The sequence below is a fragment of the Halomonas sp. genome (assembly GCF_029263665.1).
Classification (GTDB): Bacteria; Pseudomonadota; Gammaproteobacteria; order Pseudomonadales; family Halomonadaceae; genus Halomonas.
On record NZ_JAJUFQ010000026.1, the window covers coordinates 1 to 57671 of the forward strand.

At 58.0% G+C, this 57671-nt stretch carries 48 protein-coding genes; 30 read left to right on the forward strand and 18 right to left on the reverse strand.

Annotated elements, in window-relative coordinates; translation table 11 throughout:
• From Q1K07_RS18645 to Q1K07_RS18675, 7 genes are all read left to right on the forward strand, one after another.
• Window positions 1-488, forward strand: a 488-nt coding sequence (locus tag Q1K07_RS18645; protein ID WP_300314560.1) for a hypothetical protein, incomplete at its 5' end; no start/stop codon positions are given.
• On the forward strand, window positions 488-1696 hold the full coding sequence (sctQ, locus tag Q1K07_RS18650; protein ID WP_300314563.1) for a type III secretion system cytoplasmic ring protein SctQ: 1209 nt from the start codon (window positions 488-490) through the stop codon (window positions 1694-1696). The genes Q1K07_RS18645 and sctQ, both read left to right, overlap by 1 nt.
• Window positions 1689-2345: a type III secretion system export apparatus subunit SctR gene (gene sctR, locus Q1K07_RS18655; protein ID WP_300314566.1), complete on the forward strand. Its 657-nt coding sequence runs from the start codon at window positions 1689-1691 to the stop codon at window positions 2343-2345. Before sctQ ends, sctR begins: the two co-directional genes overlap by 8 nt.
• Window positions 2346-2351: 6 nt before the next feature.
• The gene (locus tag Q1K07_RS18660) at window positions 2352-2621 is read left to right on the forward strand and encodes a flagellar biosynthetic protein FliQ (RefSeq protein ID WP_149285705.1); all 270 of its coding nucleotides are present in this window, start codon (window positions 2352-2354) and stop codon (window positions 2619-2621) included.
• A gap of 8 nt (window positions 2622-2629) precedes the next feature.
• Window positions 2630-3460 carry a type III secretion system export apparatus subunit SctT gene (gene sctT / locus Q1K07_RS18665; RefSeq protein WP_300314570.1) on the forward strand — a complete coding sequence of 277 codons (831 nt, stop codon included), beginning with the start codon at window positions 2630-2632 and terminating at the stop codon, window positions 3458-3460.
• Window positions 3461-3466: 6 nt separating this feature from the next.
• On the forward strand, window positions 3467-4516 hold the full coding sequence (locus Q1K07_RS18670) for an EscU/YscU/HrcU family type III secretion system export apparatus switch protein (protein ID WP_300314573.1): 1050 nt from the start codon (window positions 3467-3469) through the stop codon (window positions 4514-4516).
• 315 nt (window positions 4517-4831) lie between these two features.
• The gene (locus Q1K07_RS18675) at window positions 4832-8797 is read left to right on the forward strand and encodes a DoxX family protein (RefSeq protein ID WP_300314576.1); all 3966 of its coding nucleotides are present in this window, start codon (window positions 4832-4834) and stop codon (window positions 8795-8797) included.
• A gap of 105 nt (window positions 8798-8902) precedes the next feature.
• On the opposite strand, the gene Q1K07_RS18680 is transcribed toward Q1K07_RS18675, so the two are convergent.
• Entirely contained in the window at window positions 8903-9697 is a 795-nt protein-coding gene (locus Q1K07_RS18680) for an NAD(P)H-dependent oxidoreductase (RefSeq protein ID WP_300314579.1), read from the reverse strand.
• Window positions 9698-9813: 116 nt separating this feature from the next.
• On the opposite strand from Q1K07_RS18680, the gene Q1K07_RS18685 reads away from it, so the two are divergent.
• From Q1K07_RS18685 to Q1K07_RS18705, 5 genes are all read left to right on the forward strand, one after another.
• Window positions 9814-10734 carry a LysR family transcriptional regulator gene (locus Q1K07_RS18685; RefSeq protein WP_300314581.1) on the forward strand — a complete coding sequence of 307 codons (921 nt, stop codon included), beginning with the start codon at window positions 9814-9816 and terminating at the stop codon, window positions 10732-10734.
• A 147-nt stretch (window positions 10735-10881) separates the two neighbouring features.
• A complete protein-coding gene (locus Q1K07_RS18690; RefSeq protein WP_300314586.1) occupies window positions 10882-11775 on the forward strand; it encodes a DMT family transporter in 894 nt (297 codons plus the stop codon).
• A gap of 499 nt (window positions 11776-12274) precedes the next feature.
• The gene (locus tag Q1K07_RS18695) at window positions 12275-12784 is read left to right on the forward strand and encodes a BCCT family transporter (protein WP_300314589.1); all 510 of its coding nucleotides are present in this window, start codon (window positions 12275-12277) and stop codon (window positions 12782-12784) included.
• Window positions 12750-13988, forward strand: coding sequence for a BCCT family transporter (locus Q1K07_RS18700; RefSeq protein WP_300314591.1), 1239 nt, complete (start codon window positions 12750-12752; stop codon window positions 13986-13988). Before Q1K07_RS18695 ends, Q1K07_RS18700 begins: the two co-directional genes overlap by 35 nt.
• A 221-nt stretch (window positions 13989-14209) precedes the next feature.
• The gene (locus Q1K07_RS18705; protein WP_300314594.1) at window positions 14210-14833 is read left to right on the forward strand and encodes a TetR/AcrR family transcriptional regulator; all 624 of its coding nucleotides are present in this window, start codon (window positions 14210-14212) and stop codon (window positions 14831-14833) included.
• Between the two features lie 20 nt (window positions 14834-14853).
• Here the strand turns inward: Q1K07_RS18705 and Q1K07_RS18710 are convergent, their stop codons facing one another.
• Window positions 14854-15666, reverse strand: coding sequence for a pyrroline-5-carboxylate reductase dimerization domain-containing protein (locus tag Q1K07_RS18710; protein WP_300314596.1), 813 nt, complete (start codon window positions 15664-15666; stop codon window positions 14854-14856).
• A gap of 155 nt (window positions 15667-15821) precedes the next feature.
• Here Q1K07_RS18710 and Q1K07_RS18715 point away from each other — a divergent pair, with 155 nt between their 5' ends.
• The 3 genes from Q1K07_RS18715 to Q1K07_RS18725 all read left to right on the forward strand — a co-directional run bounded on the left by Q1K07_RS18715 (window position 15822) and on the right by Q1K07_RS18725 (window position 20482).
• Window positions 15822-17888, forward strand: coding sequence for an NADH:flavin oxidoreductase (locus Q1K07_RS18715; protein ID WP_300314599.1), 2067 nt, complete (start codon window positions 15822-15824; stop codon window positions 17886-17888).
• 217 nt (window positions 17889-18105) lie between these two features.
• Window positions 18106-19074 carry a GlxA family transcriptional regulator gene (locus tag Q1K07_RS18720; protein WP_300314602.1) on the forward strand — a complete coding sequence of 323 codons (969 nt, stop codon included), beginning with the start codon at window positions 18106-18108 and terminating at the stop codon, window positions 19072-19074.
• A gap of 163 nt (window positions 19075-19237) precedes the next feature.
• Entirely contained in the window at window positions 19238-20482 is a 1245-nt protein-coding gene (locus Q1K07_RS18725) for a TauD/TfdA family dioxygenase (RefSeq protein WP_300314603.1), read from the forward strand.
• A gap of 216 nt (window positions 20483-20698) precedes the next feature.
• Here the strand turns inward: Q1K07_RS18725 and Q1K07_RS18730 are convergent, their stop codons facing one another.
• The 5 genes from Q1K07_RS18730 to Q1K07_RS18750 all read right to left on the reverse strand — a co-directional run bounded on the left by Q1K07_RS18730 (window position 20699) and on the right by Q1K07_RS18750 (window position 25541).
• Window positions 20699-21316, reverse strand: coding sequence for a sulfotransferase family 2 domain-containing protein (locus tag Q1K07_RS18730; RefSeq protein ID WP_300314605.1), 618 nt, complete (start codon window positions 21314-21316; stop codon window positions 20699-20701).
• 366 nt (window positions 21317-21682) lie between these two features.
• Window positions 21683-22897 (reverse strand): amidohydrolase family protein, encoded by a 1215-nt coding sequence (locus tag Q1K07_RS18735; RefSeq protein ID WP_300314608.1) that lies wholly within the window; start codon window positions 22895-22897, stop codon window positions 21683-21685.
• Window positions 22898-22970: 73 nt separating this feature from the next.
• Window positions 22971-24365, reverse strand: a complete 1395-nt coding sequence (locus Q1K07_RS18740) for a sodium:solute symporter (protein ID WP_300314611.1) — start codon at window positions 24363-24365, stop codon at window positions 22971-22973.
• A 54-nt stretch (window positions 24366-24419) separates the two neighbouring features.
• Window positions 24420-25019 (reverse strand): TetR/AcrR family transcriptional regulator, encoded by a 600-nt coding sequence (locus Q1K07_RS18745; protein ID WP_300314614.1) that lies wholly within the window; start codon window positions 25017-25019, stop codon window positions 24420-24422.
• A 180-nt stretch (window positions 25020-25199) separates the two neighbouring features.
• Window positions 25200-25541 carry a YbjQ family protein gene (locus tag Q1K07_RS18750; protein ID WP_149285729.1) on the reverse strand — a complete coding sequence of 114 codons (342 nt, stop codon included), beginning with the start codon at window positions 25539-25541 and terminating at the stop codon, window positions 25200-25202.
• Between the two features lie 253 nt (window positions 25542-25794).
• Here Q1K07_RS18750 and Q1K07_RS18755 point away from each other — a divergent pair, with 253 nt between their 5' ends.
• Window positions 25795-26682, forward strand: a complete 888-nt coding sequence (locus tag Q1K07_RS18755) for an arylamine N-acetyltransferase (RefSeq protein ID WP_300314618.1) — start codon at window positions 25795-25797, stop codon at window positions 26680-26682.
• Between the two features lie 69 nt (window positions 26683-26751).
• Here Q1K07_RS18755 and Q1K07_RS18760 read toward each other — a convergent pair whose 3' ends face one another.
• The 4 genes from Q1K07_RS18760 to Q1K07_RS18775 form a co-directional block, all read right to left on the reverse strand.
• Window positions 26752-27099 carry a hypothetical protein gene (locus tag Q1K07_RS18760; protein ID WP_300314620.1) on the reverse strand — a complete coding sequence of 116 codons (348 nt, stop codon included), beginning with the start codon at window positions 27097-27099 and terminating at the stop codon, window positions 26752-26754.
• Window positions 27096-28505 carry an acyclic terpene utilization AtuA family protein gene (locus Q1K07_RS18765; protein ID WP_300314622.1) on the reverse strand — a complete coding sequence of 470 codons (1410 nt, stop codon included), beginning with the start codon at window positions 28503-28505 and terminating at the stop codon, window positions 27096-27098. The genes Q1K07_RS18760 and Q1K07_RS18765 overlap by 4 nt, the downstream gene beginning before the upstream one ends.
• Window positions 28502-30433 carry a TRAP transporter fused permease subunit gene (locus tag Q1K07_RS18770; RefSeq protein WP_300314625.1) on the reverse strand — a complete coding sequence of 644 codons (1932 nt, stop codon included), beginning with the start codon at window positions 30431-30433 and terminating at the stop codon, window positions 28502-28504. The genes Q1K07_RS18765 and Q1K07_RS18770 overlap by 4 nt, the downstream gene beginning before the upstream one ends.
• A gap of 99 nt (window positions 30434-30532) precedes the next feature.
• A complete protein-coding gene (locus Q1K07_RS18775) occupies window positions 30533-31528 on the reverse strand; it encodes a TAXI family TRAP transporter solute-binding subunit (protein WP_300314628.1) in 996 nt (331 codons plus the stop codon).
• Window positions 31529-31760: 232 nt separating this feature from the next.
• Between Q1K07_RS18775 and Q1K07_RS18780 the strand changes: the two genes are divergently transcribed.
• The 13 genes from Q1K07_RS18780 (at window position 31761) to Q1K07_RS18840 (ending at window position 46148) form a co-directional block, all read left to right on the forward strand.
• The gene (locus tag Q1K07_RS18780) at window positions 31761-32717 is read left to right on the forward strand and encodes a LysR family transcriptional regulator (protein ID WP_300314631.1); all 957 of its coding nucleotides are present in this window, start codon (window positions 31761-31763) and stop codon (window positions 32715-32717) included.
• A gap of 328 nt (window positions 32718-33045) precedes the next feature.
• Window positions 33046-33300, forward strand: a complete 255-nt coding sequence (locus tag Q1K07_RS18785) for a hypothetical protein (protein ID WP_300314634.1) — start codon at window positions 33046-33048, stop codon at window positions 33298-33300.
• Between the two features lie 11 nt (window positions 33301-33311).
• Window positions 33312-34838 (forward strand): sodium:solute symporter family protein, encoded by a 1527-nt coding sequence (locus Q1K07_RS18790; protein ID WP_300314637.1) that lies wholly within the window; start codon window positions 33312-33314, stop codon window positions 34836-34838.
• Window positions 34839-34940: 102 nt separating this feature from the next.
• Complete coding sequence (locus tag Q1K07_RS18795) at window positions 34941-35762, forward strand: FCD domain-containing protein (protein ID WP_300314640.1); 822 nt, start codon at window positions 34941-34943, stop codon at window positions 35760-35762.
• A gap of 163 nt (window positions 35763-35925) precedes the next feature.
• The gene (locus tag Q1K07_RS18800) at window positions 35926-37257 is read left to right on the forward strand and encodes a Zn-dependent hydrolase (RefSeq protein WP_300314643.1); all 1332 of its coding nucleotides are present in this window, start codon (window positions 35926-35928) and stop codon (window positions 37255-37257) included.
• Between the two features lie 2 nt (window positions 37258-37259).
• The gene (locus Q1K07_RS18805; protein WP_300314646.1) at window positions 37260-38717 is read left to right on the forward strand and encodes an amidase; all 1458 of its coding nucleotides are present in this window, start codon (window positions 37260-37262) and stop codon (window positions 38715-38717) included.
• Window positions 38718-38878: 161 nt separating this feature from the next.
• Complete coding sequence (locus tag Q1K07_RS18810) at window positions 38879-39562, forward strand: GntR family transcriptional regulator (protein WP_300314649.1); 684 nt, start codon at window positions 38879-38881, stop codon at window positions 39560-39562.
• A 270-nt stretch (window positions 39563-39832) separates the two neighbouring features.
• Complete coding sequence (locus Q1K07_RS18815; protein WP_300314653.1) at window positions 39833-40795, forward strand: tripartite tricarboxylate transporter substrate binding protein; 963 nt, start codon at window positions 39833-39835, stop codon at window positions 40793-40795.
• A 72-nt stretch (window positions 40796-40867) separates the two neighbouring features.
• Window positions 40868-41329 (forward strand): tripartite tricarboxylate transporter TctB family protein, encoded by a 462-nt coding sequence (locus Q1K07_RS18820; RefSeq protein ID WP_300314655.1) that lies wholly within the window; start codon window positions 40868-40870, stop codon window positions 41327-41329.
• A 14-nt stretch (window positions 41330-41343) separates the two neighbouring features.
• Window positions 41344-42849 carry a tripartite tricarboxylate transporter permease gene (locus Q1K07_RS18825; RefSeq protein WP_300314658.1) on the forward strand — a complete coding sequence of 502 codons (1506 nt, stop codon included), beginning with the start codon at window positions 41344-41346 and terminating at the stop codon, window positions 42847-42849.
• Window positions 42849-43604, forward strand: coding sequence for an SDR family NAD(P)-dependent oxidoreductase (locus tag Q1K07_RS18830; protein ID WP_300314661.1), 756 nt, complete (start codon window positions 42849-42851; stop codon window positions 43602-43604). Before Q1K07_RS18825 ends, Q1K07_RS18830 begins: the two co-directional genes overlap by 1 nt.
• Window positions 43605-43608: 4 nt before the next feature.
• Complete coding sequence (locus tag Q1K07_RS18835; RefSeq protein WP_300314663.1) at window positions 43609-44703, forward strand: AbrB family transcriptional regulator; 1095 nt, start codon at window positions 43609-43611, stop codon at window positions 44701-44703.
• A gap of 14 nt (window positions 44704-44717) precedes the next feature.
• Window positions 44718-46148 (forward strand): MmgE/PrpD family protein, encoded by a 1431-nt coding sequence (locus Q1K07_RS18840; RefSeq protein ID WP_300314666.1) that lies wholly within the window; start codon window positions 44718-44720, stop codon window positions 46146-46148.
• A gap of 113 nt (window positions 46149-46261) precedes the next feature.
• Here Q1K07_RS18840 and Q1K07_RS18845 read toward each other — a convergent pair whose 3' ends face one another.
• Window positions 46262-47938, reverse strand: coding sequence for an alpha/beta-hydrolase family protein (locus tag Q1K07_RS18845; RefSeq protein ID WP_300314669.1), 1677 nt, complete (start codon window positions 47936-47938; stop codon window positions 46262-46264).
• A 295-nt stretch (window positions 47939-48233) separates the two neighbouring features.
• Here Q1K07_RS18845 and Q1K07_RS18850 point away from each other — a divergent pair, with 295 nt between their 5' ends.
• A complete protein-coding gene (locus Q1K07_RS18850; protein ID WP_300314672.1) occupies window positions 48234-50045 on the forward strand; it encodes a dipeptidase in 1812 nt (603 codons plus the stop codon).
• 64 nt (window positions 50046-50109) lie between these two features.
• Here Q1K07_RS18850 and Q1K07_RS18855 read toward each other — a convergent pair whose 3' ends face one another.
• The 6 genes from Q1K07_RS18855 to Q1K07_RS18880 form a co-directional block, all read right to left on the reverse strand.
• The gene (locus tag Q1K07_RS18855; RefSeq protein WP_300314675.1) at window positions 50110-51348 is read right to left on the reverse strand and encodes an MFS transporter; all 1239 of its coding nucleotides are present in this window, start codon (window positions 51346-51348) and stop codon (window positions 50110-50112) included.
• 118 nt (window positions 51349-51466) lie between these two features.
• On the reverse strand, window positions 51467-52012 hold the full coding sequence (locus tag Q1K07_RS18860; RefSeq protein WP_300314678.1) for a DUF4256 domain-containing protein: 546 nt from the start codon (window positions 52010-52012) through the stop codon (window positions 51467-51469).
• 46 nt (window positions 52013-52058) lie between these two features.
• A complete protein-coding gene (locus Q1K07_RS18865; protein WP_300314681.1) occupies window positions 52059-52748 on the reverse strand; it encodes a DUF899 domain-containing protein in 690 nt (229 codons plus the stop codon).
• Between the two features lie 176 nt (window positions 52749-52924).
• A complete protein-coding gene (locus tag Q1K07_RS18870) occupies window positions 52925-54334 on the reverse strand; it encodes an aminotransferase (protein ID WP_300314684.1) in 1410 nt (469 codons plus the stop codon).
• A 93-nt stretch (window positions 54335-54427) separates the two neighbouring features.
• Window positions 54428-55846 carry an APC family permease gene (locus Q1K07_RS18875; protein WP_300314687.1) on the reverse strand — a complete coding sequence of 473 codons (1419 nt, stop codon included), beginning with the start codon at window positions 55844-55846 and terminating at the stop codon, window positions 54428-54430.
• Between the two features lie 98 nt (window positions 55847-55944).
• Window positions 55945-57465: an aldehyde dehydrogenase gene (locus Q1K07_RS18880; RefSeq protein ID WP_300314690.1), complete on the reverse strand. Its 1521-nt coding sequence runs from the start codon at window positions 57463-57465 to the stop codon at window positions 55945-55947.
• Window positions 57466-57671: the final 206 nt, after the last annotated feature.

Below are 57671 nucleotides of genomic sequence, written 5' to 3' on the forward strand. Positions count from 1 at the left end.
GAGATCCTGTCATGAAAGAGCACCAGCGACTCGAAAAATTGATGGCGTTGCGCCAGCAGCGTCTGCGCCGAGCCGAGAATGCATTGGCTGAGCAACAACAACGCTGCCGCCATGATGCCGAGCAACTGGCGGCCATGACGGAACAGCTTGCCAGTCAGCGCCAGGACTTCGATCGCCACGAGCAGGCATGGTTCAAAGCCACTGCCAACGACCAGTTGTCTGCCACCCAGATCGATGATGTGCGCCAGGCCATGGATGACCATTATCGAGCACAGGCCGCCCTGCATGCACAACACGACCAGTTGAACCAGCAATACCAACTTCACTTGTCCGAACGTGACAAGCGCTCCATGGAATGGGCACGCTGTGTTCGCTCGCAACGCGCTTTGGAAATGCTGCAGGATCGCCATCGCGATACCCAGCAGCGTCGTCTTGAGCTGCATGCCGAGCTAGAGACTGAAGATGCCACCTCGCGAAGGGGGCGTTGATGGCAGAAAGGAATATATCTATCGACAGCATGGAGCAGCATCAACAGCATAGTGCCCAGGCCGGGCCGGAAGTTCCCGCCCTGCCCATTATCCCGCCAAGTGCCGTACCAGTGCTCAACACTATGAGCCGCCCTCGTGGCGCGTTCACGCTGCCCCTTGGCCAACTCTCGCTGACCTGTCATCTCGACCGCCGGCCCATCACACATGAGGCAGCGCTGTCGCTGGGGCTGACGCTGGGGGATATGCCCGCACGCTTGCGCCTCGACGCCAGCGCGGTGGAGATCCTGTCCTCGCCCTTGTCATTGCAGCGCCCTCTGACGGCCTGCCCGGCGGATGTCGCCGCACTGTGGCTGGAATATGCCCTGCTGGAGTGGCTGGAACCGCTGGAAAGTGCACTGGGAGACAGCATACGGCTGCAAGGTGATGGCGTGCAGCAAGGCAACGGCATAGAAGAGAGTGATGACACTCTCCCCATCCAGCTGTCCGTGAACCTGACAGACGGTCATCGGCAGGGAAAACTCTCGCTGTTACTGTCCCAGCCCTTCGCCGAAGCTCTTCAGCCCTGGTTCGATGAGAACTGCCCAGTGGCTCCCAGGCCCTGTTCGAACGTGGCCTGGCCAGTGCAAGGCATTGCGGGATACCAGACGCTGACCCTCGCTGAACTGCGTGACCTGGCCCCTGGTGACGTGGTGATGCTCGATAGTCCAGTCATCAATGGCTCTGGCCTCGACACTCCCAACCTTAACCCCGATAGCCTCAGACAAGCCTCGGCAGTCCTGGTCGGTGAGCGCCTGATGGCCAGCGCCCAGACTCACCGTGACGGAGTACGCCTGCTGTCCCGACTCCATCCCCTGACCCAAGGAGACCTTGCCATGGCCTCGCCTGCCAACGACAACGACAATAACAACAACAACGCTCAACCTCAGACCGGCAGCGCTGCAGTAGACCGGACTGCAGCAGACCGCATGACAGCAGGCAACATGGGGCTGGACCAGTTACCCCTTCGGCTGGTGTGTGAATTCGGCCGTCTCGAACTCTCGCTGGGTGAACTGCGTGAACTCGATCAAGGCAGCGTACTGCCCCTGTCACGCCCGGAGGATGAAGCCGTGGACCTGGTGGTCAATGGCCGTATTCTGGGCAAGGGCCGGGTGGTGAAGATCGGCGATGGCCTGGGAGTGCAGATTGTGAGGCTCGCCACCGATGAGTGAATACGAGCCCAATCTGATTGGGATTATCCTTGTCGTCACATCGCTTGGCCTGTTGCCACTGGCGGTGGTGACCATGACCTCGTTCCTCAAGATCTCCGTGGTGCTGTTCCTGATCCGCAACGCCCTTGGCGTGCAGCAGACGCCTCCCAATCTGGTGCTGTACGGCATTGCCCTGGTACTGACGGTGTACATCACCACCCCACTGGTGGGGGACATGCTCTATCGGCTCGAAAACAGCTCAACGGAGTTGAGCAGCGTGGAAGACATCAAGGCGACGGGGGAACTATTACGTGAGCCGCTCAAGGAATACCTGTCGACCTACGCCGATGAACGCGAGCGGGCCTTCTTCCTCGATGCCACCCGCAGCATCTGGTCACAGGAGGCCCGCGAGAATGTCCAGGGTGACGATCTTGTCACTCTGATTCCCGCCTTTGTCACCTCCGAGCTGACCCGGGCCTTCGAGATCGGTTTTCTGATCTACATTCCCTTCCTGGTCATCGACCTGATCGTTGCCAATGTGCTGATGGCGATGGGCATGGTCATGGTGGCACCGCCACTGATATCGGTACCGTTGAAGATATTCCTGTTCGTCGCCATCGATGGCTGGTCGCGCCTGATGCATGGGCTGATTCTCAGTTATGGAGGGTAACGGGAGATGAGCGAGGATATTTTCCTGACGATCATGAGCGATGCCCTGTGGACAGTACTGCTGCTGTCGGCACCGGCACTGCTGACGGCCATCGTGCTCGGGTTCGGCATTGGCCTGTTACAGGCCCTGACACAGATTCAGGACCAGTCGCTGCCACAGTCGGTCAAGGTGATCGTGATCATGCTGGTCCTGATCATTGGTGGTCCTCTGCTGGTTGGCCAGTTGGTCAACCTGGCCGACCAGGTGCTGGATAACTTCGCGACCTGGTCACGCTGAGGAAGACCATGGAGTTTGACAATCTCGCCAGCGCGCTGACCGACCAGGTCTATCCTGTCCTGGCTGCCCTCGCCATCTGCATGGCTCGGGCCACTGGCGTCATCCTGATCACCCCGGCATTCAACCGTCTCGGCTTGACCGGACTGATTCGCTCCGCCGTGGCCATGACCCTGTCACTGCCGATGCTGCTGCCGGTGCTCGATAGCCTATCAAGCATGGACATCACAGGTTTCACCGTCGCCGGTCTGTTGCTCAAGGAACTGCTGATCGGCGTGCTCATCGGCATGGTGTTCGGTATCCCGTTCTGGGCAGCAGAAGTCGCTGGGGAAGCCGTCGACCTGCAACGCGCCTCGACCATGGGTCAGTTGCTCGATCCCATGGGCAGCAGTGAATCCGGCGTTACCAGTACCCTTCTGGTGGTCACCCTGGTCGCACTGTTCTTCGCCACAGGCGGCTTCAATGTCCTGCTCGATGGCTTCTATCGCAGCTACACACTATGGCCCGTGGATGCGTTCATGCCTGCGCTGGACACCCGTACGGCGCTGGTGATGCTAGGCTTTCTGGATCAAGTGATGAAGATCGGCATCCTGATGGTGGCACCATTGATCATCGCCATGCTGGTCACTGACCTGATGCTGGCCTATCTGGCCCGCATGGCACCCAGCCTCAACGTGTTCATTCTGTCACTACCGATCAAGAACCTGCTGTTCACCTTCCTGATGCTGCTCTACATCGCCTTCCTGATACCGCGCATGTTCAACGAGCTAGGAGCACTTCAGGGGCACTACAAGTACTTCGAATCCTTGTTCGACGCCCCCTCCTCTTCGAGTAACAGGTAAAGGCACATGAGCCAACAGCCCAGCGAAGAAAAGTCCCTACCGCCATCGCAGAAAAAGCTGCGTGACATACGCAAGAAGGGGCAAGTGGAAAAGAGCAGTGACATGGTCACTGCTGTCGTCATGCTCGGCTGCACGCTTTACCTGGTCTTCTATGTCGATACCATCGAGTCGCGTGTGCATGGCCTGATCACTCTGACCACGCGACTGTATAGCGAGCCTTTCGACACACTCTGGCCACGCGTGATGGCTGCGGCCATGGAAGTGCTGATGTGGTCGGTGCTGCCCATCATCGTGATCACCGTAACCGCTGTCGTCCTGACCAATATTCTCATCATGCGTGGCATGGTGTTTTCGGTCGAACCCATCAAGCCAAAATTCGAACACATCAATCCCGCCGAAGGTTTCAAGCGCATCTTCTCCGTACGCGGGATCATCGAGTTCATCAAGTCATTGCTCAAGATCGTGATACTCAGTAGCGCCTTCGTGATTGTCTGCCGGATGAGCCTGCAGGCGTTGATGGAGTCCTCACGCTGCGGCTATGGCTGCCTCAATGAGATTTTCCTGGAGTTCCTGCAACCTCTGGTCATCACGGCCCTGGTCGTCTTCTTCATCGTGGGACTGCTTGATGTCAGGACACAGCGCTGGCTATTCCAGCGTGACCAGCGCATGACACGCACTGAGTTCAAGCGCGAACGCAAGGATATGGAGGGCGACCCGGAGATTCGCCGGGCCCGCCAACGGCAGCGCAGCGATATTCAGACGTATTCCACACGCGCCGGGGTGGAACGTGCTTCACTGATGATTGGCGCCAGCGGTGACTGGCTGGTAGGCATCCGTTATGTCAAAGGCGAGACCCCGGTGCCAGTAGTGGTATGCAAGGCCGACCCGCAAGGCTCGGCCAACCTGCAACGCCAGGCGACGGCATATGGCCTGGCAGTGATCGATGATCGCAAACTGGCAGAACGGATTGGCTCACGCAGCGGAAATGGCGAACCCGTCCCGGAAGATACCTTCCAGCCGGTGGCCGATATTCTGGTCGCCGCGGGCCTGCTTTAAATCACCCCGCTTAGGAAACGCTGCATTAAATTATCTCGCCTAACCCCTTCATTCACTGACACTTCGTATAAATCTAGACAAGCTATCAGCATAAAGTTGTAGATGAAAAATTTGCCCTTCTTGCATTCGTGTTCGATCATTTGATCGATCAATGATTCACATGATCATCCTTCCAGGCACCATCGCCATATTCAATGGGCCTTCTTTGCCACAGACAGGAGGTGGCAATTCAACCCGGCACTGCCCTTCCACGGCTGCCAGCCTGACGAACCCGGAATATTCATCCGTCACATGTGTTGAGACAGGAGCGAGACCATGTCTGTATCAGGAGTGAAGTCTTCCACCGAAAGCGCAATTTTGCTGCAACGTTCCTCTCAAGGCACTTCCCATAGCCAGGCCGTGAAGAACGACCAGAAGTCTGAAGGTGGAACAGAGGGCCCCACGGATGCCAAGGAGTTCCGGGATCTGGCGGAAGAAAACGATTGGAAGGTCCTCGAAGAAGGTGATGTGCTGCCACCAGTGTCACAGCTGGATCCAGAACGTCAGAACGCGACGACCATCACCTATGAGTACGATGGAACGACATATGCGGTCTCGTCCTATATCGCGCCATTCAAGTATTCCGTCCTGGGCAGCAAGATAGCGGGAACCGAAATCAGCCATGTGGATAACAACGTCAAGATCGACGTTGCCGATTCCGAAGCCACGGATTTCATGAATGCCGAAACGAGCGAGGATGGAAAGACCGTCGGCGAGCTGTTTCACGACAAGATGAAGGATGAATGGGGCGAATTGGATCTGGATGACCCTCGCCGCCAGTATTACGAGCTGCTGCAAGCCAAGACAGCATTGGTTGGTGGCTTCGATTATCTCCCCTACCAAACCGAAAAGGATGCGTTTTTCTGGGATGGCGATACCACCAGCTATCTAGATAACTCGACCATCATGGATCAAGCCAGTACGTATGGCTTGCTCAAGGAAAAGGAAATCAACGATAAGCTGGCCGAGCTGGCCGAGAATGAGAAAGTCGTCGATGGCATCGATGGCTTCATGCGAGACGCCGTCAGCAAGATAAAAGACAAGAAAGGCCTGACCAACAGCATTTATGAGGCCATGAGCAGCCCGGAATACATGGAAATGCTCGAAGGCATGAATAGTGATGCGGCCAAGGTTCGATTCTCCAACGATCTGAAATCACTGGATTACCTGGATAGCGAGAAAGCCAGCGAGATCAGAAACAACGCCCTGAATCAGGGCCTGGCCGAAGAAATATCCAACATCATCGAGAGTGGAGACTATGCTGGCGAGTCCCTGGAACTTGCCATCAGTGACCATGTGCAAACTGCGTTACAAGGCACATGGTCCGCGATCTTTGGCCTCTCCTTCTCGGACCGAGCGGTACAGAACTACCTGAAGGATGGCGGCGGCAACCTGCCGGATGATGTGAAAAAGGGCCTAGACAGCTACAAGGCTGCGGTCAAGGTTGCTACCGATGCCGTCACCGATTCCTTCAAGTCCAACGGCAAGTTCGATATCCGCGATGTGTCTTCGAAAATTGCGGCTGCATTGCAGGAAGGTCATGAAGGAGCACCAAAAAGTGCTCAAGTTCGTAATGGCGCAGCCGCGCTATTACAAGCCAGCATGACCAGCGGAGCCCTCCCGGCGATTGCCGGCACCCTGACCGCAACAGCCGCCATCTACACCCTGACCAAGAACCAGGGTGACACCGTTGAAGAGCGGATGGCGGCGGCCCGCCTGTTGTTGATCACCCTGGCGACATCACCGGCGATGGCAACCGTGGGTGCCAAGGTACTGGAAACGATATTCGACAAGCCCGGGATGGTCACCATGCTGGGGTTGGACGGGAGTTCCAATACACAGCTTCGAGAAGCCTACCTGAAACTATTTCCAAAGGCTGATGATGCTGTCAGTGTCCCGTCGCAATCCATAAGTCTTGAGACGCTGGATCAGTACCGTACGGCTATCGGCGGTGATTTGCCTCAGATAGATGGCATTGTTGAAGAAGACTGGGCCGATGACATCATACGCAGCTTTGATGACATTGGCTCAGGCACAAACGTAGATTTTGAACCGCTGTCCCGTGATGCCGAGATAAGTTTTCAGGAGGTCATGGAAGAGCCGAATGATCGCTTATCACAAGCCAGTTCGGACATCACCATCAACTGGGATATGTTGGAGGAAATGGACCCTGAGCGTCGAGCCGCCATTATGTCCACAGTGGATCAACGCATTGAAGGTATGGGTATTGATCCCAGCAGCATGGATACCCCCGATAAGCTCCGGCTGGTGGGAACCGTACTCAATACGGTAGGCGGTCTTGCCGATGTGGCTGGGGGTGTGCTGGACCTGGCACTGGGGGCCATGTCGATCGACAAGCTGATCGGTAATCCCGATGCCCTGGATAGCGAATTTGCCGCCGCCTCGCTGCAGCTGCTGGGCGGGATCAGCATTGCAGGGGCCGCAGGCACCAATCTGGCCAGCATGATCGCCGGTGGTTCCCTGGCCACCGGGCTCGGCATTGCCTCCGGGGCATTGGGTATTGCCGGGGTCGCCCTGGGGGGGATTTCGGCCATCGTGATGGGGATCGTCGCCAAGCAGAAGTCGGATCAAAAAGCAGAAGAAGTGCGCAATACTTTTCAGGACTGGAGTGCGCTCGGTATCACCGAGGATGATTGGGGCGACAAGCTCAACTACACCATCCACTCCCGCTATGAATACGATCGCGAATATGGCTCGGATGCTTATTACGACCTTTATCCGGAAGACAAGCCCGTCTGGGAGTCACGACCGGAGCAGTATGAAGACTTCACGGATTATGTAGCGGAGCATGGCAATATTTCGGATGGCTGGTTTTCCGACTGGGATGATGAACATGATTCCGGTATTGGTGAAAATGGACCGGATCCTTCCGGACGGCCACGCTTCGGTGATGAAGGCGATCCGGGAAGCTTCGGTGAATTCAAGGAAGATATCGACCGGGTCGATGTCGGTTCCATCGAGCTTGCTGATAATGGCCGGGTGTTCTTTACCAAGGACGGAGTAAAGCAGGTCATCGATCCCTTTATCGGAGACAAGGCCAGCGACTCGACCCGTCAGAACATCATCGATTATCTCACCCAGTTGTATGAAATCTCGCACCCTGATGGAAAGAAAGATCACGATATCATTGATGAAATAACGTCCCTCCATGATGAGTCTGATAAATATAACGAAATCGATGACCTGAAGCGTGCCCTGGATGATTCTCAACCACCGCTCTTCGGCGTTGACGACGACAAGCCAGGCACCTTCTATGACTTCAAGGAAGATATTGACCGAGTCGATGTCGGTTCCATTGAACTGGATCCCGGCGACAGCAGTGTCATCACATTCACCAAGGATGGCAAAAAATGGCAGCTGGACAAGGATAATCATGGAGACTTGAAAGACAGCCATGCGGAAGACATCTTCGACTACCTGAAGGATCTGTATATCCTGACCCACCCGGACGGCAAGCTTGACGAAGACCTGGTCGACAGGATCACCGAACTTCATGATGAGTCTGATGATTACAATGACCTTGAGGACCTGCGTGAAGAGCTTGAACTGGATATCGATCCGACAGGACTTCCGGTGTTTGGCGATGGCGGCAAGCCCGGAACCTTTGGAGATTTCAAGGAAGATATCGACCGCGTCGATGTTGAATCCATCAGGCTGCTGGACGATGGCCGAGTGATCTTTGTCAAGGATGGTGTCAAGCAGATCATCAACCCTTCCCAGGGAGATACTGCTAGCCGAGATGTCCGCGATGACATCGTCGAATATCTCGAAGGCCTGTACGACATCACTCATCCTGAAGGAAAGTTCAGTCAAGAGCGTGCGGACCTGATGAATGAGGTCTTTGGCAGAACCGACGATTACAACGACCTGGATGACATTCGTTCCTACGTCGAATCAGAAGAAGAGCTGTCCGGCTTTGGCAAGGAATACATTGAAAAGCACAGGGATCATATCGACACCATCGTCGAATCCTGGGATGACTGGAATGGCAGTGATTCCATTGTCAGCATGGACGACCTGGAGGGCATCAGCCAGGACGATGACAGAAGCAAGGCTGAGCAGGAAGCCGCGCAATTCCTGATAGACGAATGGAAATTCTTTGAAACCTTGGATACCGCAAAGCACAAGGATGATGCTGATGGAAAAATCAGTACCAATGACCTGGATAGCTGGCTGGCATCTGTTGGTGAAGGCGGGTTCGATGACTATGCAAAGTCCTAGCTAGCTCTTCATGACCTCATGTCATGAATCCATACAGGCACAGTGGATAATATTGTGCCTGTATGGATCAACCAGATATCGCGCTCGAATGCACCCTCCCTTTCGTCACAGTGCCGCTGGTCTCTCCAGATGCAAGGCAAAACCGTTTGCCTCAGGCTTCCCCAGTTCAGGACGCAAGCGCATGCTGGGAATCAGATAGTCGCCATCATTCTGCTTCCGATAAGGAATGGGTGGCGTGCTGCCCAGATCCCGCATCCGCTCGCGCAGGCGTTCCTCAAGGCGCTCGATACCCGCATCATCGAGACGATGAACGTTATAGGCCACGAACGGCGGTAATACGTCATACCCCGGATAGAACAGAATGCCGTGATGGATGGGAAACAACAGGTCGTCGATCGGCCCATTGATACCTCGCTCGGAATAATGTTCTTCCCAACCTCCAGCAGTCACGATCAGCATCGCCCGCTTGCCGGCCAATGAGCCTTCCCCATAACGATCTCCCCAACGAGTATCGCTATGCTCGCCAACGCCATAGGCAAATCCATAGGAATACACCCGATCCACCCAGCCCTTGAGAATCGCTGGCATAGTGAACCACCACAGCGGGAACTGGAGAATCAACACATCCGCCCATAGCAGCTTTTCTTGCTCCGCCTTGACATCATCTGTCAGCGCACCGCTGGCAAAGGCTTCTCCCGATGCCTTGCTCGGCTGCAGGGGCTTGGCAGGATCAAGTTCCGGAAAATCCGCCCGATCGATCTCGGACTTCCACCCATCGGCATAGAGATCGGACACACGCACCTCATGCCCTTGGGACACAAGCTCATCAATGGCGACATCGCGTAGCGCACCATTGAGCGACGCAGGTTCAGGGTGAGCAAAAACCAATAACACCTTCATGAGACAGAACCTCTCAATACCAAACAGGACAAGACAGAACAGGACAAGTGCCCCTAAGGTAGCGCTGACTTCATGAATGCGATATACAGAAACAATACATAACACTATGCCGAAAAATGGATAAATCTGATGTCACACTCGAGCGCATGCGCACCTTCGTGCGCGTCGTCGAACGCGGCAATCTCTCCGCCGTCGCACGGGAATTCGGCATCGGCCAATCGACCGTGACGCGCCACCTCCGGGAGCTAGAAGCGGCTCTCGGTGTTGCCTTGCTCAGCAGAACGACACGTCGTGCCACCATCACCGAAGAAGGTCGCCATTATTACGCTCGCAGTATCCAGATTCTGCGGCTCGTCGAACAAGCTGGAGCAGCCGCTCGTAGTGCCCGTGGCGCCCAGGCCGGTACCGTACGCATTTCCTGTACTGCAGCCATCGGTATCCTGCATGTCAGCCGCCTGCTCTTCCGGTTCCAGGATCGCTATCCGGATATTCATATTGATCTCAACCTCACCGACGAACGTATCGATCTGGTTCGAGAAGGCGTTGACCTGGCCATACGCCTTGGGCCACTTTCCGACAGTTCGATGAAGCTGCGTGCCCTTGGCCACTCTCGGCGCCTGCTGGTCGCAGCCCCCGACTATCTGAAGGCCCATGGAACACCCACAACACCTGATGAACTGATCGGCCATGAAAGCATTCGCATGTCCAATGTTGCAGGTAGCGAAGCGCTTGCCCTGCGTGGACCTGATGGTGAACACCACACGGTCCCCTTGACGGGACGCTTTGTCGTTGACCATGGCTTGGGTGCGCGTGAGGCCTTGCTCGCCGGGCGTGGCATCGCCCCCGCCCACCGCTGGCTCATCGATGATCTCTTGAACAATGGCCATGTTGAGCAGATCCTTCCTGACTATGCACTTCCATCAACACCATTGAATCTGCTGATCGTTCCCGGACGTACCGACATCGCACGAGTTCGCCTGCTGATCGACTTTCTTACTGAGCAGGCCGGCAACATTCCCGGCATCGAAAGAACGTGACGTTAAAGCGATGGCGCCTAAGCCTTGAGCGATGACGTAAAGAAGACAGTCGACCTTGATATGCCGCGTATGATGATCAGCCTAGGAAAACATTTACCGCCTCAAGGGGAATGAACGCCCTCTGAGCCGGAGTTCAGGAGCACAGGGATGCCACACTCTCTTCATGACCATCGCCAGGGGCTGATCATGGCCGCTGGTGGTGTTTTCGTCCTCAGCATCGACAGCCTGCTGGTGCGCCTGGCAGCCAGCGATGGCTGGGATATCATCTTCTGGCGAGGCGCCCTGATGGGGCTTTCTCTCAGCCTGCTGTGCCTTGGCGGAAAGCGGCTGGCATCACTGCGCGGCCACATGATGATGTCTCTCAGTTCTGCGCTCTTGCTGGGACTGTCATCCGGTCTTTTTGTGCTTGCCGTGATGAACACCAAGGTCGCCAATGTCGTGGTGATCCTGAGTGCTGCCCCTTTGTTTGCCGCCATCTTTACGCGCATGTTCCTGCATGAACCTGTGCCCTTGCGTACCTGGCTGGCCATCGTTCTGGCCATGCTTGGCCTGCTGGTGGTCTTTGCTGGAGGGCTGAGCGGAGATGGACTGGTGGGTGATCTCTATGCCCTGGCCGCCGCCGCCGCTGTCGGTGGCAACCTGACCCTGTTGCGTCATCACCCTACCGTCGACCGGGTACCACTGATTGCCATCGGCGGTTTCATATCGGCATTGATTGCCCTGCCAATGGCGGCGCCCTTGTCTCTGGCACCCAAGAGCTACGCCGTATTGGCGTTGATGGGGCTGTTGCAGATGCCGCTTGCCACCGTGTTAATCAACAGCGCCACCCGTTACCTGCCTTCGGCAGAGGTCGCCCTGTTCTATCTGCTGGAAGCCGTGCTGGGAACCCTCTGGGTCTGGTGGTGGCTGAATGAGCAGCCGCCCCACGCCACCCTGCTGGGCGGCACCCTGATCCTGCTGACCCTGGTCGTCAATGCGTGGCTTGGCCTGCGTCATTCAGGTAGCAGGAAAGTCCTGCCTTATGGCGAGTACAGCAAATGACGGCTTTTAGCACCGTCTCTCTTTTTTAAGCGGTATCTACATCTAGCAATATATGCATTAAGCAGCATATTTATTCACTAGGCGGCTAATAACTAGAAGGTCAACAACTAGAAAGTCAACAACTAGACGGATAACAAATAAGCGGCATGTTGATCATCAACATGCCCAAAATACGTTCTTCGATGAAGAATGCCTCGCTGAAACAGGTCTCGTTGAGAATATCTGTAGCTTTCTCAACAGGAGCAATCAACGAATGCCAGCAACACATATTTATGCATTTTTGAATGATAAAGAATCATGGATCGGACAAAAATAAGTCTCTGTGCGTACTGCTCATATCTCTATGCGACATCCTGGTCAAAAGATCATAAACAATGCTTCATGAGTTACAAAAACTCATGATTTCATGACGAAAAATATGTTGTTCTCTGCCTTCTATCCCCTCAGCCTCGCATAGGTCCGTGACCTCCCCCTGATTCCTCTAAACATAAGAAAATCTATGAGTAACACCATACGTTCCGAAAGAGGCCTATTAAAGGGCCTCAATCCGACGGTGACCATTGCCTCGAAAGTGCTGGTCATCGGCTTTGTCATCTTCTGTACCATGCTCGCCGACAAGGCTGGCACCATCTTCCAGAATGCCTCGACCGCTGTTCTCGACAATGCCAAATGGTTCTATCTGGGACTGGTCAGTGCCGTACTGGCTTTCCTGCTCTATCTGATGGTCAGCCGCTTTGGCCATATCCGCCTGGGCAAGGACAATGAACGCCCTGAATTCAGCTACCTGTCCTGGGTCAGCATGCTGTTTTCGGGCGGCATGGGCATCGGGCTGATCTTCTGGTCCGTGGCAGAGCCGATGCTGCACTACGCTGCCAATCCCTTCACCGAAGGCATGAGTGATGCATCCGCCAGCATGGCCATGCGCCTGACCTACTTCCACTGGGGCCTGCATCCCTGGGCTACCTTCATCATCATTGCCCTGGCCCTTTCTTATTTTTTCCTACCGTAAAGGACTCCCCCTGACGCTGCGCTCCATCCTTTACCCGTTCATCGGAGAGCGGATCTACGGCCCGATCGGCCACACAGTGGATATCCTCACCGTTGCCATCACCGCATTCGGGGTATCCACGTCCCTGGGCATGGGCGTAATTCAGATGAACAGCGGGCTGAACAATGTCTTCGGCATCGAGATCGGTACCGGCACCCAATTGGCACTGATTGTGCTGATCATGGCCTTTGCCATCATCTCCGTGGCCACAGGCGTTGGCCGTGGCATGAAGCGACTTTCCGAACTGAACATGTTGCTGTCACTGCTGATCGTGGCCATCGTGCTGGCCATCGGCCCTACCCGCTATATTCTCAACACCCTGCTGCAGAGCACCGGGGATTACACCAACAACCTGATCAGCATGAGCCTGTGGAGCGATGCCAACGCCGACAGTGGCTGGCAGAACTGGTGGACCGCCTTCTACTGGCCATGGTGGATGACCTGGGCTCCCTTCGTCGGCATGTTCATTGCCCGCATCTCCCGGGGACGCACCATCCGTGAACTGATCAGTGGTGCTCTTATCGTGCCGACCCTGGTGACCTTAGTGTGGATGGCAGTGTTCGGTGGCAGCGCACTATTCGAAGAACAGCAGGCACGTCATGCCCATGAATCCATCATGGCGGCCAGCGAAGTGAAGGTAGATGCGGACTTTGCCGGGGGAGCCGTGCTCCAGGCTACCCAGCAAGACACCACTCATGCGCTGTTCACTCTGTTCGACATACTGGACCCAGGCATGCTGGGCAACCTGCTGTCGGTACTGGCAGTGCTGTTGCTGGCCACCTATTTCATCACTTCCGCCGACTCGGGCACCCTGGTGCTGTGCATTCTGGATAGTGCCGGCAATCCCGAACCTCCGCAGTCCATCAGGATAATGTGGGGTATCGTGATTGCCTGCATTGCTGGCGCCCTGCTGTTCGCTGGTGGCCTGGAAACCATTCAGACCGCGTCGATCATCGCCGGCCTGCCGATTGCCATATTCATCATGGTGATGGCCCTGAGCCTCTATCGCATGTTACGCCGCGAACCGGCCGCGGCCTGGATGCTTCCCCCTGCGGTACGCCCCGACAATGCCGAGCTGGATTTCAGCAGTGGCCAGAATGAGGTGGAACGTACCCTGGCGCAGGATGCCTATCTATCCAGAAAATCTGCCTCCGAAAACGCATAGCCCCCTTTAGTGACAGCAAGAAGCCCAGCACATTGCTGGGCTTCTTGCTGTCGCAAGGATGCCATGGCCCTGGTGGTGGCCACTCTTTTATGTCCGTAACCTCCCATACACATAGCCTTTATGTACATAAATTGGACACTTCTGTACACTGCATCTTTCTTCGGCACTGCTTCGATACGGCATGCTGGCTCCAACCGATTTTCCTGCGAGGTTATCTCTCCATGCCATCTGCTGATGTCAGTGACAAGGGCTCTCGTGATGCCTGGCTCGATGCCGCCTTCAACCTGTTGCTCGAGTCCGGCGTAGATAGTGTGAAGATCCTGCCCTTGGCCAAGCGACTCAACCTCTCGCGTACCAGCTTCTACTGGTTCTTCAAGGATCGCGAAGCACTATTGAGTGCCTTGATCGAACGCTGGCGGGAAAAAAATACCCAGGGCCTGGTGCGCCAAAGCGAGGCCTATGCCGAGAACATCGTCGAAGCGATTCTCAATGTGTTTGATTGCTGGCTCGACCCCGAGCTATTCGACTCCCAGCTGGAATTCGCCATGCGCAGTTGGGCGTTGCAGTCGAATGAAGTATCTCGGGAAATCGATAACGCTGATGAAGCACGCATCGACGCACTGACACAGATGTTCATCCACCACGGCTTTGATCCATTGGCAGCCAATGTGCGCGGCCGCACCATCTACCTAACCCAGATCGGCTATATCTCGATGAATTCCCAGGAGTCCCTGACGATTCGCATGCAGCGCATTCCCGCCTATGTCGAGATATTCACCGGTCAGGCACCGCAACAGCGCGACCTGCAGCGTTTCCATGCCCGGCATGCCTACACACCGGACTAGGGAATCTTGAGACTAGCGCCCTATACCGAATCCGTGCTCGCCGCCCGATGAGCTGCATCAAGTCCACGCTGGATCACCTCATCGATATTCCCTTCGATCATCGCGCGCAGCCCCTTGGCCGTGGTGCCGTCATAGGCAATCAAGCGTTCCACCATCTCGCCTGGGTCACTGCCCAGGCTTTCCAGCAGCAGGCTGCCCCCCACCAGGGTCTGCATGACGGCTTCAAGGGCAATGTCATCCGCGATTCCCTTGTTCCTGGCATGCTCCAGCATCACCTTGGCCAGCAAGGCCGGATAGGCAGGGCCGGCGCCACTCAAGGCCGTCATGTAATCGAGAGCGCTCTCTGAAGGAAGCTCTCGCGCCATTCCACAACTCGCCAGCAACGCCTGCACCAGCTCCCGGTCTGGCCGAGTGACCTGCTCCGAGGCATACCAGGGAAAATAGCCACGACGAATTTCCGCTGCCGCGTTCGGCATGGCGCGCACCACACGACAACTCCCGAGCTGGCTGGAAATCGCCTGCACAGGAGCCATCGCCAGCAGCGAAATGATCAGCTTGTCGTGTGCCTCGATATGGATATGGCAAAGGTCCTCTGGACGCACCGACAACACGATGACATCCACCCTCTCAACCAATGCTTGATTGTCCTGAACGCAACGGACCTCGGGCCAGTCACGATAGGCATCACCAGCCCCCGAGCGGGCCGACACGATCAGTTGGTCAGCTGCTACAAGGTTCTGCTCCAGCCAGGCAAGCCCCAGAGAGCGCCCCATCCATCCCTGGCCGCCAATAATCCCGATCGTTGTGTTCTTCTTCATTGTGACTGGCTTCATGATTTTTTCGGCCTTTGCTGCCCGCAACTGTACACAGTTGAACATATAATTGACAACCATGTACAGTCGCAGCTAGTTTTGTCAAGCACACCAACAAGATCAAGCCCTGAAAGGCAAGCCCGAAAAACAAAACCCTGAAGGACAGAGATCCGGCCATGACTAACGATCCGCTGCTGACCCCCTTTCAACTCAAGCACTTGACCTTGAAGAACCGGCTGATGATGACCTCCCACGAGCCTGCCTATCCTGAAGATGGTATGCCCAAGGCGCTTTATCGTGCCTATCACGTCGAGCGTGCCAAGGCAGGCATCGGCCTGACCATGACCGCAGGGTCGGCAGCGGTTTCCAAGGACAGCCCACCTGTGTTCAACAACATCCTGGCCTACAAGGACGAGGTCGTACCCTGGATGCGTGAGTTGACCGATGCCTGTCATGAGTACGGCACCGCGGTCATGATTCAGTTGACCCACCTCGGTAGACGCACACGCTGGGACAAGGGCGACTGGCTGCCGACGGTGTCGTCTTCTCACCGTCGCGAAGCATCGCACCGTGCCTTTCCCAAGCAGGCCGAGGATTGGGATATCGAACGTCTGATCCGCGACTATGCCGATGCTGCCGAACGCATGCATGCCGCCGGCCTCGATGGCATCGAGCTGCAGGCCTATGGCCACCTGCTCGATCAATTCTGGTCGCCGCTGACCAACACCCTCGAAGGGCCTTACGGAGGAGACCTCGACAACCGCTTGCGTTTCACCTTCGAGGTATTGCGTGCCATTCGCCAACGCGTCGGCGAAGCGTTCATCGTCGGCATGCGCTACACCGGCGACGAAATGCTGCCAGGTGGTCTGACCGCCAGCGATGGCATGGAGATTTCCCGACGCCTGAAAGACAGTGGCCTGGTGGACTTCCTCAACGTGGTTCGCGGCCATATCGATACCGATGCAGGACTGACGGATGTCATCCCCATCCAAGGCATGCCTAGCGCCCCGCACCTGGAGTTCGCCGGTGAAATACGTCGCCAGGTCGACTTCCCTACCTTCCATGGCGCCAAAATTCAGGATGTCGCCACGGCTCGTTATGCCATTTCATCAGGCACCGTCGATATGATCGGCATGACCCGCGCGCACATGGCTGATCCGCATATCGTGCGCAAGATCAAGGAAGGACGCGAAGAAGAAATTCGCCCCTGTGTCGGAGCCAACTACTGCCTCGACCGCATCTATCAGGGCGGTGCCGCCTACTGCATCCACAATGCTGCCACCGGCCGCGAAACCACCATGCCGCACACCATTCCCAAGGCAACGTACAAGCGCCGGGTGGTCATCATCGGTGCAGGGCCTGCCGGCCTGGAAGCCGCTCGAGTAGCTGGTGAGCGCGGACATGACGTCGTCGTGCTGGAGGCCTCCAGTGATGCTGGCGGCCAGATACGCCTGACAGCACAGAGTGAGCGCCGGCGTGAAATGATGGGCATCATCGACTGGCGCCTCGCCCGTTGCGAAGCGCTCGGTGTCGAAATCCGCTACAACGTCTGGGCAGAAGTCGAGGATGTGCTCCAGGAACAGCCAGATGTGGTCATCGTGGCGACGGGCGGCTTTCCCCAGGAAGACCAGCCCACCATTGGTAGCGAGCTGGTGGTCACCACATGGGACATGATTTCCGGGCATGTGCCCCCAGGCCAGAACGTACTGCTGTTCGATGAAGCAGGAGACCATGCCGCCATGCAGGCAGCAGAGATCATTGCGGCGACAGGAGCCCAACTCGAGATCATGACACCAGACAGAACTTTCTCGGCAGAGATCATGGCCATGAACCTGGTGCCTTACATGCGCTCCCTGCAGCGTCCCAATGTCACCTTCACGCCGACCTACCGCTTAAGGTCCGTGCAACGGGACGACAATGCCCTGCTGGCCAGGATCACCAGTGACTATTTTCCTCAAGGTCCGGCCCCCCAGGACCGGCAGGACCTGGACCAGGAGCGACGCATCGATCAGGTGGTGGTCAATTACGGCATCACGCCAATGGCCGATATCTACTTCGAGCTGAAACCCCATTCCAGCAATGGTGGAGAAGTGAATTACGAAGATCTGATTGTGGGCAGTCCCCAGGCCGTCATCCGTCACCAGGACGGCAAGTTCCAGCTGTTTCGCATCGGCGATGCCGTCGAGCCGCGCAACACCCACGCCGCCATCTATGATGCACTCAGGCTGGTCAAGGACCTGTAATCTCATGCCCCAGCAGACGCTTTGCGCACATGATGCGCTCAAGCCGCTTTGTTGTATGTGTTGGCCACGTCCAGGTATCCACCTCCTCGGACAAAATTGACTTTTTCGTCCGAAGATTGATGATCTGGGGTTATGGGCAAGCAGGCTGATCAAGCGCTTGCCATGACCTTTCCGCTCCTTCATCCAGCTCCTTCACCCACCGCCGGTTGCCTCTGCCATGCGCTTACAGCCCCATGTTCCTGCGCCTGAATCCATCGGCTTTCTGCTACTGCCGCGCTTTGCCATGGTGGCCTTCTTCTCGGCCATCGAGCCGCTGCGCATCGCCAACCGCATCAGCGGTCAGACGTTGTTCCGGTGGGAAGTCATCAGCAAGGACGGTGCTCCGGTCACGGCTTCCAACGACATGACATTGACCGCCACCTGGTCACTGCATGATGCCCCGATGACCCCAAGCCTGGCCGTATGTGCAAGCTTTTCACCGGAAAATGCCATCGATGCGGAATTGGTGGAGTGGCTGAACGCACGAGCCAACGCTGGCTGCATACTGGGTGGGATGGATACTGGTTGTTTCGTGCTCGCCGCCGCGGGTCTATTGAATGAGCAGACCGTCACCCTGCACTGGGAAAGCCTGCCAGAATTTCGCGAGCGCTTTCCGGATATAGAAGCGGTCGAATCCCTTTATGAGGTCTCGGCAGAGGGCTTCTCCTGCGCGGGCGGCAGCTCCGCCATCGACATGAGCCTGGATCTGATCGCCCGTCGGCATGGCACCCGGCTGGCCAGCCTGGTACGAGAACAGCTTATTCACGATCAAGGGCGCCTACCCGCCAGCCGCCAGCGATACACACCGGTTTCAGCCTGCACCGATCCCATGCTTGACCGCGCCATCGCCTTGATGGACATGCATCTGGAAACACCACTGAGCATCCAGGCACTGGCCGATGAGCTGGATATGTCCTGGCGTGGTCTTGAGCGACTCTTCGAGCGTTACCTGGGGCTGTCTCCCCTGCATGTCTATCGCGAACGTCGACTCAGTCATGCTCATCAATTGCTGCTCGAGACCCACCACAACGTCATGGACATTGCCCTGGCCAGTGGCTTTGCTTCCGCCTCGAGCTTCACCCGAGCCTTCCGGCAACGCTATCAGTTGACGCCCAGGCAGTTGCGCCAGCATTACCGGCGACGCTAGGCGCTAGCCAGAAATACTAGGCATTCGTCAAAAAACGCTGCATCGAAAATGTGTCTGGCAACTGTCGAATTCTGCACAGTCATCGTCGAATCATGTGGTTTTCGTTCCTCCATCCGCTGGCATGCTGGCCTCACCCAACACTAGCCAGCCGCCAGGAGGTTCCATGACTACCGCCCTTCCCCTGACACCGGATTACGATGCCTGGCCGGTCGAGTCCCGCATCAACCGTGTGGAAAGCACGCCTCGCCTGGTCACTATTCACTGGAGCGACGGTGTCGTCAGCCGTTACCACAGCATCTGGCTGCGCGAGAATGCGGCTGACGACACTACGGTGAACCCGGCGACCCGTGAGCGCATTCTGGATCTTTCCACCCTGCCTGCCTGGCCGGAGATCGCCCATGCAGAAATCGATAACAGCGGAGCATTGTGTGTCGATTTCGTGCCCGAAGACCGCCGCCTGCGCTTTCATCCGGGCTGGCTGCGCGCTCACGATTACGACAATGCCTATGGCGACAATGCCTGTGAAGATGAAGCACCACTGGTTCCTGTGACCACCTGGCGGGGAGGTCCAGGCAGCGCCCCGGATAGCCTGGATGCCAGCGGCCTGCTCGACACTTCACCCGGCACTGAAGCCGAGGAAGCCATCCTGGCACCGGCGCTGGAAAGCCTGCTTGGCAAGGGGTTGGTACGCCTGCACAACCTGCCCACCGAGCCGGGTTCCCTGCAGACCATCGCCCGCAGGATTGGCCCGTTGCGGCCCACCAACTTCGGTGAATTGTTCGACGTCAGGGCCAAGCCTGACCCGGACTCCAATGCCTATACCGCGATTGCCCTGCCCCCCCATGTGGATCTGCCGACCCGTGAGTATCAACCTGGTCTGCAATGCCTGCATTGCCTGGAAAACAGTGTGGCGGGCGGCGAGGCCGTGATGCTGGATGGTTTCGCCGTGGCCGAGGCGCTACGCCAGTACCACCCCGAGGCATATACCACCCTGACTCGTGCGCGCTGGCGTTTCGCCAACACTTCTCGCAGCACGGATTACGTCTGGCACGCGCCGATGATTCGCCTGGATGCCTGCGGAGAGCTTCTTGAAGTCCGCATTGCCGATTTCCTGCGTGGTCCATTGCAGACCCCGTTCGAGGAGGTGGAACCCGCCTATGAGGCCCTGATGGCCCTGCAACGTCTGCTACGCGACCCCAGCTTCGCCATTCGCTTCAGCTACCAGCCCGGTGACCTGGTCATCTTTGACAACCGTCGCCTGCTCCACGCTCGGGACGCTTTCGAAGGCGACAGTGGTCATCGCTGGCTGCAAGGCTGCTATCTGGAACGCGACGAAGTTCGCTCGCGTTACCGTATGATCCAGCGAGTCCGACGACAGCGCCGTCTACCTGCCGGCGCCACAGGCTGATAGCGCTACAAGCTGACAGCACGACAAGCTGACAGTGCCACTAGCTGACGCCAGCTTATGCCTTCATCAGGTGCATACCATTGCCTGTTGCGCCAACCAGAAACAAGCATGCCCCCGGAACTGAGATCATGTTCAGAACCGGGGGCATGACGATAGGCTGCGTGCGGAAAATCAGGTCAATGATGTTTCATAACCCGATTATTTTTCGTAACCCAATTATTTTTCATAGCCTAATAGGGCAAAATCCTTGGCGAACAGGCGAGAGACGATCTCTCTTGATTCTGGAGTAATGTCCGAGACGGATGCCTTTTTCACCATGCTCTTGTTCACATGTGGCAAGGTGGTATTTTTCAACCTCAGCTTGTCGGCAATGGCAGCCCATTTCTCGGAAAGCTCTTCCAGCTTTATCACCTCATCAACCGCCAGCTTGCCATCTTTTGACACAAGAAAGTCAGCCTGGGGTTTCATGAACCAGTAACGTCCTTTCTTCTCTTCAAAGACGCTATCAAGCCGTGAAATGAAGGCATTTACTTCTTCCTTCACACCAAGGTAGTTGTATGTAGAAATCAACCGGGCATAGGGATCACGTACTACAGTGAACTTGTAGTAATCAGAGAACATCTCCGGTGTGATATAGCAGTTTTCCGTATATTCATCGGCTGTCAGGTGTGCCAGTCGGGGCGGAGCCTTTTCCCCTTCCACTCTCTCCCTCAACAGCAGCGGTGCTCTGTTGTCCCAATCAAGGCCCAAGTCCTCCATAAATGTCATTTCGACTGATTGTCCACCGCATTTTGGGATATGGACAAAAATGGCCTTGTGGTGATGTGAAATCATGTGGCAACACTCATAATCCTGGATTCATGAAATAACCGCAGCACTTTGGGCTCCCAGGTAAAGACAAGAGAATCAACTCTGCACCATACTGTTGCAGCATCCTATGCGAAGCAGCGTATGGAATACCTGTATCTGGCCCAGCCACCAACCATACCAGATTGATTGTTACGATGAAGGTATTAGTCGGTAGCAACTTGTGTCCCCCAGTGTCCGCTAATGGCGACAATATCCGGAACAAAAGGCTTCCTGTTTCCAGACCATGCCCCCACTAGCACGAACCACCAGGCGTTGTGCCATCTGTGGCACAGACAAGCCAACTTCAGTACTGCGGCATTACCTCGATGCCGCATCGTATTACGGTGGCAGTTACAGCACCACGCGGCGGCCGCCCTTGATCACTGCCTTCAGGGTCTTGTCGGGGTACTCCAGCACACCCAGGTCCTCGTCGGGACAGCCATCCCACAACGCCAGATCCGCCATGGCCCCGGCTTGCACCACGCCAAGCTCCCCCTCTCGCTCCAGCAGTCGTGCGTTGATGGAGGTCGCCTGCTTGAGTACTTCGACAGGCGTGAACGCTTCTCCGCGCAAGGCGAACTCACGCATCTGGTAGCGCTGCATTCCCCCCAGCAGGTCGCTGCCCAGCCCCACCTGAACGCCGGTCTCACGCAGCAGTTCAAGCGCATCGAGCCCTTGCTGGCGAACATTCTCCACCTTGGCACAGCTCACCGCGGGCAAGCCCATTTCCTCGCCATGCCTGGCCAGCGCTTCGTAGGTACTGACCGTCGGCACGATGAAGGCTTCCTTGCGCTTGGCCAGTTCGCAGCTTGCCCGGTCGATGAGGTTGGCATGCTCGATGGAACGTACGCCGTACTCGAGGCAGCGTGAAATCGCCTCCGGGATATAGGCATGCGCCAGGCAATACTTGCCCCAGGCATTGGCCTCCCAGACAATCGCGCGGATTTCCTCTTCGGTGTACTGCAATACATCAATTGGATCAGAAGGCGAGGCTACTCCGCCACCGGCCATGATCTTGATGTGGTGAGCGCCCTTGCGCAGCTCATCACGGGCGGCATGCTGGACATTCTCCACCCCGTCGGCAATGCGCGAGATACTGGTTGATGCACCACACCCGCACAGACAGCCCCCTTCAAAAGGCGTCCAGTCACCATGACCACCTGTCTGGCTCAACGCCTTGCCGCAGTAGAACAGCCGCGGCCCATCGATCAACCCTTCCTCGACCGCCTGGGCAAGTCCATAGTCAGCTCCCGCGGCATCACGCACGCTGGTGAAACCACGGCGCAACATGTCGCGCAACGACTGGTGCGCGAACTGCGCCACATAGGAAGGTGCCATCAGATCGACCTGGCGCAGGCTGGCATGAGCGGCCAGCACATGCACATGGGCATCGATAAGTCCTGGCGTCAGCGTCGCACCCCGTGCATCGATGACCTCGGCAACCGTCGAGCTTTCCCGCCCTGCGACGACATCGCGGATCAGGCCATCCTCGACAATGACACTCTGGTCATCCTTGACGACATCGTTGACACCATCGAAAACACGACAGTTGTTGATGATCAGCATGACAGACTCCTTATTGTTCCAATGTCTGAACTTGTTGCTTCAATATCTGAGCTTATTGCTTCAATGCCTGAGCTTATTGCTTCAATGCCTGAGCACGTTCATTGGCTGACTGGGTCAACAGGCTGACAATCACCAGCATCAGCGTGGCCAATGGCATTGCCACCAGCACACTGTTCCAGCCCAACGGCTTGCCCAGCCCGATTTCCCACACCAGGGTCACGATGCAGCCTGTCAGCATACCGGCCAGCCCACCCCAGGACGTGGCACGCTTCCACAGCAACGCCGCCAGCAAGGCCGGAGTAATGGCCGCTCCATACATGCCGTAGGAATACATCTGAATGGCCAGCACACTGGGAAAGAAGGAACCCAGGACATAGGCCGCAACGCCAAGCCCAGCGACGCTGATACGGTTGAACCCAAGCCGCTTGTGCTCAGGAATCGAGATCTTGAACAGACCGCTGGCAATGTCCTGGGTCAGATTGGCCGATGCCGACAGCAGATAGGAATTCCCGGTCGTCAGGATCAAGGCGAGTACCGACGACAGCAGGAAAGCACCCACGATGCCAGGCAAGCCCTGCTCTGCCATCACCAGCATGGCGGTATCCGGGTTGATGTCAGGGAACATCACACGGGTGCTGCATACCAGCACCACGATCAGGACGATGCTGACCATGCCGGTGATGCAGAAGCCCAGTGCCGAACGCTTGGCCGTTCCCCCATCCGTGGCAGCGGCAAAACGCTGGAACAGGTTCTGGTCCCCCAGCAGCAGCAGAAACAACGGCAGGAAGAAGCCGATCGCCTGCCACAGGCTGAGGCCACCGGTCCAGCTCTGCTGCTCCACCGGCAAAGCGGCGTACATGCCAGACAGTCCCCCGAGCTGACTCAGGATGATCGGTACACCGATCAACATGCTGACAAAGATGATCAGCGCACTGATGAAGTCGGTATAGGCCACCGAGACCAGACCACCAATGGTGGCCAGTATGGTGATGATGACAGCGGAAATCAGCGTGCCCTGCCAGGAGGGGATATCAAAGGCCAGATGCAATGCATATCCCGCACCGATGAACTGATAGGACACGATGCCGACATAGGCCAACAGGATGATGATCGACCCCACTGTGCGCGCATGTCGGCCATAGCGACGCTCGATCAGCTCAGGGATCGTCATCGCTTCGGATTCACGAATGCGCTTGGCCAGGAACAGGTACATCACCATTGCCCCGATAGGTGTTCCGGCAAAGAAGAACACCGCAGCTCCTGGTCCGTTCTGGAACACGAAACTGGCACCGCCGATGACCGACCCCGAGCCAACAAAGGTGGCCAGCAGGGTTCCCGTCAACACAAAGAACGAAAGTGATCGGCCTGCGACCAGAAAGTCCGTGTCGTCACGTACCTTGCGTTTTGCATAATAGATTCCAGCGCAGACCATCAGCACCAGATACAGCGAGAGCACGAATGCATACATCGTGAATACCTCCCTTGGGGATTGTTGTTATGTGGCATTGGCCAATTTTCGGGGTTATGCGTCGGTGGATTTCAGTTGCTGACGGAGAATGGTTTTCCAGGTATCGAGAAGCCCGTTGAAGTAGGCGGCATCCTCGCGGAAGACACTTTGCGTGCCCATGCCCCGCATCAGATTCATGGTCAGGTTCATCAAGGACTGCGCACGCTGTGAAGGCAGTTCTGGAAACAGCTGCTGCCAGGTGTCGTTCAAGCGACGATGGAAGCGACTTACCAAGGGAGTCAGCGCTGACTTGAACTCTGCTTCATGACGAGACTTGAGCGCGATTTCCAGTGTGACCATATAAAGCTGATCGCTCATGAGCTGCCAGATCACATCCAGGCAGTCTTCAAGGCTCAGCTTGCCCGAGTGAACATCATCGACCGCATCTCTCAGCTTCTCGACGAACTCGTCAAGCAACACTTCCATGGCTTGGGTGATCAGCTCATCCCTGCTGGAAAAGTGGTGGGTCAAGGCGCCTTTGGACACCTTGGCTTCGTTGGCCACGCGAATCAGGCTGAGGTGATGAAAGCCATCACGCTCCAGGCAGGTCAAGGCGGCACGCAGGATCTTCTCGCGCGTTGCCAGGCTCTTCTGCTGCTGCCATGTCATGCTCATGAGCCCTCCTTCTATCGGGCCAATTATTGTTCTTGAGCTGCTCTGATGAGATTGCTCTGAGGCATCAACATGAACATAGCCATCAAAAAACAAACCGTCCAGTCTGTTTTTTATAAAATGACAACAGAGCGCCTCAGGCAAGGCGCTCAGGACAGGCTGTACATGGGCCAGAGTTAGAACTCAGACCTTCTCGACCTTCACTGCGGTACCCGTGGCCACCAGAAACAGCATCGACTTGCCGCCGCCGGAGATCTCGCTGTAGTCCAGGTCTACACCAATCACGGCATTGGCACCTTTCTCCCTGGCTTCCTTGCGCAGTTCTTCCAGGCAAGAGGTTCGCGCATCGCGTAGCGCATTCTGGGATGACTTGTTGCGTCCGCCAAAGATGTCGCGAATACCGGCGAACATGTCCTTGAAGACATTCATACCGAACACACATTCGGCCGAAACAATGTCCAGGTGCTCGGTAACGCGGTAGCCCTCAAGGTGGGAGGAAGTGGTGAGAATGATCTGATCGCTCATCGCATGGACTCCTGAATGGATAGCTGACCCAGCATCTTCACTCCATGACGCTATATTTCCAAGGACCATGATTTCCAAGCGCGGTAATTTCCAAGAACATGCATTTCAAAGAACGTGTATTTCAAAGAGCGTGCATTGGCAATGGCTATGAGACCGATAAACCGTGCCAGTCTTTACCTGAAGTTAACTTGAGGTATTAGGCTGTGCTGCAAGTCGATCACCTCAACTTGCCAACACAGCCAGGAGTTCAGACATGCAAGCCCCCACCTCTCCACTCCCATTGCATGAATCGGTCCAATGGAATACCGGCCCGCTCGATCTTGATGCCTACCTGCAACGCATCGGCTACCGGGGGTCCCTGATACCCAGCGTGGAAACCCTGCGCGCGCTGCAACAAGCCCACCTCTCGTCCATCCCTTTCGAGAACCTGGATATCATCACGGGTGGAGAGATTCGCCTGAACCTGGCACACCTGCAGAACAAGCTGGTACACCATCGGCGCGGTGGCTACTGCCACGAACAGAACCTTCTGTTCGGTACACTGCTGAACCAGTTGGGCTTCCAGGTCGTCACCCGGGGAGCGCGCATGCTGATGGGGGAAGAAGCCAGCACGGCCACCGCCATCGCCCACACCATGCTTGTCGTCAGCGCTGAAGGACGGGATTGGCTGGTCGATGTCGGCGTCGGTAATATCGGCCCCCGCGAGCCGGTACCGCTGGAAGAGGGTATCGAGGTACGCCATGGTCACTGGGAATATCGCATGGAGCGCTCCCCGCTGGGCCTCTGGCTACTTCGCCACCGCCGCCACGATGGCTGGTTCAATGTCTACCAGTTCGGCGATGAGCTGTACGTTCGCGCCGATGCCGAGAATCACAACTTTCATGTTTCCCATCACCCGGAGTCTCCCTTCGTCCGCGGTATCATCGTCCAGCACAATGGCGAGGCGGTCCGTTACTCCCTCTCCAATCTGGAACTGAAGACCTTGTCCCCGGGGCAACCCCCTACCTCTCAGCAGGTCACGATCAAGGCATTGCCCCAAGTACTGCGTGAGCTTTTCGGCCTGGAACTTGCTCCGGAGCAGGAACATGCCCTGCAACAGCAGGCCGCCGAGCTTGTCGCTACACAGGGTGAAGACGAGTGACCGGCATGACAGCAATATGATGTCGTGAACAGCGGATAAGGCTTGAGTCGCAAGGAAGCGACTCAAGCCTCATGCTGTGTCATCAACAACCAGCGGCATGGATAACAACAGGAAGGATAGTGTCTTGCCGTGACCATCCAGATTGAGCGCACCATTGACGCCACCTTGCAGCACATTGTCGATGACCAGGTTCATGCCAGAGAGCTTCGGCAACAGGTAACGCCTGACTTGCGTCGCCCCCCGATGAGCGAACATTTCCAGTACACGCGATTCGTTGACGATAGTGACGAGCCTCGCGTAATCCCGCTCATCGTAGGCAAACACGGCAAGGTTGAGACGATCCCCCTTGTCGCCCGCCCGGGCATGGGCGATATCGTGCAGGCGGCGAGGCCCGGTGGTTGCGGTCATGCTGGTCATGTCTCACTTTCCTCCATATCACCTACATGTTTCCTGCCGCATGCACTGTCATGGCATCTGGCGCCGGCCATCACATCTTCACGCCGGACCAGCCACGATGCGCTCAACAGACGGCGCTGAAAGTAGCGCCTGACCCCACCTCCGCCTGCCGGGCCTGCACAATAGAGCGCCATCAGCTCTTGCGTGGCCCGCTCTACCCAACGCCGTTCGGCATGTTCCACCGCCAGCCTGAGACGGTAGTCCCCATCCAGGCTCTGCTCTCTCGCCAGCGCCAGCTTTCCGTCATCGTCATTGAACACACTGACATGACCGATGATGTCGAAGCGTGAACGCAGGTCGCCAGGAGCCCGAAAGCTCAGACGCTCGCGCAGGGTATCTGCCGCCAGCCGTGCACGAGCCAGAGCATTGGGCCCCGCATAGGAAATTTCCGCCTCACCTTGCCAACCCGCGTCATAACAGACCGTGGTCTTGAGCCTGGCCGGAGCAGGTTTACCCCGGATTCCCGTTACCTCGACACGATCCCTGCCAATGCAACGCACTTCGGCCTCGCTGAGATCCACCACCACATCCGGCGTCAGATAATGGGAAGGATCATGCACCTCATACAGCAGCTGCTCCTTGACCGTGCGTTCGTCGACCCGGCCACCGCTACCAGCAGGCTTGGTCACCACCAGGCGGCCATCGCCCTCGACTTCAATGATCGGATAGCCAAGCCGCGCCATGCCGGGCACGTCCTTGTATCCAGGATCGGCAAAGTAGCCGCCGCTCACCTGAGAGCCGCATTCAGCGAGATGCCCTGCCATCATGCCAGCCGCCAGGCGATCCCAGTCATCCCAGGCCCAGCCGAAATGCGCCACCAAAGGCGCCAGAAACAAGGCCGGGTCAGCCACTCTCCCCGCTACCACCACATCGGCCCCCAACCGCAGCGCCTCGACCAGCGGCGCCGCACCGAGATAGACATTGGCCGACACCAGCGCCCCATCTTCCGGCAGTTGCCCCAGCTCCGCTTCCCAGGGTTCCAGATCGAGCTGTCCGATGCGCTCGCGAATATCATCGCCAAATACCTCGGCCAGCTTCACCGACATCAAACCCTGCCGCTTCGCCAGCGCATCGACTCGCCGACACGCACCAGCAGGATCCGCCGCCCCGAAATTGCCCAGGATACGGATGCCATGCGACACGCACTTTTCCAGCACGGGCTCGAGCAGTTCTTCGATCAGAGGCTCATAGCCACCTTCCGGATCTTCACGCATGCGCCGCTGCGCTGCGGCCAAGGTACGCTCTCCCAGCGTCTCGAACACCAGTGCACAAGGCTCTCCCCGCAGGATCAATTCATCCACCACTGCGACCGCCGCATCGGTACGATCACCAGAAAAACCCGCGCCACTTCCGAGCAGGAAACTCATGAGGATGTCTCCTTAGCGTCATGTTCTGAAACTGCTTGGCAACCTGAAACGTTTGAATGGGGTTTCGTATCCACCGCCGATCGCGCCAGCAGACGTCGCCGCCAAAGGAACATCATGACAGTCGCAACAACTGCGCTCAGTGTTGTCCACCATCCAGGTGTCACCGCCAGCACGATGATCGCCAATAGCACCAGGACATCCAGCCAGCTGCGTCCCGAGAAGTGCGAACGAGCCATCAATGCCGAGAAGGCCGTGACAAAGACCGTCCCCTGGCACATCGCCAGCAGCATATCCACGCCGCTGCCGTCACCCGCCAGCGCCGGATAGATCAACAACAGGAAAGGAATCACATAGATGGCAGCAGCGAGCCTCACCGCCTCCAGGGCTGCCCGCAACCAAGTGGTCGCGGCAATGCCAGAAGCGACGAATACCGCCACGCAGACCGGCGGCGTGATCACCGACAAGGTCGCGAAATAGAACACGAACAGGTGAGCGATCAAGGGCTCCACGCCAATTCCGGTCAGTGCCGGTGCCAGCACCGAAGCCACCAGCACATAAGCAGCCGTGGTGGGAATGCCCATGCCCAGAATCAGACACACGGCAGCGACGATGAACGCCACCATCAGCATCGATTGCCCCACGCCGACGATCATGCTGGTCAGGGTGACGCCTATTCCGGTCATGCCGATCATCGCGACCAGAACCTGAGCTCCGGCCAGTAACACCCCGATGATCACCATGCCACGGCCAGCATCCTGAACACCGTCCAGCAGCGCACCTATCAGCTGGCGAAGTGGTGTTCCTGCACGCATGCCAAAGACCAGATAGCAGATCGCCGTCAGTGCAATGCCATAGAACGCTGCCGTCTGAATCGACTTGCCGCTGAGTACGCCAGCAAACAGGCCGCCCAGCGCTGCCATGATCGGTACCAGCCGTGAGGCCTTGATGATCTCGTGCCAGGGTGGCAGTTCCTCCACCGGCACGACTTGAAGCCCACGGCGGCGTGCCACCAGATGAATGGTAAGGAACACGCCAAGATAGAACAGGACGGCTGGCATCAGCGCAGCCAGGGCAATACGCACGTAACTCTCGCCCAGCATTTCGGCCATGATGAAGGCCGCTGCACCGAGAATCGGCGGTGCCACTTGCCCGCCAGTCGAGGCTACGGCTTCCACCCCCGCAGCAAAAGGCGCGGGATAACCCAGGCGCTTCATCATCGGAATGGTGAAGTTACCTGTGGTCGCCACATTGGCAACGGCACTGCCACTCACCATGCCGAACAGGCCCGAAGCAACGGTGGCCACTTTGGCAGCCCCCCCTGGTGAGCGCCCACTAATGCGCAAGGCCAGGTCCATGAAGGTATTGCCGCCACCGGTGTGCAACAACATACCGCCGAACATCACGAAGGCGGCAATGGTGGTCGCGGCGACACCGACCAGCATGCCCCAGATGCCCAGGTCACCGAGATACAGGGTCTCGGTGATGTAGTACACATCGAATCCACGGTGTCCCAGAGGCCCTGGAATCCAGCTGCCCAGCCAGGCATAGGCCAAGCCAGTGACGACCAGCAGAGGAAAGATCACGCCAATGGCACGGCGTGACAGTTCCAGAATCGTTACCACCAGCACACCGCATAACCACAGATCACGCGTCGTGGCCCAGGGCAGCTCCGTGAGTATCTGCTGATGGTGAGTCATCACATACCCACAAGCCAGCACCACGCTGATGGCCAGCACGATATCCATGGCAGCACCTAACGGACGCCACGACTTTCCTTGGCCTAACGGATAGAGCGTCAACCCCAGCAGGATCACCAGGCTCAGGAATAGGCTGCGCTGGACCAGGCTCTCGAAAGAGCCAAATGCCGAGGTGTAGAGAATCATGGCGCCCAGCAACAAGGCCAGACACCGGGAAAGTACGTTCAACATGATCATCCTCGCAGGAGGTCAGCCTTATTCATCCACCGGCTTCAGGGCCTTATTCTTCAGTCGGCTTCAGGGCCTTATTCTTCAGTCGGCTTCAGGGCTTTATTCTTCAGTCGGCTTCAGGGCTTCAGGAATCTCATAGCCCTGCTCTTCGAAGTAGCGCGCAGCACCGGGGTGCAAGGGGACGCTGCCCACGGACAGGGTCATCTCGGCCATGTCCTCGCCTTCCAGCGCGGCAAAGGCATTGATCTGTGGCTGAGGGTGCTCCATCACGGCCTTGACGATGCGATAGGCCGTGTCTTCATCCATGGAAGGCGTTGCATGAACGGCGACGCCAAACGCCCAGGTGGTGTAGGCAGGAATGCCCTCGGCAGCGCCCGCGGGAATATCGACCACGGCCAGGTCGGGCATTTCGCTGCGCAAGGTGGCCGCCTGCTGCTCATCCAGCGACAGCACGTTGACGTCCGTGAAGGTGGCGATGTCCATGGTCGAACCGTCCAGGCGCTTGCCGACACCAGACTTCACATAACCGGCAATGCGACCATCCTTGATCGAGTCCACCACATCAGAGGTCGAGCCACGCACGTAATCCGGGGTGATACCCAGCACGTCGAATACCGCTTCAGTGGTCGCTTCGGTGGAAGAGCCGGTAATACCGGGGTTGAGGCGTACATCATCAAGCTCGGCGAGCGAGGACACACCAGCATCCTGACGCACCACCACATTCTGGGGCGCCACGGTATAGACCCAGAGCAGACGAGTATCCACAGGGCGCGAGGCGTAATCGCCCTTTCCCGCCCAGGCCTGATAGCCGGTGTTGGTCGTGACCAGGCCCATGTCGATCTGATTACGGCTCATCCGACGCAGGTTGTCCACGGCGGCGCCTGTCTCTGCCACTGAGGCGCTGACACCCTCCACGTACTCATTGATCAATTGGTTGACGGCAACGAAGTAACCGTAGTGGCTCGACGAACTTGAGGTTGAACCGATCAGCAGGCGCTGGTCTTTACCTGAGGGCACTTTGTCATCTGCATTGGCTGTTGCAAGCGCACCGCACAGTGCAATGCCAGCGGCGAAGGCGAGGACTCGAGAATGCATGGCGTACTCCTGCCCGTGGGAAACACTGAATCAATGGCTGCGCTCGAAGCATGCATTCAGCGCCTTCCTGATAGGGCTTGTTGTTGTGGAACGTTCGTGTTGTGGAAGAAGCGTTATGTTGAAGCTGCTTTATGGTTATACGGGGCGACGGTGAGCTTCAAATGACCTCAGCATGGCGGCCTGTCGATGTTTTGACTATTGAATAGTTTTTAAAAAACGTTTTAATAAATTTATGAATCCGAGCATCAAGCAATTACAGGCATTTGTCGCAGTGGCTCAGGCGAGCAGCCTGGCACAGGCCAGCGAACGACTGCATCTATCGCAGCCAGCCATCTCCATTGCGCTGAAGAACCTCGAAGAACAGGTGGGCGGCAAACTGTTCAGCCGCGATGCTCGTCAGCTCAACCTGACACCGGAAGGCCGCGACTTCCTGCCTACCGCCATGCGCCTGCTGCAGGACTGGCAGGATGCCTTCGACGACCTTGGCGCCCTGTTCAGCAAGCAACGAGGCAAGGTCACCATCGCCGCCCTGCCTACCCTGGCCTCGGGGCTGGTGCCAGGTGTCATTGCCGACTTTCATCACCATTACCCGCGCATCAACCTGAGCCTGCATGACGTACTGGCAGACCAGGTCACGGCGATGGTGCGCGAGGAGCGTGCAGACTTTGGCCTTTCCGTAGCACCGAACCATGCCGAAGACCTGGAATTCACGCCGATTCTCGATGACCACAATGTGGTGGTGTGCCCGTTGGGACATCCCTTGCTGGCACTGGAACAAGTGCCATGGAGAAGACTGTCGGACTATCCCTTTATCGGCATTCATCGGCAATCTAGCTCTCGCCAGCAGATTGACCAGGTCATGGCGGAAATCGGCGGCAGCCTGGATATTCTGTGTGATGTCAGCCAGATCGCTACCGTCGGTCGCATGGTTGCCGCAGGGCTCGGCATCAGCGTGCTGCCCTCGCTGAGTTTCCGGCAGATCTCCCTGGAAGGGCTCGATCATCGTCCCTTGGTGGAACCCCTTATTCCCCGCCGGCTCGGCATCATCACCCGGCGCCGATCTCCTCTTTCCTCGGCGGCTCGAACGCTGCTGGAGATGCTACAAGGCTCTGTTCACCAAAGCTCTGTTCATCAAGGTTCGCTTCATCAAAGCTCTCTTTATCAAAGCCCTGTTCCGCGAAGTGAATGAAAAGACAGTTAAAACATAAATATAGCGACACAACATCCTCGAAGCATTTTCCATCGCCTCCACTTCCCTCTTCCTGACATCTCTTCCTTGACAGTCTTCCGCCTGGCTTCTATTGGTATATTTATTCGTATAAATACAACAAATCGAGCATTGCCAGCCAGATCCCCCGCTCACCTCCGTGATCGGGATACAACCCACCCCACGGCAAGGCGTTGGATAAAGGCGCTTCTCAAGTCAGACAGCGCTTCTCAAACCAAACGCTTCCCGAACCAAAACGTTCGTCAAATCAAAGCATTCCTCAAATCAAAACAACAGGGGGAAGACAACAATGCGCAAGACCTTCACGACCCGAAAACTCGCCATCTATGGCGGCATGCTGCTGGGTTTCATCATGCTGGAAAGCCCGCTCGTCATGGTCGCCAATCAGGTGGAACCCATGGTCATGGGTGTCCCGTTCCTCTTCGTCTGGAACCTCGGCTGGTGGGCCTTTCTCACCGTTCTGTTCCTGGTCGCCTACCTCACCAACTGGGGCAGTACGACCAGAGGTGAGATGACCGCATCTGGCCCAAAGCGTGATGATTGAGGAGACTCACCATGACTGGAAGCATTCTGATCATTGCCGCCTTCATGATCATCCCGCTGATCGTCGGGCTGGTATCCGCCCGGCAATCTCAAGACACCAGTGAAGATTTCTTCGTCCAGGGCAGGGCCATGGGCAGCGTTGCTGTATTCTTCACTGTCGCCGCGACCTGGTGGAGTGCCTTTGCCTTCCTCGGCTCCAATGCCACCTTCTATACCAGTGGCCCGGTATACCTGACGGCATTGGCCTGGAACCTGCTGTTCGGGTTCATGTACTACTGGATCGGCAAGCGCGTGTGGTTCCTGGGCAAGCGTTTCAACTACCTGACCCCATCCGACCTGATGGGCGACTTCTACAATAGTGAAGCGCTGCGCATCCTGGTCGCCGTCATCACCTTGGTATTCACCGTTCCCTATCTGCAGATCCAGTTGACCGGCGGCGCCTACCTGATCGAAGTGGCTTCAGGCGGTGTCATTCCCTTCTGGCTGGCTGCCCTGCTGTTCTATTTCATCATCATCGTCTATGTCTGGGTCGGAGGCATTCGTGCCATTGCCTGGACCGATGTCATCTACGGTGCACTGCTGTTCTTCGGCATGATGTATGCGGGTTACTACATCTCCAGTCAGGTGGGAGGCCCAACGGCACTGTTTGCCCAGCTCGCATCGTCATACCCTGCTCACCTGACCATGCCCGGGCCGAACGGCAACATGGGCTACAGCATGTGGTTCTCGCTGTTCATGATCGTGGCCATTGGCGCCTTCATGGGGCCACAGATCTGGCTACGCATGTATTCGGTCAAGAGCGGTCGACTGTTCAACCTGATGCCTTTCCTGCTTGGCCTGGCCGCCTTCGCCTACGTGGGTTCTGTGCTGACAGGCTACTCCGGCGTGCTGCTTGAACCTGGACTCGAAAACCCCGACCAGGTGCTTCCGGTCATGTTGATGAACTACGCGCCGTATCTGCTGGCTTCGCTGATCATGGCTGCCGGTGCCGCGGCCGCCATGTCCACGGCCAACTCCCAGATTCATGCGGTCTCCACCGTGGTGACGATGGATATCTACCAGCGCTACGTGAACCGGCATGCCAGTCAGTCGCGTATCGTCTTCATCGGCCGCCTGTCACTGGTCGGTTTCTCGCTGGCGGCCTACATCATGGCACTTACGGTGCCTGGGCTGCTGGTCACCATCGGTATTGCCGCCCTGGCAGGTACTGCGCAGCTCATCGTGCCTACCATCGGCGCCATCACCTGGCGGCGCGCGCATCCCATGGCCGCCTTCTGGGGGCTGATCGGTGGTATCGCCTGCGTGCTGTGGCTGACCTATGGTGCCAGCGTCAGCAATCCGCTGGGCCTGCACGCCGGCATCTGGGGGCTGATCGTCAACTCTGGCCTGTTTGTGGTCCTGAGCCTGGTGCTGGAACGTCGCGACAGCGATGTGGTGGAACGCTTTTCCAAGGCTCGTCAGGACTATGTAGCGGAGTATCATCCCGAACAGTGCGATGACGAGCAGATCGCTCCACCTCAAACCGCTCAGGCACGTTGATGCCAGCATGATGCAATCTTCGGGGTCCCGCCGAACGGGGCCTCTTTCTCAACCTCTTTCAAGCCCACTCAAGCTATCTCAAACCCACTCAAGGAACGGAACATGGCCCAGGCACCCTCCCCCCAGCGCCGCCAGAAACTCGCTGAATTGATCAGCGATGACATCAAGCGCTGGATCGCCACTGAAGGCATGGTGGAAGGAGATCGTCTGCCCAACGAGCGTGCACTGATGGAGCTGTACGGCTGTGCCAAGGGCACTGTCCGCGAGGCCCTCAAGATTCTTGAGGTCGAAGGGCTGATCACCTTGAAGACTGGCCCTGGCGGCGGCGCCATCCTGCACACTCCAAGCATGGAACCGGCCAGCCGCATGCTGCGCAATTTCCTCCACTTTCGCTCACTCGATGGATATCAGGTGTATCAGCTGCGCCGCCTGCTCGAAGTCGAGATGGCGGTTTCTGTCGTCGGCCTTCTCACAGAGAAAGACTTTGCCACGCTGGAAGCCAACATGAGCGACTGCGAGTGCGCACCATCCGACGCAGAAGACCATCGTCGACAGCGCTTCCTGGAGCTTGAGTTTCATAACTGTCTGGCGCGAGCCTGTCCCAACCCCTTGCTGGCCTTCATGTGCCGTTTCCTCAACGACATGCTGCGCGACCTGGTGGTGGTGAAGAAGGCCTATGTGCCGGAACGCAAGCAGTTCGACAAGGCCAACCATCGCTATCACCGCGAATTGGTGGACGCTTATCGCGCCGAGGATGTCGAGCGGGTACGAACGCTGATGGAAGAGCACATGCGTGACGCCGAAGGACACATGTCCGCGCTCGAGGCGGAGATGGCCAAACAGATGCTGATCGTGCCGGAAACCTTGGCCCAGGGTTCAGAGCACTCACCGCTGCTGCAGATGTTCCAGCAACAGCAGCAATGACCCTGAAGCGATGACACTGAAGCAATCACAGGAACCATAACGACCGTCATGACGGCGGTGAGACGGCGGCAGGAATTCAAGCATCGCCACTACCGTCAGCGCCGCTGGTATACGCCCCCTATCGCTGGCTTACAACATCAATGACTACCCGCGAGGACCTACGATGACCACTGAACTCTCCTCTTCAAGCTCTTCTTCTGCACACCCCTCTCTTGCGCTGGATATTGCCACGGACAGCGAACGTCTCTGGCAGTCGCTGATGGAGATGGCGCGCCTTGGTGCCACGCCAAAAGGTGGGGTCAACCGCCAGGCACTGACCGATCTTGACCGCCAGGCACGCGACCTGTTCATCGAGTGGTGTCGCGCCGAAGGATGCAGCATTCGGGTGGACAGCATCGGCAACATCTTTGCCCGCCGCCCCGGCACCGACCCGGACGCCGCCGTGGTCATGACTGGCAGCCATCTCGACACACAGCCCACTGGCGGCAAGTTCGATGGCTGCTATGGCGTCATGGCGGGGCTTGAGGTCATCCGTACACTGAACCGTCACGATATCCACACTCGCTCTCCTATCGAAGTGGTTGCCTGGACCAACGAGGAAGGCTGCCGAATTGCTCCCTGCATGATGGGTTCCGGCGTGTTCACCGGCCAGTTGTCCGAGCATGAAATGCTGCACCAGACCGATGCCGAGGGCGTATCCGTGGCCGATGCACTGGAGGCCATCGGCTATCGTGGCAGCGACCAGGTCGAGCGCGAAGGTATCAAGGCCTATTTCGAATGCCATATCGAACAAGGGCCCATTCTTGAAGACCGTGAGACCACGATTGGCGTTGTCATTGGTGCCCTGGGCCAGAAATGGTTCGACCTGACCCTGACCGGCCAGGAAGCCCATGCCGGCCCAACCCCGATGTCATTGCGCAAGGACGCGCTGCTCGGTGCCGCAGAGATCACCCAGGCCATCAATGCCATTGCCATGCGTCATCCCCCACACGGTCGCGGCACCGTGGGTGTTCTGCAGTTGCATCCAGGATCCCGTAACGTCATCCCCGGGCAGGTGAAGATGACCATCGACATGCGCCATTTCGACGCCGAGACGCTGGCCCAGATGGCAGAAGAACTGCAGCAGGCCGTGAATGACAGCTGCCAGCGCCATGGATTGACCGCAGAGCTCACACCAGCGGCGGACTTTGCCCCTGAGCATTTTGCCGAAAGCTGTGTCACCGCAGTGCGCCATGGCGCCGAGCGACTGGGTGTCTCGCATCTCGATATCGTTAGTGGTGCCGGCCATGACGCCATTTTCATGGGACGTATTGCACCTGCTGGCATGATCTTCGTACCGTGTGAGAACGGCATCAGCCACAATGAAATAGAGAATGCGGCTGCCACAGATCTTCATGCAGGCTGCAACGTGCTGCTCCATGCGATGTTGGAGCAAGCAGGGTTGAAACAAGCCGGATTGGAACAAGCTGGGCTTGTCGACGGAGGAGAGAAATAAGCATGCCGACTTCTGTCACCACTGATGCTTTCTCCACTGGGTTGAAGGATCTCACCGCCTGCGAAGCGCTGGACCTGTTTCAGCGCGGCGAGCTATCGCCAGTCGAACTGACCCGGGATTGTCTCCTGCGTATCGAACGCGACAATCCCCACGTCAATGCCTTCTCCTGCCTGGCGGCGGAAACAGCGATGGAAGCCGCCAAGGCTTCCGAAGGCCGCTGGCAGGCAGGACGCCCCTGCGGTCCTCTCGATGGCATCCCCGCCACCATCAAGGATCTCACCCTGACCGCCGACATGCCGACCTACATGGGCTCCAGGACCACAGGTTCAAAGACCACAGGCTCGAAGACCATGTCGACTACTGGCCCATGCCAGGTGGATGCGCCGGTCAGCCAACACCTCAAGAATGCGGGAGCCGTCATTCTCGGCAAGACCACCTCCCCGGAATTCGGCTGGAAAGGGGTCACCGACAACCCGCTGCATGGCATCACCCGCAACCCGTGGGATACGCGCCTGACCCCCGGGGGATCATCCGGTGGCGCCGGTGCCGCTACGGCATTGAACCTGGGCCTGCTGCACCAGGGTAGCGATGCAGGAGGATCGATACGCATCCCCTGCAGCTTCACCGGCACTTTCGGCATCAAACCCACCTTTGGCTGGGTACCGCAATGGCCGGCCAGTGCCATGTCCACACTGTCCCACATCGGCCCGATGACACGCACGGCAGCAGACAGTGCCCTCATGTTGAGCGTGCTGGCCCAACCTGATCCGCGCGATGGTTATCTGGGCAACCCACGCAGCGTCGACTGGCTGGCACCGCCTCCCGCTTCCCTCAAGGGGTGGCGTATCGCCTACAGTCCGGCCCTGGGTTACGTGGATGTCGCACCGGATATTGCCGCACGCGTTGAGGATGCCATCGCCCTGGTGAAGGAACTGGGGGCTACCGTCGAGCAGGTGGATCCGGGATTCGACAGTCCCCTCGACACCTTCAACACCCTATGGTTCGCGGGCGCCACCCAAGTACTGGAACGCCTGGATGATCATCAGAGGGAACAACTGGACCCGGGATTTCTCGATATCGCCCAGCGCGGCCAGAACATCTCGCTGTCCCAATACCTGGCAGCTCGCCGTGAACGCGAACGCCTGGTGGCTCATATGCAAGCCTTCCACGAGCGCTATGACCTGCTGATCACCCCAACCATGCCGCTGGCCCCCTTCACCGCCGGGCACAACGTACCACCGGGTGGCCCCTACCGTGACTGGATGGACTGGACCCCGTTCAGCTACCCCTTCAATCTCACCCAGCAGCCCGCCGCATCACTGCCCTGCGGACTCGACGACCAAGACCTTCCGGTTGGCCTGCACCTGGTTGGCCCGCGCTACCAGGACATGCGCGTCCTGCATGCCGCCATGCTGCTGGAACAGCACCTGCCCCGGCTTGTGCCACCGGCATTAGGCTAGACCACTACTCAGCGGGGCTGCAGAGGGGAGTTTCACCTTCCACATACAGCCCCGTTATTGCTCCCAAAAGCCATGGGAGTCATGTTCCAGCATACCGACTGGCTTGTCTTGATATCGCTCAGGCTCTATGTTGTTAACAGTTAACAATATGGGTTTTTGTGATGAAAAAGGAATCTGGATCTGTCAGTGCTCTCGAGCGCATCGGTCAGCGACGCTCCAATACGCTGACCTCCATTGCCAAGGAAGCCATCGAGGAAATGATTGTCACCGGGGAGCTCAGTGCCGGAGACCGGATCAACGAAAGTGCACTCGCGACGCGTTTCAATATCAGTCGTGGCCCAATTCGTGAAGCATGCCGTAGTCTCGAGCACGCTGGATTGGTGCGCAATGTAGCAAACCAGGGGGCCTATGTCCGCGAGATGCAGTTGGACGAAGCACGCGACCTCTATGAAGTTCGCCAGGCATTGACTGCACTGGTTGGACAATTGCTGGTGGAAAAGGCTTCGGACGCCCTGATTGAGGAACTGGATCGCCTTGTCGAGCAGATGGAAAAGGCAGCCGATGAAGATGACCTGGATAGCTACTACAGCCTCAATCTGCAATTTCACGACACCATGATGGCGGGAGCCGGTAATGCTTCTCTCGCCCGTTACTACGACGATATCGTCAAGCAATTGCATCTGTTTCGACGCCGCGGACTGGTGCAACGCGGCAACCTGCATGCCTCCAATGCCGAACATCGTCATATCATGGAAGCCCTGCGCCAGCGCGATGCAACAGCGGCCGCAGAGCGTTTGAGTGATCATGTCATGGCCGGCTGGCAACGCATGATAGAAGCTACCTGACCAATGCATATCCCAGTCTGGACGTTACACACGCTGTAGCGTCCTGCCCTCTGCCGTCGATGGACAGAAGTTTTCTTCACGACAGAGTCCGCCCCACTGACAGATACCGGCCCTTTTATTCCTCATCACGCTCTGTCACCACAGCTATTACAACTATCGTCTAGTAGGAATTTACCGGCAATATCTTCTACCTTGCATACCGTCAACTGTTAACAGTTTACAAATTACATATATCGCCTCTACCTACAATTCCAGCAAGAGAGGTCTCCCATGCGTCTCCTGATGAAACGCGGCCATGCCCTGGCTTGTGTGACGACAGCCATCCTGAGTGCATCCACTGCACTGGCCGCTGACTTTCCCTCCGACCCTATCGAGATAGCCGTACACACCTCCCCTGGAGGAGGCACCGACACCACAGCCAGGATGGTGGCACTGGTCACTCAGGAGCAGCTCGACAGCAATGTTTTCGTTCAGAACCGCAAGGGTGGCGGCGGCTCCGTCGCCATGAGCTACCTGAGTGAGCAACCTGCCGATGGCTATACCGTCATGGCGGTGACGCCAACCCACCTGTTCACCATGATGCGTGGCAACGCACCTCTGAGTATCGACGACATCCAAGGAGTAGCACGCGCCACCGACGACCCGATCATTGTGATGGTACGAGGGGACAGCGATTACCAGACACTCGACCAACTGATCGAGGCGGGACAGCAAGGCACCATCAAATGGGGTGGGACTCAAATCGGCGGTGTCGATCACATTGCTGCCATGAGCTTTGCCAATGCCGCCGACATGACGGTTTCCTATGTACCCTTCGACAGCGGTGCCGAATTCGCCGCAGCACTATCCAGAGGCGACATCGATGCAGCAGGGCTGAATATCTCGGAGACCCGAGATCAGATTGAAGCCGGTGAGTTTCGCCCCCTGGCCGTGATGGCGGATGAGCGCATGAGTGCCTTGCCCGATGTCCCGACCCTCGCCGAAAACGGCATGGACGTATCGTTCTCCACGGTGCGGGGTTATGTGGTGCTGAAAGACACACCGCAGGACCGCCTTAAAGTGTTGGAGGACGCCATGCTGAGCGGCCTGGCCAGTGATCGCTATCAGGAATACCTGCAAGGCATTGGCCTGGATGAGTCAAGCATTGCTGACGCTGAAGCATGGGACCAGCAGCTCCACCGAATGTATGAAGCCGGTGAGAAGACCATGACCGAACTGGGCCTGATGCAATAACGCTTCCGTGGGTCAGCCCTTTCCGGGCTGGCCCACTTTTCTCGTACCTCTATCTGTCCTGGAGACTATGGAATGCCGAGTCGTTGGAAAGATCTCCTGCCCGGACTGTTGCTGCTGACCATGGTCGCGGTGCTGTTCGCAGTCACCCTGCAATTCGACACTGTTCCTGCGGCCTTTGCTCAGGGCATGCAGTCTGCCGCCATGCCTCAGCTGATTCTCGTGCTGATCACCATTCTGACCATCGTGATGATCTACCAGGGTCACGGTCATGAAGAAGACAAGAAAGCTCCTATGACATGGCGCTTCTGGGCCACCGCGGCAGTACTGCTAAGTGCGGCATTCCTGTTCAAGTGGTTGGGCATCACGCTGACAACCGCATTGACCTGTTTTGCTCTCCCGTTGTTGTGGGGGGAACGACGAATCACTAGGGTCGCCATCTACTCGATCGCTACCCCGTTATGCATTTACCTGCTGTTTACCCATGCCCTGCAGTTGCGATTGCCACAGGGTGTCCTGTCCCCCTGGCTGACCTGAGGAAGAAAAGGCATATGGAACCTATTCTCACTGGCCTCGGCATTCTGACCGATCCCGTCGCCATCGCCGTCATTCTGCTGGGCACCGTTGTCGGGGTGCTGGTCGGTGCACTGCCAGGGCTCAGCTCCTCAATGGCCGTGGCACTGTTACTCCCGTTCACGATCTACCTTGACCCGATCCCTGCCATCTCCATGCTCGCAGCGCTGTATTGTGCCGGTACTTTTGGCGGGTCCATCACCGCGATATTGATCAATGCACCGGGTGCACCGCCCGCCGCCGCCACAGCTTTCGACGGTTTCCCGATGGCCCAGAAGGGCGAGGCGGGACGAGCCCTGGGCATGGCAGCCGTTTCCAGTGTCATCGGCGGTATTCTGTCGTTGGTCGTCATGGTCCTGGCGGCACCGGCTCTGGCACGCATTGCTCACTCCTTCGGTCCACCGGAATACTTTGCTCTCGCCATCTTCGGTCTCTCCATGCTGGCATCGATCAGCGGCAAGTCTCCGGTGAAGAATCTCATCGGTGGCGCGCTGGGCTTGTTGATTGCCACCGTCGGTGTCGACCTGACCACCGGCGTCGAGCGTTTCACCTTCGGCGTCCCCCAGCTCTACGAAGGCATCAGCTTCATTCCGATTCTCATCGGTCTGTTTGCTGTCGCCGAGCTGCTCTCCCAGGCCGATGTCGTCGACCGAGCCATGGACCGTATTGCACTGAAGGCCATCAAGCTGCCCTCCAGAGACGATTTCAAGCGAGTATGGAAGACCATTCTGCGCTCTTCCGGTATCGGTACCTTCATCGGCATTCTGCCTGCTGAAGGCAGCACCATGGCCGCCATGATCGGCTACAACGAGGCACGACGCTGGTCCAAGCATGGTGACAAGTTCGGCACTGGCGAGATCGAAGGTATCGCCGGCCCAGAAGCCGCCAACAATGCAGCAACAGGCGGCTCCATGGTGCCGACCTTGGCCCTTGGCATTCCTGGCTCAGCCACCGCTGCTGTCATTCTGGGCGGTCTGCAGATTCATGGCATACGTCCGGGCAGCTACCTGTTCGAGAACCAACCCGAACTGCTGTATTCCATCTTTGCCGCCATGCTGGTCGCCAACCTGGTGTTTCTGGTTTTCGGCCTGGTCGGCGCCAGACTGTTCTCTCGCATCTCGCTGATCCCAAGAACGTTCCTGTGGCCAACCGTCTTCGCTCTTTGCGTCGTCGGTGCCTACGGCGTCAATCAGAGCCTGGTCGATGTCACTATCATGCTGATCACAGGATTCATCGGGTTCTGGCTGAAGCGCTACGGGTTCGGTGCCGCCCCCATCATCATGGGCGTTGTCCTTGGTTCACTGGTAGAAAACTCCCTCGCGCAATCGCTGATCATCTTCGACCAGGACGCTTCTCGCTTCCTGGAGCGACCTATCGCGCTCGGCTTCTTCCTGCTCGCCTTCCTGAGCATCTTTGCCAAGCCGATATCCAACGGATTGAAAGGCCTGAAGAGACGCAGAGCCGTCAACGGAGGGCATAGCTGATGACATCCTCGCTCCCCCTTCGTGGCCGCGTCGCCCTGGTAACCGGAGGGACACGCAACATCGGACGTTGCATTTGCCTGGAACTGGCACGGCAAGGCGCCGATGTGGCCGTCCTCGCCAGCCGCGACGGTGAAGACATGGTCCGCACTCTTCAGGACATCGAGTCCCTTGGCCGCCAGGCCATTGGCCTGTGCGCCGATGTATCGTCTGCCGAGGCGATGGAGCAGGCGTTGCAGCAGCTCGAACGCCGCTTCTCGCAGCTCGATATTCTCGTCTGCTGTGCAGCCATCCGACCTCATCAGCCAGTGGATGACCTGACGCCAGATGCCTGGCGGCAGGTCATGGCCGTCAATCTGGATGGCCCCTTTCTGGCGACGAGGGCGGCATTACCACTACTGTCAGCCTCGGATCAGGGCGCCATCATCACCTTCGGTGGTGTCAGCGCTCACCTCGGTGCTGCGGAACGCGCCAGTGTGATCGCCTCGAAGATGGGGGTCGTCGGACTGACCCGCGCTCTGGCCGTGGAGCTGGCAGAGCGTGGCATCACCGCCAACTGTGTTGTCCCCGGGCAGATCGATACGCAACGCCCCATCAACTCGCCCGCACCACAACTCGCGTCCGGGTCCAAGGCGGCTGCCCAACGCCTTGGCAGACCACAGGAAGTGGCCTCCATGGTTGCTTACCTGGCAGGCCCCGATGCCCGTTACATCACAGGTCAGACGCTGCATATCAACGGTGGTCGTTACCTTGGGTAATCCAATGGACAACCGCCCTCCTCTCCACGCCAGCGAGAAGCGATCAGAGGCTCCTGCACCGCTTGTCAGGACACTCATTCTCCCTGCCATCGCGGCAACACTGGGCGGCTACCTGTGGCAGACCCTGGGATTGCCTCTGGGCTGGCTGATGGGCTCGGCGCTCATGGTCGGCGGGCTGGCATTGAGCGGCTTATCCATCCAGATGCCCAAGCCGCTGCATCGTGGCGGGCTTCTGATCGTGGGTTCCAGCGTAGGGTTGTGGGTGACTCCCGAAGTGGCCTCGCAGATGCTCGCGTGGTTGCCTGTCATGCTGCTTTCCGCCGCACTGGGAATTGTCCTGGCCATCGGCCTGACACCTCTTTTCGCTCGTGTATCGGGCCTCGACACGGCGACAGCCTACTTCTGCCTGCTGCCAGGCGGCGTGATCGAGATGGCAGAAATCGGCGAACGTTATTCTGCCAACCGTGCCGCCATCGCCGCTCTACATGCCACACGCGTCGGCCTCATCGTCACGCTGATCCCGGCCATTGCCCAGCACTATGGACATCAGATGCCGGGGCTTTCCGACAGTGGCCACCCTTTGCCAGCTCCCCTGCTGCTCGCTGTTCTCGGGCTGTCCATGCTGGCCAGTATCGTCACCTCACGTCGCGGTATGCCATCCGCCTGGCTGCTGACGCCCTTGATCATCAGTGGCGTCATGTCAGGGGCAGAATTCACCAACAGCGGGCAGATGCCGGGGTGGCTGCTGATCATCGCTCAATTGATCGTCGGCTTCAGCCTGGGCGCCAAATTCAAGCGTGAATCCCTGCTCGCACTGCCTCGCGCGCTGGTTACCGGCATTGTCATCCTGCTGGTGATCGGCTCACTGGTGTCCGGTGCGGCGCTGATCTTCGCGCTGTTCAGCGAAGGCGAGACCGCCATGACCCTCGTGCTGAGCTTTGCCGTAGGCGGCATGGCGGAAATGACCCTTACCGCCAAGGTACTGGGCCAGAACGCCGCCCTGGTGGCGGCCTTTCATGCTGTCCGTGCTGTCACCGTCAATCTCTTCGCAGGGCCTCTCTGGGCGAGGCTCACCCGCAACTCCACCACTGATGAATGATCCCGGAGGACCATGTGTCTGTTACCCGTAATATCTTTGCTGAAATGCCAGAAAATACCGAAATCACCGCTCGGGCAGCCGCTTTCATAGAGCAGGTAAAGTTCGCGGATATTCCCGACGAGGCACTGAAGATCGGCAAGCGCTGTCTGTTGGATGGGTTGGGCCTGTTCGTCGCGGGCTCAGAAGAACACTCGGTACGTATGCTGGCCGAAGATGCAGCCGAGGCCGGCGGCCGCGAGGACGCTCTATTGCTGGGGTTGGCAAACCAGCGCGGCCCCGTCGCGCTTGCCGCTCGGGTGCTGGGCACCGCAGGTCACGCTCATGACTGGGATGACAGCCAGGTCAGCCTGGATCCCGCACATATCTATGGTCTTCTCACTCACCCGACAATCCCGCCGCTGACAGCCAGTCTGGTGATGAGCCAACGATTGGGCGCGGTCAGCGGAGAACGCTTCATGGAGGCTTTCCTGACGGGATTCGAGGTGGAATGCAAGATTTCGGAATGGATGCTGCCCCAACACTATATGCAGGGAATGCACTCCAGCGGCACCGTCGGCACCTTTGGCGCCTTCGCCAGCGCTGCCAAGCTTTTGGGCCTCGAAGGCGAGCGTCTGCGTCATGGCTTCGGTATCGCCGCCAGCCTGGCCGCAGGCATTCGCTGCAACTTCGGCACCATGACCAAGCCCCTGCATGTTGGCCGAGCATCGGAAAATGGCGTCACTGCTGCGCTTCTTGCCCAGCGAGGCTTCACCGCTGACCCCGAAGCACTGGATGGTCCCTGGGGGTTCATGGCTGTCCATGGCGGCGGCGCCAGCGCAGACAAACTGAAACAGGGGTTCGGCAAGACCTGGTCCATCCTTGATCCCGGTGTCTCCATCAAACCCTATCCGTGTGGTGTACTGACCCATCCGACCATCGACCTCATGCTGCGACTGGTCACCGAGGCCGACATTCAACCGGAGGACATCGATACTGTCGTGGTACATGCCGGTTCCAACATCCTCAATCCGATTCGCTACCCGATTGCGGCCAATCATCTGCAGGCAAAGTTCTCCCTGCCCGCCGCCCTGGCGATGATTGCCTTGAACCGACAGGCCGGCAAGGTCGAGTTCTCTGACGAGTTTGTCGCCTCGGATGCCATGCAGGCCATGCAGCACCGAGTACGCACACAGCTGGATCCCGACATCGAGGCTCAGGGCTTCGACAAGATGCGCTCGCGTATCACGATAGAACTGAACAACGGCGAAAGCGTCAGTGGCTGGGCAGACGAGCGTTATCGTGGTGGGCCGGAAAACCCATTGAGCGATGCCGAACTCGAAGCCAAGGTTCGCTCGTGCTGCGCGGGTGTTCTTGCTGATGATGCGCAGGATGCGCTGATCACTGCAGCCTGGTCCATTACCGATCTCAGCGACGTCGCCAGCATTGCACGCCAGCTTCAGGGCTAGCTCCCCTATCGAGCAGCATTTGTGCATCCAAGCATTCGTTCATTGACAAGCATGCATGACAGAGGGCACCAGACTGGTGCCCTAGCTCATTCCCGCTCCCCAATCGAACGCTTTCACTCACCAGAAGACATAAACCCCACCAGTCGTTCACTGTCCTGCGCCGTCCATCCGCGCGGGTCAGTCACCATTGCCCAGGCATGGGTATATTCCTGCACCGAGTAGTTATGCCCATGCCCTGGCGGTGTGTCACCGGCAGACAGCATGTCCATCGCGACCTCGAAGAAAGACACCACCGGTACCCACTCGAACAGTGGCGAGACATCCGGCCCCCTTGGCGGCTTCATCCAGTTGGGTTCGCGGTACCACATGCGTTCATTGAAGAAGGAAATCGCATCGGAGGGATTGACGACATAGGCAATGCGTACCGGCCCCCACTCCTGGCCTTCCGCATGTCGCTGCCCTTGCGGGCCGAACACACGGACCAGCGAACCATCTTCAAACTCCGGCTGCCAGGCAGGCGAATCACCATGAGGACGACGCTGGATACGTCGCCACATGGTGTTGCGAAAGGTCGGCCCGGCCCACACAGCGCCTTGGATGGGATGATTGATGAAGGCATTCAGCGGTGCAGAGTTTTCCGAACCCAGCGATCCCAGGCTCAAGCCGAACAGGTAGAGTCGGGGACGTTCCGCTTCCGGCAGGGTCTTCCAGTATTCATAGATCACATTGAAGACGATGGAAGCCGACTCCTGAGCCCGGCCAGGCTCGAGAATCAGCGAGAACGGGCTGGGCAGATAGGAATACTGCACGCCAACGATGGCGGTATCGCCACCATACATGTACTCCAGCGGCGCCAGGGCCCCATTCTGCAACCAGCCGGTCCCCGTCGGGGTCGCAATGACCAGCAGCTCCCGCGAAAATGCCCCTGTGCGTTGCAGCTCCCGCAGCGCCAGTTCGGCCTGCTGCTCTGTCTCATCAGCCGACCGCAGGCCGACATAGGCGCGTATCGGCTCCATGGCAGGCTGGCCGGAAAAGGCAGAGATATCTGCTGCACGTGGCCCCTGACCCACATAGAGCTTCCCGGCCTTGCCCAGCAGATCCCAGGAAATCAGAGATTCAGTGCTGCCAGATCGAGTCGCTTGAACAGGCGGCTCGACCCCCGGAGGATCACTGATATCCACTGCAGCCTGCACTTGGTCGATTGCGGTAATTGCATAACTGACCAGGGTGCCATTGACGGCATTGACCAACAGCGCAAGGAAGACCACCACCCCGACCAGCGATGCCACACGCCGGCGAATATAGCGCCTTGGAAAGGCTGCCGCTGCACGTATTCCCCACACCAGCCCGGCTCCCAGAAGCAGCAGCAGGGCCACCACGCCAACGGCAACCAGCACAATCCGTACGTAATACTCACTCTCCACGGGAGGCATGCCCATCAGTTGCCGGGTGGAATTCTGCCAGTCCGAGGCATGCCAGAGATGGAATGCCAGATACACCACAATGAAGATGACCAGAACCCAGAACAGGCCAGGCCGCCAGCGGTCACGAATGGTGGGCAGCTCCATGAAGCGCCACAGCCAGCTCATGACCAGCCCGAGCCCATAGCCCAAGGCAAACGAAAAGCCGGTCAATATGGCCTGGAACAACCACGGGCGAGGGACAAGCGAAGGCATGAACGTCAAGGCACACAGCAGGCCGCCGAGAAAGAGCCCCGCCAACGATGGGTGATACCAACGCCGGCCTGCCGGGCGTACCGATACATGTTGTTTTACTGAAGGCTTCAACATTCCTTTGCCTATCCTTTTATCTCGTCCTGCCGTTTATCTTGCCCTGACATTCAGACGGGTCGCTGTCGGCAAAAATGCCATGGATAAAGAAAGAGCGGTCTGGCAACACCAATAGATGAGCACCGTTGAATTCACCTGAAAGTCGCTGTCATTTCAGCTCTTTCATCAGTAACCTGGCTTTTCAATGATGACTTTTTTCTTTCATATTTGATCAAAGAGGAATATCGCTTCGCCCTTATCCGTCTTACATTGTTGTAGTTCATCACCATGGACTGAAACAAGGAAGGATAAGGTCATGAAAACCCCTGCCACACTACTGGCCTCAGCGCTCTTTACCCTGAGCCTGACGGGACCGGTATACGCCTCTAGTGAGTCCGATGCCGCCACTACCGGCACGCTCAAGCATGATGAAATCCTCACTATCCTGGAGACTCATGCCAAGGAGGTTCCCCCGAGCTTCAATGATTTTCTGCAGCAAGTGAGCGGTGAAAGCGACAATACCGCCCTGCAGTCGGCCATCGAAGGCTATCTGAACGGAGAAACCCTTGAGGGCGACGATTTCACCAACCTTTATCGCCTGCTGGGCATCTATACCCGCCTGCATTACGGCGACGATGTCGTCGACCTGCTCGGTGAAATGGTCGCCATTCCCACCGACAAGAAAGGTGATGCTCCACAATACGAAAACCCCGGCATCATTCAATTCGGTGAGTTGATCAAGGCCAAGGCCGAGGAATTCGGCCTGCAGTTCCGCAACGTGGACAACCGCATCTTCGAGGTCGAGCTGCCCGGCAGCACGGATGAAGCCTTCGGCATCCTGACCCATGGCGATACCGTACCCGCCGAAGACAGCTGGACCCTGGACGATGGCACCGAGCTCAATCCTCGTGAGATGACGCTCAAGGACGGCAAGCTCTATGGTCGTGGCACTGAAGACGACAAGGCCTCCATCGCTGCGGCCCTGTATGCCATGAAGACCATCAAGGAAAATGATGTGCCGCTCAAGCGCACCATGCGCCTGATGATCGAGACCACCGAAGAAACCGGCGGCGAAGGCTTCACCTATTACAAGGAAGTCAACGCCAAGGAAAACCAGGAACTGCCAGCCTATAACATCGTGCTCGACAGCGGCTATCCGGCAGTGATCGCAGAAAATGGGTTTGGCACCATCACTACCGATTTCCCACTCGTGGAAGGTAGTGGAGAAAGCGCTGGAGAAAGTTCCGGAGAAAGTTCTGGAGAAAGTTCAGGCGAAGGCCCCGAGATCGTCGAAGTCACGGGTGGCCTGGCCAGCAACCAGATTCCCGAAACCGCGGTAGCGACCATCCAAGCCGATGACCCGGAAGCCGTGAGCGAGACCCTGCGTGCCGAAGGCGAAGCTTATGTCGAAGCCAACGGTGGTGACTTCCAGGTGATGTCCGACGTCGAGGGCGACCAGGTCACGCTGACCGTCAAGGGCAAGTCCGCTCACTCCTCGAAGCCGGACTCCGGCCTCAACCCCGTGCCGCGCCTGGCCGGGCTGCTGGCAGAATCCGAGGTTCCCTTCCAGGACAACCACTACACCGCGGCCATGCATTACCTGAACGACAACTATGGGCTGGATTACCACGGCGAAAAGCTGGGTGTGGCCTATGAGCATGAGTTCATGGGACCGCTGCTGGTGTCACCGACTTTCCTGCAATTGACTGACGATCATCTGAACGTTGCCGTCAACGTGAGGGCTCCTGCGGGAGACCGCTCCCCCGAAGAACTGGCCAATGCGATCAGCGAGAAGCTGAATGCCTATGCCGAGGAACAAGGCTCCGACATGCAGGTCGCCGTGGAAATCGACGACTGGATGCTGCGCGATCCTCAAGGCGCCTGGTTGCAGACCCTGCTGAACATCTTCGGTGACACCACCGGCCTGCCCGCCGACCCGGTGTCTTCTGCCGGCAGCACCACCGCCAAGCTGTTGCCCAATGCCATCAACTTTGGCCCCTCCATGCCCGGCGAAGCCTACACCGGACATACCTCCGAGGAGTTCAAGAAAGTGGATAACCTGATGCTGGATATTCAGATGTTCACCGAGATGTTTGCGCGGATCGGCAATCAACCGCAACTGGACTAGGGCTGGACTAATCCCTGGCTTTTCTACCCTCCTGCTGGGCGCCCATAAGGCGCCCAGCTTCTTGTTACGACGGATGCCGTGAAGCCAGCGCAAAGCCCAGTAACCCGATGACCGGGCCTGGCACCAGCAGCCATGCGGCATCCAGACCGATATGCTCGAACAGGGCCGAAGTCGCGGCAATGGAAATAACCGTGATGGCAAAACCGATGGAGTTCTGAATGGCCAACGCGGCGCCAACCAGCTCCCTTGGGCAGGCCTGCGCCGACAGCGCGGAGAACTGAGGCGAGTCTGCCACCACGGTCACTCCCCATACCAGCAGGAGCATACCTAGTGCCGCAGCGGGAAGATCACGCCAGAACAGGGCAAACACCACGGCACATGCACACGAAGATGCCAACGCTCCCAGTGCGACCTTCGCACTGCCGATACGTCGAGACAGCAGGCCACCGATCACACAGCCCAGCGCCCCGATGCCAATGATGGCAAATGCCATGCCCGATACCCCCAGCCAGGGATACTCGCTGGGCAACACCGAGCGTGCCACCCACAGCGGCACCAGCGCCCAGAAAGCATAAAGCTCCCACATGTGCCCGAAGTATCCCCACGCCGCCGCCCGATAGCGGCTGATCTTGAATACCTGCAGGACACCTGAGCGCGACCCCGCCATGGCCGATGCCAGCGCTTTTCTCTGGCGTGCATCCGGCAGGTGGGGACCGTCTCCCAGCAGATGGATCAACAAGGCGCCCAGCAACGCCAATCCCGACGAAGCGAGGATGACGTACTGCCAAGGCAGCGTCGCGCCCACTTCCCGCAAGGCATGTGGCAATGCCGTACCCAGCGTCAGCATGGCAACTAACTGCGCCAACGCCTGGCCGGTGCCTTCAGGAACCCAACTGACGATCAGCTTCATGCCCATGGGATAGATACCGGCCAGTGACACACCGACCAGAAAGCGGAACACCATCGCACTGGCCAGCCCTTCAGAAAACCAGGCAAACCCCGCATTGAACAGTGCACCCGCCACTGCACTGCAGACAAAGACGCGGCTGGCGCGATAGCGGTCCGCCAGCCCGCCCAATGCCAGGACCAGCGTGCCGAAAATGAAGCCTCCTTGCACCGAGCTGGTCAACCAGCCGATATCCGCGGCACTGATGTGCCAGATTTCCATGAGATCATCTGCAGCACTGTTGGCACTGAACCACAGTGAAGTCCCCAACAACTGGGCAATGGCAATGGTTGCGACAGGCCAACGCAACTGCCACGAGTGTCCGGCGCTATCTTTCCTGATGCCTTCCGAGGCCATCGAATTCTCCTGTTCGCATAGCCAGAGATGGTCGAACAGGCCATATGGCCCATTGGTCCCTTTTTATCCCACTTGTTTTTATCTCGCTTGTTTTTAACCCACTTACTTTTGATCCCACTTACACCTTGAGCGCGCCACGGAATCCTCTGGCAGCGTAATAGGACTGTACGCCGTTGTGGTACACGAACACCGTGCCATAGCGGTAGTCCCCGAAGATCGCGCCGCCATGCTGGCGAATCTCATTCGGTGTGGCCAGCCAACTGGATGTCTTGGTATCGAACGGACCGAACTTCTGCAGTTCTCGGTATTGCGCTTCCGTCAGCACGTCAATGCCCATGTCAGCCGCCATATCCAGGGCATTGTTCTCCGGTTTATGGGTCTTTCGTGCATCAAGGGCTTCCCGGTCGTAGCAGACACTTCGGCGACCCTTGGGGCTTTCCGCGGAACAGTCGTAGAAGATGAATTCCCCCGTCGCCGCATCCTGCCCGATGACATCCGGCTCTCCGCCCGTTCTTTCCATTTCGCTGAGCGACCGGAGCTTGTCGGCATTGGCTGCCAGCCTGGCCTGAACATCTGCCCATGCCAGTCCTTCATGGCGAGCCATGTTGGCTTCGAAACGGGCCTTCAATGTGTCGAGTAGTGCTTCACGCTGTGCTGCCTGCATAACGGCTCCTGGTGAGTTCTCGGTGCTTATCTCATCGTGCTGTTGTTCAGTCCGAATATTCGTCATGCATACGCCACCATTCATATGGCGGAGTCTGCGGCCGGCCTTCGGGAGAGTCTTCCCAATTTTCCTGGCGCCCGTACGGCGTAAGGTCCAGCAGCCTGAAATGGGTGTCGAACAACTCCCCGCCGCGATCAGTGGTGAAATAAGTGCGATATATCCGCTGTTCATCATCGTGAATGAACACATTGAGAGCAAACCCCTTTCCTGCGCCAAAATCATCGGCAAAGCGACGGCCGTGATCGGTGTACCAGGGAGCGCTCCAGCTCATACGCTGCTGCAGTGTCTTGATGTCTTCCTGTGGGGCCGGTGAGGTAAAGACAAAAGTAGTGTCCCGGGCATTTACATGGGCCAGGTTGTGACCGATGTTATCCATCACCATCGAGCAACCCGAGCAAGGCGCCGCGCCCGGTTCCAGCATGGCGCAATAGACGATCAGCTGCCGACGACCATGAAACAGATCGATCAAGGAGAGCTCTCCCTCCGGCCCGGTGAAGGTGTAGTGCCTTTCCACCGGTACCATGGGCAAGCGACGTCGCTCTGCCGCCAAGGCATCCATCGCCCGGGTTGCTGCTTTCTCCTTGGCAAGCAGTGCAGTGCGGGCCGCATCCCACTCGGCATGTGACGCCACTTTCGGCAGTGCCTTCTTGTTAGCCATCACAGTGCTGGTTTTCATGGCGTGAACTCCTGTTGATCCGATGGACTCAGAGTGCACTCCATCGTCGAATGAGCGTAGTCGGTTTCGACACTCAGCGACGCTCAGCGCAGGCCTGAACCAAAACGCCGCCGCGCCTTGTTCAGGCAGCGGCGGCGGTATCAACAGAACGGTTGTTGGTATTCAGCTATCAGTATTCAGCGCGGCAGGTAACCGTCGACCTTGAGCGATTCGGTGGCGGCTTCGATGCTTTCGCGCAGTGTCTCGACCACGAAGTCGACATCCTGCCGGCTGAGAATCAGCGTCGGCGAAAGGATATTCATATGCGCCAGGGGGCGAACGATCAGGCCGCGCTGCTGACATTCGTCGGCGATGCGGTTGCCGATCTTGGCTTCGGGGGCGATCAGTTCCTTGGTTTCCTTGTCGGCGACATTCTCGAGACACATCATGAATTTGCGCCCGCGAACATCACCGACGATCGGCAGGTCCTTGAGCTCATGCAGGCGCTGTTCGAAATAAGCCCCTACGTCCTGAACGTGATCGCAGATGCCTTCTCGCTCCATGATCTCGATATTCTTCAGGCCGGCCGCACAGCTCACCGGGTGGCCGGAATAGGTGAAGCCGTGGGTAAACAGGGCACCATCGGCCTGGGGCTTGCTGATCACGTCGTAGATGCGATCAGAGAAGATGGTTGCTCCCAGCGGCAGGTAGCCAGAGGTCAGGCCCTTGGCACAGGTGATGATGTCCGGAACGATGCCGAACTCGTCCTCGGAGGCGAACATGTGGCCAAGGCGCCCGAAGGCCGTGACCACCTCGTCGGAGACATACAACACATCGTACTTGCGGCACACCGCCAGGGTCTTCTGGTGGTAGCCTGGCGGCGGCACGATGACACCGCCCGCGCCCATGATCGGCTCGGCAAAGAAGGCCGCCACATTATCCGGGCCCAGTTCGAGGATCTTGTCTTCCAGTTCCTGAACCTTCTCGTCGCAGAACGCTTCCAGGCTCTGTTCTTCAGGGCGGCGATAAGGATTCGGACAGGAGATGTGATGCACCAGTTGCCGCTCGACATCGAAACCGATGTGGTCGAACTGCACTCCGGTAATCGACATCGCCATGTAGGTGCTGCCGTGATAGCCATCGATGCGCGAGATGATCTGCTTCTTGCTGGTCTTGCCGAGCTGGTTGAAATAGAAGTGGATCAGGCGCACGGCCGTGTCGTTGGCCACTGATCCGCCACAGCCATAGAACACATGGTTGAGATCGCCCGGCGCCAGCTCCGCGAGCTTGGCCGCCAGACGCGCCGCCGGTGCCGTCGTGTGGTGCCCGAAGGTGGAGAAATACGGGATAGCGCGAATCTGCTCGGCGACCGCCTCGGCAATCTCATCGCGGCCATAGCCAATGTTGACGCACCACAGCCCACCGATGCCATCCAGGTAACGCTTGCCATCCGCATCCTGCACCGAGACACCATCGGCCTGCTGGAAGACCATGGAACCGCTTTCCTTGAAGGTCGAGAAATCCGTCCAGGGATGAACGAAGTGATCGCGGTCCTTCTCCCAGACTTCCTGTTTGACGAAGTTCGCAGCGGGATTCTGGCTGGTCATGTTATGACTCCTCGTTGTCTTGACTCGTTGTCTTGACTCGTTGTGTTGTTCTGTATTTGTAGCTTGTGACTAAAGATTGAGTAGCGCAGACATTTATGCAGGGTTTTCTAAAGGTTCAGGGCGAAACAGCGGCTTGCGCATCACCAGCTTGATCCACAGCACCGCAATGACACTGACCACGCCCAGCACAACACCAGCATTGGTGAATACTGCTGCGGTCAGCTCCGGCGCGGGAGAGGCATGCACGATGGCATAGACCATCCCGGCGATACCGACCAATTGCGGCAATGGGTAGAAGGGAGAGCGATACGGACGTTCCGCCTCGGGATAGCGAATACGCAGGGCAATGACGTTGACGTGCGCAATGATGTAGGCGATCAGCCAGGCAATGGCCGCAGACACCAGCAGCAGGCCGACAGTGCTTGGATCATTGCCCCAGATCAGCAGTGGCAGGCCGGTCACCCCGGCAACGAACAGCACCGCCACCCAGGGCACCCTGGTCGTGCGGGTCAACCAGCCCAGCACCGGGAAGGCCTGGCCCTGCTCCGCCATGCCCTGCAGCATGCGCGGCACCGCGGCCAGAGACGTATTGACCGTACTGCAGGTCGCCGTGATCGCTGCCACCGCCAGCAGCAAGGTACCGGAGCCACCAAAGGCGGCAGTGGCATATTCCAGGTGCGGTAGCGAGGCAGAGGTCAGCACGTCCCGAGGCACATAGAACAGTGCTCCCAGGCAATACAAGGCAAAGACCACAAAGATCAGCGTCAGCCCCAGGTACATCGAGCGGGGAATATGACGCTCTGGACACCGTGATTCGCCCACCAATGGGCAGACGAACTCGGCCCCTACATAGCCCCAGATGGCCAGCGCAATCAGCGTGAGAGCACCATCGCCCAGGTTGAAATCGGCCGCCAGTTGCGAAGCACCGAACTGGTGCGGAGCAAAACCGCCGCTCAACGCACTGACACCGAGCAGAGTCAGCGCCACCACCATGGCAAAGGCCAGCACGTTCTGCAGCTTGGCAAAGACATCAATGCCCAACAGGTTGAGCAGCGTGAAGACGGCAAGAATGGCGAAGGCAATGTATTGTGTGCCTTCAATCGCCGGGTACAGCACGCCAAGCAGATAGTTGACCAGCAGCAGTTCGGCCGATAGCGCAAACATGGCCACTACCACGTAGCCGGAAAACACCGAAATGATCGCCAGGAAGTGCCCCAGAGCAACTTCCGTGTAGGAACTGAGGCTGCCCGCCCGGGGAATCATCAACGACAACTCGCCAAACGACGCGGCGTAACACAGCGCCAGCACCCAGGCGATGGCCAAGGGGACAATGAAGGCCGCACCGGCAATACCGACCCCCTGCAACATCAACACCATGCCCCCTTGCGAGACCACCAGACCAACGGCAACCGCCATCAGGGATTTGAGACCCAGCCCTGCACCGCGAGCGGCATGCCGGGGAGGATGGGCGGCAGCGGACACCGCTGCCGGCTTGGATACGGCATCTTGCATTGTCTTAACCCTCTTGTTGTTGTGGGGTTATCGATTGCTTCAGAGAGACATCTGCTTCAGCGAGACATTTGCCTCAACCAAACATCGTCAGGAGAGACTCAGCCAAGCTGAACCCAGGTCGTCTTCAACTGCGTGAACTTATCCAGCGCATGCAGGGATAAATCACGGCCGAAACCGGATTGCTTGTAGCCGCCGAAGGGAGTGGTGAAGTCGATGGCATCCACGGTATTCACCGACACCGTGCCTGCACGCAGGCGCTTCGATACACGATGTGCGCGGGACAGGTCCCGGGTCCAGACCGACGCGGCCAGGCCATAGATAGAGTCGTTGGCAATGGCGACCGCCTCGTCCTCATCGGCAAATTCGATCAGCGCCGCCACCGGACCGAAGATCTCTTCCCGGGCAATGGTCATCTGTGGAGTGACGCCTTCGAACAAGGTCGGCGAGACGAAAGCGCTCGACTTTTCATCGCTCGTTCTTTCACCACGTGCCCCTCCACTGTCCGGCACCTCACCCAATGCCAGACGCGCGCCCTCTTCCACTCCCAGAGAGATGTAGCCGCGCACCTTGTCGGCATGCTGGGCATCGATCAGCGAACCGACATCAGTCGCCGGATCCAGCGGATCACCAACGACCAGTTGAGAGGCAGCCGCGACGAAGCGCTCCACGAAGGCATCCTTGATCTCGCGCTGCACCAGGATGCGGGAATTGGCCGAGCACACTTCGCCCTGGTTGAAGTAGATGCCTTGAACCGCAGCCTTGGCGGCAGCATCAAGATCACAGTCGGCAAAGATCAGGTTGGGGCTCTTGCCCCCGCACTCCAGCCACACCTGCTTCATGTTCGAGCGCGCGGCATAGTCCAGGAAGCGCTTGCCGGTCATCGTGGAGCCCGTGAACGTCAGGCAATCCACATCCGGATGCAACCCCAGCGCCTGGCCAGCCGTATGGCCAAACCCCGGCAGCACATTGAACACGCCATCGGGAATGCCGGCCTCCTTGGCCAGTTCCGCAAGACGTAGTGCCGTCAGTGGCGACTGTTCCGCCGGCTTCAGGACCACGCTATTGCCTGCCGCCAGTGCCGGCGCCAGCTTCCAGGCGGTGATATCGAGCGGGAAGTTCCAGGGAATCACCGCCGCCACGACACCCACCGGTTCGCGGGTGATGGTCGCCAGGCTATCGCCAGCGGTGGGTGCCACCTCGCCATACAGCTTGTCGGTCGCCTCGGCATACCAGTTGAAGCACCCCGCCGCGCCGGGAACATCGAGTTCAAAGGCATCACGAATCGGCTTGCCGGTATCCAGCGTCTCCAGCAGGGCCAGTTCCTCGCAATGTTCCATCATCAATGCCGACAGGCGCTGCAGTATGACCTTGCGCGTCACCGGCGCCGCCTGGGACCAGTCACCCGCTTCAAAACTGCGTCGAGCAGCAGATACAGCGCGGTCCACATCTTCCGCATCGCACGCCGCCACTTCGGCCAAGGCTTCGCCTGTGGCAGGGTCTGAGGTCGTCAGCGTACTGCCATCCGCCGCGCTGACAGGTTGGCCATCAATAAAGGCAGCCGTAGGAATACGCAGGTTGGCACGCAGCTCTCGCCAGTAGGCCAGGTCAAGTAGGGACATCGGGGCAACTCCATTACTGAGCAATTGGAAAGCACTGCATAAATACCTACGCGTGCGAACCACTTCGTTGCGCGGTGCTCACCATCCTCACCTATACCCCATAGGCTCCGGTGGTTGCGCTCCGTGCGCCTTGTGCTTCATCCCGCTCGGCTGATTTATTCAGCGCTTCCTTTGTTGTGATTGAAGCTCTGGGGTGTGCTATGCCG

Excerpts from the sequence above, each read along its gene's own strand:
- Q1K07_RS18845 (WP_300314669.1), bottom strand. The coding sequence starts at position 47,938 with ATGTTGAAGCCTTCAGTAAAACAACATGTATCGGTACGCCCGGCAGGC.
- Q1K07_RS18750 (WP_149285729.1), bottom strand. The coding sequence starts at position 25,541 with ATGAGCGATCAGATCATTCTCACCACTTCCTCCCACCTTGAGGGCTAC.
- Q1K07_RS18760 (WP_300314620.1), bottom strand. The coding sequence starts at position 27,099 with ATGACCAGCATGACCGCAACCACCGGGCCTCGCCGCCTGCACGATATC.
- sctT (WP_300314570.1), top strand. The coding sequence starts at position 2,630 with ATGGAGTTTGACAATCTCGCCAGCGCGCTGACCGACCAGGTCTATCCT.
- Q1K07_RS18730 (WP_300314605.1), bottom strand. The coding sequence starts at position 21,316 with ATGATTTCACATCACCACAAGGCCATTTTTGTCCATATCCCAAAATGC.
- Q1K07_RS18830 (WP_300314661.1), top strand. The coding sequence starts at position 42,849 with ATGACATCCTCGCTCCCCCTTCGTGGCCGCGTCGCCCTGGTAACCGGA.
- Q1K07_RS18820 (WP_300314655.1), top strand. The coding sequence starts at position 40,868 with ATGCCGAGTCGTTGGAAAGATCTCCTGCCCGGACTGTTGCTGCTGACC.
- Q1K07_RS18715 (WP_300314599.1), top strand. The coding sequence starts at position 15,822 with ATGACTAACGATCCGCTGCTGACCCCCTTTCAACTCAAGCACTTGACC.
- Q1K07_RS18680 (WP_300314579.1), bottom strand. The coding sequence starts at position 9,697 with ATGAAGGTGTTATTGGTTTTTGCTCACCCTGAACCTGCGTCGCTCAAT.
- Q1K07_RS18695 (WP_300314589.1), top strand. The coding sequence starts at position 12,275 with ATGAGTAACACCATACGTTCCGAAAGAGGCCTATTAAAGGGCCTCAAT.
- Q1K07_RS18855 (WP_300314675.1), bottom strand. The coding sequence starts at position 51,348 with ATGGCCTCGGAAGGCATCAGGAAAGATAGCGCCGGACACTCGTGGCAG.
- Q1K07_RS18775 (WP_300314628.1), bottom strand. The coding sequence starts at position 31,528 with ATGCATTCTCGAGTCCTCGCCTTCGCCGCTGGCATTGCACTGTGCGGT.
- Q1K07_RS18875 (WP_300314687.1), bottom strand. The coding sequence starts at position 55,846 with ATGCAAGATGCCGTATCCAAGCCGGCAGCGGTGTCCGCTGCCGCCCAT.
- Q1K07_RS18810 (WP_300314649.1), top strand. The coding sequence starts at position 38,879 with ATGAAAAAGGAATCTGGATCTGTCAGTGCTCTCGAGCGCATCGGTCAG.
- Q1K07_RS18735 (WP_300314608.1), bottom strand. The coding sequence starts at position 22,897 with ATGCTGATCATCAACAACTGTCGTGTTTTCGATGGTGTCAACGATGTC.
- Q1K07_RS18670 (WP_300314573.1), top strand. The coding sequence starts at position 3,467 with ATGAGCCAACAGCCCAGCGAAGAAAAGTCCCTACCGCCATCGCAGAAA.
- Q1K07_RS18785 (WP_300314634.1), top strand. The coding sequence starts at position 33,046 with ATGCGCAAGACCTTCACGACCCGAAAACTCGCCATCTATGGCGGCATG.
- Q1K07_RS18745 (WP_300314614.1), bottom strand. The coding sequence starts at position 25,019 with ATGAGCATGACATGGCAGCAGCAGAAGAGCCTGGCAACGCGCGAGAAG.
- Q1K07_RS18800 (WP_300314643.1), top strand. The coding sequence starts at position 35,926 with ATGACCACTGAACTCTCCTCTTCAAGCTCTTCTTCTGCACACCCCTCT.
- Q1K07_RS18770 (WP_300314625.1), bottom strand. The coding sequence starts at position 30,433 with ATGTTGAACGTACTTTCCCGGTGTCTGGCCTTGTTGCTGGGCGCCATG.
- Q1K07_RS18850 (WP_300314672.1), top strand. The coding sequence starts at position 48,234 with ATGAAAACCCCTGCCACACTACTGGCCTCAGCGCTCTTTACCCTGAGC.
- Q1K07_RS18835 (WP_300314663.1), top strand. The coding sequence starts at position 43,609 with ATGGACAACCGCCCTCCTCTCCACGCCAGCGAGAAGCGATCAGAGGCT.
- Q1K07_RS18790 (WP_300314637.1), top strand. The coding sequence starts at position 33,312 with ATGACTGGAAGCATTCTGATCATTGCCGCCTTCATGATCATCCCGCTG.
- Q1K07_RS18690 (WP_300314586.1), top strand. The coding sequence starts at position 10,882 with ATGCCACACTCTCTTCATGACCATCGCCAGGGGCTGATCATGGCCGCT.
- Q1K07_RS18795 (WP_300314640.1), top strand. The coding sequence starts at position 34,941 with ATGGCCCAGGCACCCTCCCCCCAGCGCCGCCAGAAACTCGCTGAATTG.
- Q1K07_RS18675 (WP_300314576.1), top strand. The coding sequence starts at position 4,832 with ATGTCTGTATCAGGAGTGAAGTCTTCCACCGAAAGCGCAATTTTGCTG.
- Q1K07_RS18865 (WP_300314681.1), bottom strand. The coding sequence starts at position 52,748 with ATGAAAACCAGCACTGTGATGGCTAACAAGAAGGCACTGCCGAAAGTG.
- Q1K07_RS18720 (WP_300314602.1), top strand. The coding sequence starts at position 18,106 with ATGCGCTTACAGCCCCATGTTCCTGCGCCTGAATCCATCGGCTTTCTG.
- Q1K07_RS18740 (WP_300314611.1), bottom strand. The coding sequence starts at position 24,365 with ATGTATGCATTCGTGCTCTCGCTGTATCTGGTGCTGATGGTCTGCGCT.
- Q1K07_RS18780 (WP_300314631.1), top strand. The coding sequence starts at position 31,761 with ATGAATCCGAGCATCAAGCAATTACAGGCATTTGTCGCAGTGGCTCAG.
- Q1K07_RS18825 (WP_300314658.1), top strand. The coding sequence starts at position 41,344 with ATGGAACCTATTCTCACTGGCCTCGGCATTCTGACCGATCCCGTCGCC.
- Q1K07_RS18710 (WP_300314596.1), bottom strand. The coding sequence starts at position 15,666 with ATGAAGCCAGTCACAATGAAGAAGAACACAACGATCGGGATTATTGGC.
- Q1K07_RS18815 (WP_300314653.1), top strand. The coding sequence starts at position 39,833 with ATGCGTCTCCTGATGAAACGCGGCCATGCCCTGGCTTGTGTGACGACA.
- Q1K07_RS18725 (WP_300314603.1), top strand. The coding sequence starts at position 19,238 with ATGACTACCGCCCTTCCCCTGACACCGGATTACGATGCCTGGCCGGTC.
- Q1K07_RS18705 (WP_300314594.1), top strand. The coding sequence starts at position 14,210 with ATGCCATCTGCTGATGTCAGTGACAAGGGCTCTCGTGATGCCTGGCTC.
- sctR (WP_300314566.1), top strand. The coding sequence starts at position 1,689 with ATGAGTGAATACGAGCCCAATCTGATTGGGATTATCCTTGTCGTCACA.
- Q1K07_RS18660 (WP_149285705.1), top strand. The coding sequence starts at position 2,352 with ATGAGCGAGGATATTTTCCTGACGATCATGAGCGATGCCCTGTGGACA.
- Q1K07_RS18755 (WP_300314618.1), top strand. The coding sequence starts at position 25,795 with ATGCAAGCCCCCACCTCTCCACTCCCATTGCATGAATCGGTCCAATGG.
- sctQ (WP_300314563.1), top strand. The coding sequence starts at position 488 with ATGGCAGAAAGGAATATATCTATCGACAGCATGGAGCAGCATCAACAG.
- Q1K07_RS18880 (WP_300314690.1), bottom strand. The coding sequence starts at position 57,465 with ATGTCCCTACTTGACCTGGCCTACTGGCGAGAGCTGCGTGCCAACCTG.
- Q1K07_RS18860 (WP_300314678.1), bottom strand. The coding sequence starts at position 52,012 with ATGCAGGCAGCACAGCGTGAAGCACTACTCGACACATTGAAGGCCCGT.
- Q1K07_RS18805 (WP_300314646.1), top strand. The coding sequence starts at position 37,260 with ATGCCGACTTCTGTCACCACTGATGCTTTCTCCACTGGGTTGAAGGAT.
- Q1K07_RS18870 (WP_300314684.1), bottom strand. The coding sequence starts at position 54,334 with ATGACCAGCCAGAATCCCGCTGCGAACTTCGTCAAACAGGAAGTCTGG.
- Q1K07_RS18765 (WP_300314622.1), bottom strand. The coding sequence starts at position 28,505 with ATGAGTTTCCTGCTCGGAAGTGGCGCGGGTTTTTCTGGTGATCGTACC.
- Q1K07_RS18685 (WP_300314581.1), top strand. The coding sequence starts at position 9,814 with ATGGATAAATCTGATGTCACACTCGAGCGCATGCGCACCTTCGTGCGC.